This is a genomic window from Psychrobacillus sp. INOP01, from assembly GCF_018140925.1.
GTDB lineage: Bacteria > Bacillota > Bacilli > Bacillales_A > Planococcaceae > Psychrobacillus.
The window spans coordinates 2,190,748-2,248,418 of record NZ_CP073315.1 but is presented as its reverse complement, the minus strand read 5'-3'; the positions used below and the strand labels follow the sequence as shown (position 1 = coordinate 2,248,418).

Below are 57,671 nucleotides of genomic sequence, written 5' to 3'. Positions count from 1 at the left end.
GTACAATTACTATTATGGACCTCTGCTTAGTTTAATGCCACTTACCTCATGCTAAACTAGAGCAATCATAGGTAATTTATTCTACGAATTAAAAGTGTACACTATATAATAAGAGAGTTTGTTTGGAAGTAAGTGCAGTAGGGCAACTATTTAATCCTCGAAAGCAATCAACTGAGATTCGTCAGTTATCTCTCCTATTTTTAATACCAAATCAACAGTGATTAAATCCTAACTGAGCTGAATTACTCTACAAATAAAAAAAGCCGCTACCGATAATTCGGTAACGACTTTTTCTTTGGTGCCCAGCGACGTGCTACTCTCACAGGGGGAGACCCCCAACTACCATCGGCGCAAGAGCTCAACTTCCGTGTCCGGGGCTGCGAAAGCAGATAGACTCCAGATTTCTTCGTCAGCTGCACTCGTTCGATTCTCGCGTATGTTATACGCTCCGAGTCTCTCTCCATTGCTTCCTTGAACTCTTTGCCCCTCTACTTTCTCGCACACTATCTTATAGAGAAAGACTGCCTACGGCTTATTTGTTCGGATCTAGTAAAGACAAAAAAAGCCGCTACCGATAATTCGATAACGACTTTTTCTTTGGTGCCCAGCGACGTCCTACTCTCACAGGGGGAGACCCCCAACTACCATCGGCGCTGAAGAGCTTAACTTCCGTGTTCGGTATGGGAACGGGTGTGACCTCTTCGCCATCATCACTAGACTTGAATACTTTTGAAAGACAAGTTTTATTATAACAACTCTGTAGAATTTTTCAAGCGTTATTTAATAAAAAATATTATTCTTTCAAAACTGGATAAACGACATTGTTACGTTAAACAAATTTGGTTAAGTCCTCGATCGATTAGTATTCGTCAGCTGCACGTGTCGCCACGCTTCCACCCCGAACCTATCTACCTCATCGTCTTTGAGGGATCTTACTTACTTGCGTAATGGGAAATCTCATCTTGAGGGGGGCTTCGTGCTTAGATGCTTTCAGCACTTATCCCGTCCACACATAGCTACCCAGCGATGCTCTTGGCAGAACAACTGGTACACCAGCGGTGTGTCCATCCCGGTCCTCTCGTACTAAGGACAGCTCCTCTCAAATTTCCTACGCCCACGACGGATAGGGACCGAACTGTCTCACGACGTTCTGAACCCAGCTCGCGTACCGCTTTAATGGGCGAACAGCCCAACCCTTGGGACCGACTACAGCCCCAGGATGCGATGAGCCGACATCGAGGTGCCAAACCTCCCCGTCGATGTGGACTCTTGGGGGAGATAAGCCTGTTATCCCCGGGGTAGCTTTTATCCGTTGAGCGATGGCCCTTCCATGCGGAACCACCGGATCACTAAGCCCGTCTTTCGACCCTGCTCGACTTGTAGGTCTCGCAGTCAAGCTCCCTTCTGCCTTTACACTCTTCGAATGATTTCCAACCATTCTGAGGGAACCTTTGGGCGCCTCCGTTACACTTTAGGAGGCGACCGCCCCAGTCAAACTACCCGCCTGACACTGTCTCCTACCCGGGTTACGGGTATGGGTTAGAATTTCAATACAACCAGGGCAGTATCCCACCGACGCCTCCTCCGAAGCTGGCGCTCCGGGCTCTAAGGCTCCTGCCTATCCTGTACAAGTTGCACCAAAATTCAATATCAAGCTATAGTAAAGCTCCACGGGGTCTTTCCGTCCTGTCGCGGGTAACCTGCATCTTCACAGGTACTATAATTTCACCGAGTCTCTCGTTGAGACAGTGCCCAGATCGTTACGCCTTTCGTGCGGGTCGGAACTTACCCGACAAGGAATTTCGCTACCTTAGGACCGTTATAGTTACGGCCGCCGTTTACTGGGGCTTCAATTCGCACCTTCGCTTGCGCTAAGCACTCCTCTTAACCTTCCAGCACCGGGCAGGCGTCAGCCCCTATACTTCACCTTACGGTTTTGCAGAGACCTGTGTTTTTGCTAAACAGTCGCCTGGGCCTATTCACTGCGGCTCTTCTAGGCTATGCACCCAAAAGAGCACCCCTTCTCCCGAAGTTACGGGGTCATTTTGCCGAGTTCCTTAACGAGAGTTCTCTCGCTCACCTTAGGATTCTCTCCTCGACTACCTGTGTCGGTTTGCGGTACGGGCACCTATCACCTCGCTAGAGGCTTTTCTTGGCAGTGTGAAATCAGGAACTCCGGACATACGTCCTCGCCATCACAGCTCAATGTTACAGAATGCGGATTTGCCTACATTCACACCTTACTGCTTGGACATGCATAACCAACAGCATGCTTACCCTATCCTTCTGCGTCCCCCCATTACTCAAACGGTGGTTTGGTGGTACAGGAATATCAACCTGTTATCCATCGCCTACGCCTATCGGCCTCGGCTTAGGTCCCGACTAACCCTGAGCGGACGAGCCTTCCTCAGGAAACCTTAGTCATACGGTGGACGGGATTCTCACCCGTCTTTCGCTACTCATACCGGCATTCTCACTTCTAAGCGCTCCACCAGTCCTTCCGGTCTGACTTCAACGCCCTTAGAACGCTCTCCTACCACTGATACCAAAGGTATCAATCCACAGCTTCGGTGATTTGTTTAGCCCCGATACATTTTCGGCGCAGCGTCACTCGACCAGTGAGCTATTACGCACTCTTTAAATGATGGCTGCTTCTAAGCCAACATCCTGGTTGTCTAAGCAACGCCACATCCTTTTCCACTTAACAAATACTTTGGGACCTTAGCTGGTGGTCTGGGCTGTTTCCCTCTTGACTACGGATCTTATCACTCGCAGTCTGACTCCCAAACATAAATCATTGGCATTCGGAGTTTGTCTGAATTCGGTAACCCGGGATGGGCCCCTAGTCCAAACAGTGCTCTACCTCCAAGATTCTAACGTTTGAGGCTAGCCCTAAAGCTATTTCGGAGAGAACCAGCTATCTCCAGGTTCGATTGGAATTTCTCCGCTACCCACACCTCATCCCCGCACTTTTCAACGTGCGTGGGTTCGGACCTCCAGTAAGTGTTACCTTACCTTCATCCTGGACATGGGTAGATCACCTGGTTTCGGGTCTACGACCACATACTCATTCGCCCTATTCAGACTCGCTTTCGCTGCGGCTCCGTCTTCTCAACTTAACCTTGCATGTAATCGTAACTCGCCGGTTCATTCTACAAAAGGCACGCTATCACCCATTAACGGGCTCTAACTACTTGTAGGCACACGGTTTCAGGATCTATTTCACTCCCCTTCCGGGGTGCTTTTCACCTTTCCCTCACGGTACTGGTTCACTATCGGTCACTAGGTAGTATTTAGCCTTGGGAGATGGTCCTCCCGGATTCCGACGGAATTTCACGTGTTCCGCCGTACTCAGGATACACTCAAGAGAGAATGAATTTTGGACTACGGGGCTTTTACCCTATCCTGCGGACCTTTCCAGATCGCTTCGTCTAACTCATTCCTTTGTAACTCTATGTAGAGTGTCCTACAACCCCAAGAGGCAAGCCTCTTGGTTTGGGCTATTCCCGTTTCGCTCGCCGCTACTCAGGGAATCGATTTTTCTTTCTCTTCCTCCAGGTACTTAGATGTTTCAGTTCCCTGGGTGTGTCTCAGATGCGCTATGTATTCACGCAAATGTACTGCTCCATTACGAACAGTGGGTTTCCCCATTCGGAAATCTCCGGATCAAAGCTCACTTACAGCTCCCCGAAGCATATCGGTGTTAGTGCCGTCCTTCGTCGACTCCTAGTGCCAAGGCATTCACCGTGCGCCCTTATTAACTTAACCTAAAAGTTAAAAAGTCTTACACATTATGATTACCGAAGTAACCACAACTTGAATTTCTTGTTGTTTATTGTTTCAATGTCGTTTTATCCAGTTTTCAAAGAACAAAGGTTTTGTTCCTTTGCGACGAGTAATCGCAGGAGCAAGTAATATAATTTGGTGGAGCCTAGCGGGATCGAACCGCTGACCTCCTGCGTGCAAGGCAGGCGCTCTCCCAGCTGAGCTAAGGCCCCGAAACAAAAAAAGGGTATGGTGGGCCTAAATGGACTCGAACCATCGACCTCACGCTTATCAGGCGTGCGCTCTAACCAGCTGAGCTATAGGCCCTCTTTGAATTTCCATATATTAATATGAACATTCAAAACTGAACTGCAAAACGTTAAGATACAGATAAAGATCTGTATTCCGATATTATCCTTAGAAAGGAGGTGATCCAGCCGCACCTTCCGATACGGCTACCTTGTTACGACTTCACCCCAATCATCTGTCCCACCTTCGGCGGCTGGCTCCCGTAAGGGTTACCCCACCGACTTCGGGTGTTACAAACTCTCGTGGTGTGACGGGCGGTGTGTACAAGGCCCGGGAACGTATTCACCGTGGCATGCTGATCCACGATTACTAGCGATTCCGGCTTCATGTAGGCGAGTTGCAGCCTACAATCCGAACTGAGAACGGTTTTATGGGATTTGCTCACCCTCGCGGGGTTGCGACCCTCTGTACCGTCCATTGTAGCACGTGTGTAGCCCAGGTCATAAGGGGCATGATGATTTGACGTCATCCCCACCTTCCTCCGGTTTATCACCGGCAGTCACCTTAGAGTGCCCAACTGAATGCTGGCAACTAAGATCAAGGGTTGCGCTCGTTGCGGGACTTAACCCAACATCTCACGACACGAGCTGACGACAACCATGCACCACCTGTCACCGCTGTCCCCGAAGGGAAAAGCCTATCTCTAGACCGGTCAGCGGGATGTCAAGACCTGGTAAGGTTCTTCGCGTTGCTTCGAATTAAACCACATGCTCCACCGCTTGTGCGGGCCCCCGTCAATTCCTTTGAGTTTCAGTCTTGCGACCGTACTCCCCAGGCGGAGTGCTTAATGCGTTAGCTGCAGCACTAAGGGGCGGAAACCCCCTAACACTTAGCACTCATCGTTTACGGCGTGGACTACCAGGGTATCTAATCCTGTTTGCTCCCCACGCTTTCGCGCCTCAGCGTCAGTTACAGACCAGAAAGCCGCCTTCGCCACTGGTGTTCCTCCAAATCTCTACGCATTTCACCGCTACACTTGGAATTCCGCTTTCCTCTTCTGTACTCAAGTCCCCCAGTTTCCAATGACCTTCCACGGTTGAGCCGTGGGATTTCACATCAGACTTAAAGGACCGCCTGCGCGCGCTTTACGCCCAATAATTCCGGACAACGCTTGCCACCTACGTATTACCGCGGCTGCTGGCACGTAGTTAGCCGTGGCTTTCTAATGAGGTACCGTCAAGGTACGAGCAGTTACTCTCGTACTTGTTCTTCCCTCACAACAGAGTTTTACGATCCGAAAACCTTCTTCACTCACGCGGCATTGCTCCATCAGACTTTCGTCCATTGTGGAAGATTCCCTACTGCTGCCTCCCGTAGGAGTCTGGGCCGTGTCTCAGTCCCAGTGTGGCCGATCACCCTCTCAGGTCGGCTACGCATCGTCGCCTTGGTGAGCCGTTACCTCACCAACTAGCTAATGCGCCGCGGGCCCATCCTGTAGTGACAGCCGAAACCGTCTTTTAACATCTCCCCATGTGAGGAAATGGATTATTCGGTATTAGCCCCGGTTTCCCGGAGTTATCCCAATCTACAGGGCAGGTTGCCCACGTGTTACTCACCCGTCCGCCGCTAAATCAGAAGAAGCAAGCTTCTTCGTCATTCGCTCGACTTGCATGTATTAGGCATGCCGCCAGCGTTCGTCCTGAGCCAGGATCAAACTCTCCATAATAGAGAACTTAAAAAGCTCATTTGTTTTGCTGGCATCATCATTAAATGATGTCAAAATTGTTTTGCTATCAAACTAACTAAGTTAGTTGATAAGCTGTATGTCTTAACGTTTTGCATGTTCAGTTTTCAATGTTCATGGTGGAGCCTAGCGGGATCGAACCGCTGACCTCCTGCGTGCAAGGCAGGCGCTCTCCCAGCTGAGCTAAGGCCCCAAAAATAATAACTGGTCGGGAAGACAGGATTCGAACCTGCGACCCCTTGGTCCCAAACCAAGTGCTCTACCAAGCTGAGCTACTTCCCGTTATATGGTGCGCTCGGCAGGACTCGAACCTGCAACCTCTTGATTCGTAGTCAAGTGCTCTATCCAATTGAGCTACGAGCGCAATGTTTCATAAAAGTGGTGCCGAGGACCGGAATCGAACCGGTACGGTAGTCACCTACCGCAGGATTTTAAGTCCTGTGCGTCTGCCAGTTCCGCCACCCCGGCACTTTAATGAATCTTTGGAGCGGAAGACGAGGTTCGAACTCGCGACCCCCACCTTGGCAAGGTGGTGTTCTACCACTGAACTACTTCCGCTCGGTTATTAAATTAAATGGTGCGGGTGAAGGGAGTCGAACCCCCACGCCTTGCGGCGCTAGATCCTAAGTCTAGTGCGTCTGCCAGTTCCGCCACACCCGCAATATATAATTCACTATAAAAAGTGATGAGCCATGTAGGATTCGAACCTACGACCCTCTGATTAAAAGTCAGATGCTCTACCAACTGAGCTAATGGCTCGAAAAGTGGTGCCGGAGAAAGGACTTGAACCCTCAACCTACTGATTACAAGTCAGTTGCTCTACCAGTTGAGCTACTCCGGCAGGAGTAAATATATGGTGGAGGATGACGGGCTCGAACCGCCGACCCTCTGCTTGTAAGGCAGATGCTCTCCCAGCTGAGCTAATCCTCCATGGGAAATATAATTTTATTGCAAGCCCAGCGACGTCCTACTCTCACAGGGGGAGACCCCCAACTACCATCGGCGCTGAAGAGCTTAACTTCCGTGTTCGGTATGGGAACGGGTGTGACCTCTTCGCCATCATCACTAGACTTGAATACTTTTGAAAGACAAGTTTTATTATAACAACTCTGTAGAATTTTTCAAGGGTTATTTAATAAAAAATATTATTCTTTCAAAACTGGATAAACGACATTGTTACGTTAAACAAATTTGGTTAAGTCCTCGATCGATTAGTATTCGTCAGCTGCACGTGTCGCCACGCTTCCACCCCGAACCTATCTACCTCATCGTCTTTGAGGGATCTTACTTACTTGCGTAATGGGAAATCTCATCTTGAGGGGGGCTTCGTGCTTAGATGCTTTCAGCACTTATCCCGTCCACACATAGCTACCCAGCGATGCTCTTGGCAGAACAACTGGTACACCAGCGGTGTGTCCATCCCGGTCCTCTCGTACTAAGGACAGCTCCTCTCAAATTTCCTACGCCCACGACGGATAGGGACCGAACTGTCTCACGACGTTCTGAACCCAGCTCGCGTACCGCTTTAATGGGCGAACAGCCCAACCCTTGGGACCGACTACAGCCCCAGGATGCGATGAGCCGACATCGAGGTGCCAAACCTCCCCGTCGATGTGGACTCTTGGGGGAGATAAGCCTGTTATCCCCGGGGTAGCTTTTATCCGTTGAGCGATGGCCCTTCCATGCGGAACCACCGGATCACTAAGCCCGTCTTTCGACCCTGCTCGACTTGTAGGTCTCGCAGTCAAGCTCCCTTCTGCCTTTACACTCTTCGAATGATTTCCAACCATTCTGAGGGAACCTTTGGGCGCCTCCGTTACACTTTAGGAGGCGACCGCCCCAGTCAAACTACCCGCCTGACACTGTCTCCTACCCGGGTTACGGGTATGGGTTAGAATTTCAATACAACCAGGGCAGTATCCCACCGACGCCTCCTCCGAAGCTGGCGCTCCGGGCTCTAAGGCTCCTGCCTATCCTGTACAAGTTGCACCAAAATTCAATATCAAGCTATAGTAAAGCTCCACGGGGTCTTTCCGTCCTGTCGCGGGTAACCTGCATCTTCACAGGTACTATAATTTCACCGAGTCTCTCGTTGAGACAGTGCCCAGATCGTTACGCCTTTCGTGCGGGTCGGAACTTACCCGACAAGGAATTTCGCTACCTTAGGACCGTTATAGTTACGGCCGCCGTTTACTGGGGCTTCAATTCGCACCTTCGCTTGCGCTAAGCACTCCTCTTAACCTTCCAGCACCGGGCAGGCGTCAGCCCCTATACTTCACCTTACGGTTTTGCAGAGACCTGTGTTTTTGCTAAACAGTCGCCTGGGCCTATTCACTGCGGCTCTTCTAGGCTATGCACCCAAAAGAGCACCCCTTCTCCCGAAGTTACGGGGTCATTTTGCCGAGTTCCTTAACGAGAGTTCTCTCGCTCACCTTAGGATTCTCTCCTCGACTACCTGTGTCGGTTTGCGGTACGGGCACCTATCACCTCGCTAGAGGCTTTTCTTGGCAGTGTGAAATCAGGAACTCCGGACATACGTCCTCGCCATCACAGCTCAATGTTACAGAATGCGGATTTGCCTACATTCACACCTTACTGCTTGGACATGCATAACCAACAGCATGCTTACCCTATCCTTCTGCGTCCCCCCATTACTCAAACGGTGGTTTGGTGGTACAGGAATATCAACCTGTTATCCATCGCCTACGCCTATCGGCCTCGGCTTAGGTCCCGACTAACCCTGAGCGGACGAGCCTTCCTCAGGAAACCTTAGTCATACGGTGGACGGGATTCTCACCCGTCTTTCGCTACTCATACCGGCATTCTCACTTCTAAGCGCTCCACCAGTCCTTCCGGTCTGACTTCAACGCCCTTAGAACGCTCTCCTACCACTGATACCAAAGGTATCAATCCACAGCTTCGGTGATTTGTTTAGCCCCGATACATTTTCGGCGCAGCGTCACTCGACCAGTGAGCTATTACGCACTCTTTAAATGATGGCTGCTTCTAAGCCAACATCCTGGTTGTCTAAGCAACGCCACATCCTTTTCCACTTAACAAATACTTTGGGACCTTAGCTGGTGGTCTGGGCTGTTTCCCTCTTGACTACGGATCTTATCACTCGCAGTCTGACTCCCAAACATAAATCATTGGCATTCGGAGTTTGTCTGAATTCGGTAACCCGGGATGGGCCCCTAGTCCAAACAGTGCTCTACCTCCAAGATTCTAACGTTTGAGGCTAGCCCTAAAGCTATTTCGGAGAGAACCAGCTATCTCCAGGTTCGATTGGAATTTCTCCGCTACCCACACCTCATCCCCGCACTTTTCAACGTGCGTGGGTTCGGACCTCCAGTAAGTGTTACCTTACCTTCATCCTGGACATGGGTAGATCACCTGGTTTCGGGTCTACGACCACATACTCATTCGCCCTATTCAGACTCGCTTTCGCTGCGGCTCCGTCTTCTCAACTTAACCTTGCATGTAATCGTAACTCGCCGGTTCATTCTACAAAAGGCACGCTATCACCCATTAACGGGCTCTAACTACTTGTAGGCACACGGTTTCAGGATCTATTTCACTCCCCTTCCGGGGTGCTTTTCACCTTTCCCTCACGGTACTGGTTCACTATCGGTCACTAGGTAGTATTTAGCCTTGGGAGATGGTCCTCCCGGATTCCGACGGAATTTCACGTGTTCCGCCGTACTCAGGATACACTCAAGAGAGAATGAATTTTGGACTACGGGGCTTTTACCCTATCCTGCGGACCTTTCCAGATCGCTTCGTCTAACTCATTCCTTTGTAACTCTATGTAGAGTGTCCTACAACCCCAAGAGGCAAGCCTCTTGGTTTGGGCTATTCCCGTTTCGCTCGCCGCTACTCAGGGAATCGATTTTTCTTTCTCTTCCTCCAGGTACTTAGATGTTTCAGTTCCCTGGGTGTGTCTCAGATGCGCTATGTATTCACGCAAATGTACTGCTCCATTACGAACAGTGGGTTTCCCCATTCGGAAATCTCCGGATCAAAGCTCACTTACAGCTCCCCGAAGCATATCGGTGTTAGTGCCGTCCTTCGTCGACTCCTAGTGCCAAGGCATTCACCGTGCGCCCTTATTAACTTAACCTAAAAGTTAAAAAGTCTTACACATCATGATTACCGAAGTAATCACAACTTGAATTTCTTGTTGTTTATTGTTTCAATGTCGTTTTATCCAGTTTTCAAAGAACAAGTATCGAATCTTCATATAAAAATGAACATTCAAAACTGAACTGCAAAACGTTAAGATACAGATAAAAATCTGTATTCCGATATTATCCTTAGAAAGGAGGTGATCCAGCCGCACCTTCCGATACGGCTACCTTGTTACGACTTCACCCCAATCATCTGTCCCACCTTCGGCGGCTGGCTCCCGTAAGGGTTACCCCACCGACTTCGGGTGTTACAAACTCTCGTGGTGTGACGGGCGGTGTGTACAAGGCCCGGGAACGTATTCACCGTGGCATGCTGATCCACGATTACTAGCGATTCCGGCTTCATGTAGGCGAGTTGCAGCCTACAATCCGAACTGAGAACGGTTTTATGGGATTTGCTCACCCTCGCGGGGTTGCGACCCTCTGTACCGTCCATTGTAGCACGTGTGTAGCCCAGGTCATAAGGGGCATGATGATTTGACGTCATCCCCACCTTCCTCCGGTTTATCACCGGCAGTCACCTTAGAGTGCCCAACTGAATGCTGGCAACTAAGATCAAGGGTTGCGCTCGTTGCGGGACTTAACCCAACATCTCACGACACGAGCTGACGACAACCATGCACCACCTGTCACCGCTGTCCCCGAAGGGAAAAGCCTATCTCTAGACCGGTCAGCGGGATGTCAAGACCTGGTAAGGTTCTTCGCGTTGCTTCGAATTAAACCACATGCTCCACCGCTTGTGCGGGCCCCCGTCAATTCCTTTGAGTTTCAGTCTTGCGACCGTACTCCCCAGGCGGAGTGCTTAATGCGTTAGCTGCAGCACTAAGGGGCGGAAACCCCCTAACACTTAGCACTCATCGTTTACGGCGTGGACTACCAGGGTATCTAATCCTGTTTGCTCCCCACGCTTTCGCGCCTCAGCGTCAGTTACAGACCAGAAAGCCGCCTTCGCCACTGGTGTTCCTCCAAATCTCTACGCATTTCACCGCTACACTTGGAATTCCGCTTTCCTCTTCTGTACTCAAGTCCCCCAGTTTCCAATGACCTTCCACGGTTGAGCCGTGGGATTTCACATCAGACTTAAAGGACCGCCTGCGCGCGCTTTACGCCCAATAATTCCGGACAACGCTTGCCACCTACGTATTACCGCGGCTGCTGGCACGTAGTTAGCCGTGGCTTTCTAATGAGGTACCGTCAAGGTACGAGCAGTTACTCTCGTACTTGTTCTTCCCTCACAACAGAGTTTTACGATCCGAAAACCTTCTTCACTCACGCGGCATTGCTCCATCAGACTTTCGTCCATTGTGGAAGATTCCCTACTGCTGCCTCCCGTAGGAGTCTGGGCCGTGTCTCAGTCCCAGTGTGGCCGTTCACCCTCTCAGGTCGGCTACGCATCGTCGCCTTGGTGAGCCGTTACCTCACCAACTAGCTAATGCGCCGCGGGCCCATCCTGTAGTGACAGCCGAAACCGTCTTTTAACATCTCCCCATGTGAGGAAATGGATTATTCGGTATTAGCCCCGGTTTCCCGGAGTTATCCCAATCTACAGGGCAGGTTGCCCACGTGTTACTCACCCGTCCGCCGCTAAATCAGAAGAAGCAAGCTTCTTCGTCATTCGCTCGACTTGCATGTATTAGGCATGCCGCCAGCGTTCGTCCTGAGCCAGGATCAAACTCTCCATAATAGAGAACTTAAAAAGCTCATTTGTTTTGCTGGCATCATCATTAAATGATGTCAAAATTCTTTTGCTATCAAACTAACAAAGTTAGTCGATAAGCTGTATGTCTTAACGTTTTGCATGTTCAGTTTTCAATGTTCATGTTGTTGTGATGTCGTTTTGGCGACTTTAATATCATATCAAATCCTGATATCGTTGTCAACAACTTTTTTAATTTGTTTTTTGTGTAAGTCACTAATGAAAATGACAACTTGATAACTATACCACCTGTAAATAGTTATGGCAAGTAGTTTTATAAACTTTTCTTTAAAAACTTTTAATATATATTATACCTACAATATATAGTACAAATATAAAAAGTGAGCCACTACCAATAGTAGTAACTCACAATCCAACTTAATCTTTATGACGCATTGTTGGGAATAATAGTACATCGCGGATAGATGCTGAATTAGTTAATAACATTACTAAGCGATCTATTCCGATTCCAAGACCACCTGTTGGCGGCATTCCATATTCCAATGCTTCTAAGAAATCTTCATCCATTTCATGCGCTTCATCATTACCAGCTTCTTTTTCTACCATTTGTGCTTCGAAGCGCTGACGTTGATCAATAGGATCATTTAACTCTGTAAATGCATTTGCGTGTTCCCGACGTACGATGAATAATTCAAAACGATCCGTAAAGCGACCGTCTTCTGGATTTTTCTTCGCAAGTGGTGATACTTCTACTGGATGACCAAAGATAAATGTTGGTTGCACTAATGTTTCTTCTACCTTCTGTTCGAAGAATTCATTTAATACATGTCCTACTTCCATAGAAGGTTTAACTTCTACTCCATGTTCTTTAGCTAATGCGTGTGCCTCTTCCTTCGTTAGTTCTGCCCAAAAGTCAACACCAGTAGTTTCTTTCACTGCATCAGCCATATGCCAACGTCTCCAGCCCGGGGCAAGATTAATCTGATCTTCTCCGTAAGTTACTGTTGTCGTTCCTAAAACATCTTGCGCTACATGAGCAACTAAGTTCTCCGTTAAATTCATAATATCATTGTAGTCTGCGTAAGCCTCATACAATTCAATCATTGTAAACTCAGGATTATGACGGGTAGACACTCCTTCGTTACGGAATACACGACCAATTTCATATACTTTCTCTAGCCCACCAACTATAAGGCGTTTTAAATGTAACTCAATTGCGATACGCATATATAATTCCATATCTAATGCATTATGGTGAGTAATGAAGGGACGTGCAGCTGCTCCACCTGCTATTGTATGTAACATTGGTGTCTCCACCTCTAAATAACCTTCGTTATCTAAATAACGACGCATAGCACGGATTATACGACTTCTAGTAATAAACGTATTTTTACTTTCTTCACTTGTCATTAAATCTAAGTAACGTTGACGGTAACGTTGCTCTACATCTTTTAAGCCATGGAATTTCTCTGGCATCGGGCGTAGAGATTTTGTTAGGAAAGTAAACTCGGTTGCTTTTACAGATAGCTCTCCAACTTGTGTACGGAATACATTTCCACGGACACCAACGATATCACCTAAGTCAGCCGTATTAAATAATTCATAGGCATCATCACCAATTGCATCTTTACGTACATAAATTTGAATTTGGCCGCCAAGATCTTGAATATGAGCAAATCCAGCTTTCCCTTTTCCACGCTTAGTCATAATCCGACCAGCAATGACAACTTCATGAAGTGTTTCTTCTAATTGTTCTTTTGTAAATTGATCATACTCAGCAACTACTTCGTTACTTAAATGCGAACGCTCGAATTTACTGCCAAAAGGATCTAATCCTTTTTCCTGTATTGCAGTCATCTTTTGTCTTCTCACCAAAAGTTGATCGTTTAATTCTTCCATATTAGACATGTTCGTCACTCCTCCACTAACTATTATCCGTAATTACTTTTTCACGTTGCATTTATTGTACACAATTTCTGCATTCTAATCATCTTTTTCTAATAGAAGAAAAATTTTTCTATTATTCTGATTATGCTTTAAAACGGAAAAAGCTGCCACCTATAGTGACAGCCCTTTGTTTTACCAATTAAATCACGATAGATTTTGCAGCTTCATATTCTTTAAAAGATTCTTCTGCAAAGTAACGTAAATAGTCTCTTAACTCTTGTGCAGATTCTGTTTGATTAATCTTGTTTCTTGCTGTTCCATTTCCGCGAATACCTTTTAAGTACCAAGATGCATGTTTGCGCATTTCTCTAACTGCTATATTTTCACCTTTTAAAGCCATTAAGCGATCAAAGTGAAGTAAGCATATGTCCATTTTTTCTTGTACAGTTGGTTCTGGTTTTAATAGACCAGATTCCAAGTACTCTACTGTACGATAAATCATCCACGGATCACCAAGTGCAGCGCGACCAATCATAACTGCATCTACACCTGTTTCATCTAGCATACGTTTTGCATCTTGAGGTGTATTTACGTCACCATTTCCGATAACAGGAATATTCACTGCCTCTTTCACTTGACGTATTAAATCCCAGTTTGCATGTCCTTCATACATTTGCACGCGTGTACGACCATGTACAGCTACCGCCGATCCACCAGCACGTTCGATTGCTTGGGCGTTTTCCACCATATAAAGATGTTCTTCGTCCCAACCAGTACGCATTTTAACACTAACTGGCTTTTTAACGTTATCCACTACTGCTGCTACCATTTCATAGATCTTGTTAGGGTCCAGAAGCATTCTAGCTCCGGCTTCACATTTAATGATTTTGTTTACGGGACAGCCCATATTAATATCGATGATATCCGCTGATGTATGTTGATCTACATATTTAGCAGCTTCCACAAGTGTTTCTTTTTCTCCACCGAAAATTTGAAGGGACAGTGGATTTTCACGCTCGTCAATATAAAGCATACTCAATGTTTTTTCGTTTTTCTGTACAATCCCTTTATCCGAGATCATCTCCGCATATACTAAACCTGCTCCGAATTCTTTTACTGTCAATCGGAACGCAGAATTACAAATTCCAGCCATTGGCGCTAATACTACTCGATTATCCATTATGTGATTACCTATTTTAAATGGTTTTGTTGATGCAATTGTCATCATTATTCACCTACCTTTGTTTCACCTTTTAACTCTTCTACTTGTATATGAAGTATAGAGGCAATTTTTTCTAATTGCTCATCACTGGGAACTCGCTTACCTTGCTCTATTTGACCAAGTATAGACACAGACATATCCATTTCTTTTGCAAGTTCAACTTGCTTCACCATTTTTAACCTGCGAAATGCACGAATGCGCCGACCCCATCGAATGTTTTCCATAAATGGACGCCTTCTTTCTGAACATGCGCAACATCTGCTAATAACTGCTTAGACTCTGGATCTACTAAACTTGCTTGTAACTCCACAAGTGGTATAAGCACGAAGCCTCTTTCCATCATCCGAGGATGTGGGATTATAAGGTCCTGCGTTTTCATATTCTCTTCATTATACAACAAAATGTCAAGGTCTACGGTTCGAGGACCCCAACGAATATCTCTCTTGCGGCCTAGCTCCGCCTCGATTTCATTGCATTTTTTCAATAATTCATGCGGAGTCAATATAGTTTCGATTTCCACTACCATATTCAAAAATGCTGCTTGATCTTCATATCCCACTGGGTCTGTTTCATAAACCGAAGACATATTCACCACTTTGACCTGTTCGATCTGTTGTAGCAAACGTACCGCCTGCTGAAGATATTCAAGACGATTTCCTATATTAGACCCTAGTGATATAAAAGCAATGTTAATCATAATGTGCCTCTTGTGATATCGACAGCTACAGAAGCATAGTGTCCGACAATCGGCGGGTTTGGTTTCACCAATTGTATACGGCAGCCACTAACCTTAGCTGAATATGCCTCCAAAATAGACGAAGCAATTTTTTCTGCAACTGCTTCTATTAATAAATAGGGTTTACCTTCTACAATTCCTTTGCATAGCTCAAAGACCTCTGCATAATTTACGGTTTCATCTAAATTATCGGTTTCTCCAGCTTTTTTTAAATCGCACGCTAAGGTGATTGTCACTCGAAATATTTGACCTAGCTTCGTTTCCTCTGGTAATGCTCCGTGAAATCCGTAAAATTCTAAGTCATTCAAATGTATATAATCCATTTAGGTCATTCCTCGCTTTCATCATAGTCAACTTTTCCGGTCAAGACATCCATCATTTTCGTCATACGCGTCATTTCTTTTACATCATGCACACGTACCATATGACATCCATGCTGAACACCATAACAAACCGTTGCTCCAGTCCCTTCCATCCGTTCATCGACAGGAAGATTCAAGACATTGCCGATTAATCGTTTACGAGATGTTGCCAATAATACAGGATAGCCCATCTCCACTATGTCATTCAAATGCTGCATCATCCAAATATTTTGAGTGGTTGATTTGGCAAAACCAATACCTGGATCTAGCCATATACACTCATTAGGAACGCCTGCTTCTTTCGCTATTCGAATACTTTCTTCTAAATCTTGTTTTGCATCTGACCAAAAATCTGTATACTCTTCGTTATCTCTATTGTGCATCAATATTATAGGAACTCCATGCTCTGCGGCAACCTTCGCTATTTCAGGGTCTCTCTTCGCCCCCCAAATATCATTTATCACATGAGCACCAGCAAGTACCGCTGCCTTTGCAACTCCTGCTTTATATGTATCGATCGAGATTACTGCATCTACCTCTGCTCTTATCGCTTTAATGACAGGTACAACACGAGAGATTTCCTCTTCATCCGAAATAAGCGTATAACCAGGTCTAGTAGACTCACCGCCCACATCTATAATTTTCGCTCCATCCGCTACCATTTGTTTTGCTCTTGCAACAGCTGTTTCTATTTCATTAAATTTACCGCCGTCTGAAAAAGAATCTGGCGTAACATTTAATATGCCCATCACTATCGTTTCTTTGCGGAAGTCTAAAATAACTCCACCCACTTCAAATCTACCGCTATTATTATGTAAATTCATCATTCAATCCTTTCTTGCTGTATGCATTTGTATAGGCATCGTGCAGTGTATTATAAACAGGCCCGGTTTTACCCAAAAACCGGATCGACCCTAATTGTTTAATGGGGGTGATTTCCTGTACCGCATTTGTAATAAATACCTCATCCGCCTTTTCCAATACTTCTATATTGAAGAAGCCCTCTTCTATATCAAATAAAGAACAATTCATCACCCACTCACGAGTCGTACCTGCTAAAATACCTGTCTCCAAGGATGGAGTATACACCTTCCCATTAATCGACCAAAAGATATTCGAAGTTATACCTTCTGCTATAAATCCTTCCGCCGTTAGGAAAAAACCTTCATAAGAAGCTAGCGATTCTACTTCGAATCTAGCATGTACGTTATTGGCATAGTGGTGAGATTTATGGCGCATACCACTTTCTGGAGTATTTCTGACTGTATCTAGCCAGACAGCATTTTTCTCTGTTCCTCTAGGCGCTATATATAATTCCTTCCGATATAAAATTACAGTTGGCTTCTTATAACTCGACGGTTGCAGACCAACATCATGGATGCCAGCCGAAATATTCAAACGAAAATAGCCATCCTCCATATTATTCGCTTCTGTGAGTGCTTCTATCGCAGATAATAGCTCATGTTCTTCATAAGGCATTGCAATTCGAAAATCAGAAAGTGCCTGACACAAACGATTCCAGTGAGCGTCCCATAAAAACACCTTTCCACTGTATGTTCGGAACGTTTCAAAAAAGCCAAGTCCATATAAAAAACCATGGTCATATGCCGATACCATTAATTCGTCTGCCCGGTAAAGCCTTCCATCCTTCCATGCATCCATTTATCTACTCTCCCCGCCAATAAAACTATACGTTTCAACAAAATTACGGATGATCTTTTTGCCTTCCTCCGTCATAATCGACTCAGGGTGGTATTGAACGCCCTCTACAGCATACTTTTTATGGCGAAGCCCCATTATTTCTCCCTCTTCAGTCCAAGCAGTTATCTCCAAACAATCGGGTAAAGATTCTCTTTCCACAAGTAAGGAATGATATCTTGTTGCCCGAAAAGGATTTGGCATATCGGTATTTACACCTCTACTGTCATGGAAAACTGGAGAGACTTTCCCATGCATTAATCTATCAGCGCGGATAACCTTTCCACCAAATGCTTGTCCAATAGCCTGATGACCTAAACAAACTCCCAAAATAGGAATTTTTCCCGCAAAGTGTGTGATTACTTCTAAGCTAATACCAGCTTCGTTTGGTGTACATGGACCAGGCGATACTACGATGACTTGAGGATGTATCGCTTGAATAGTCTCTATGGTTAGTTCGTCATTGCGAACAACCTTCACCTCGATTCCTAGCTCTCCAATATATTGAACGAGATTGTACGTAAAGGAATCATAGTTATCAATCATTAATATCATTTGTGCACTCCTTCTTCTGCCATAGCCTTCGCCTGCCATACTGCTTTTGCTTTGTTTAAAGATTCCACATATTCCGCACTCGGTACCGAGTCAATGACGATGCCAGCCCCTGCTTGAATATGAGCCATCCCATTTTGAATAAACGCGGTGCGGATCACAATATTAAACTCTAAATCGCCCGAAAATCCTAACCAACCAATTGCCCCTGTATATAACCCTCTACGAACTGGCTCTAGCTCTTCAATTATTTCCATTGTCCTAATTTTAGGCGCACCAGTAATCGTACCTCCAGGGAACATTGCTCGGATGATCTCTGTATTAGTTGTTCCAGATCGAAGTGTCCCTTTTACATTAGAGACGATATGCATCACATGGGAGTACCTTTCAATAACCATGAACTCGTCCACTTCCACTGTTCCATAGGATGAAACACGACCAAGGTCATTTCGCTCTAAATCGACAAGCATGACATGCTCTGCACGCTCTTTTTCGTTTTCTATCAGTTCATTTGCCAATAACATATCTTCCGCATCATTTTTACCACGCGGTCTTGTCCCAGCAATTGGTCTCGTAGATAATTCAGTTCCTTTTTTCTTTACTAATAACTCAGGTGATCCAGAGACAACCGAAAATTCCGGCGCTTGTATATATGCCATATAAGGAGAAGGATTGAATGCACGCAGCGCCTCATACATTGCTATCGGACTTACTTTCAATTGCTTTGATTGTCTGACAGATAAATTAACCTGGAAGACATCACCCTCAGCTATATATTGTTGAACTTTCAGTACGGCCGCCTCAAATTCACTTGAGCTTACCGACACATGCAATTCAGCAGGATCTTCGGCTACTTCCATTGCAGATGCAGGCTGGAACATTCTTAAGTCAAGCCCACTTTTAGCTGCCTCTTCATATTCTTTCTCTAGTTCCATTAAATCAATATCACATGTAGATAACTTCATTAACGTGACTACTTCTGTTTTTATATCTAATACAGCCCAGCAATCATATATATGGAAATAGATATCCGGTATATGTAAATCACCTTCTGCAAGATTCGGTAAAACTTCTATTTTTCTTGCATAATCATAGCTAATAAAACCAATAGCTCCACCTTGAAAGTCTGGCAAATCCTGCTGAAAAGGTAATTTATATTCAGAAACAAGCTTTTCTAACTCCTCTAGCGCTTCTCCTGCACGAGCTTCTCGCTCTCCACTTCTCCAATGAATTTGCAAGCCATTTTCGATGGATTTAGCCACAGCTATTGGATTCCATGCTGCAACAGATAAATGACCACCTCTGCCACTCTCTAAAAATATATTATACGGTTCCTTTTTTGTTAAGGCTTTATATGCATAGAAAAAAGCTTCTTTCGACATATGAAAAGCATGTGTTTCCAGTTTGATATTCACTTTCTCAAATCCCCCTAAAAACGATTTGACTTCATCTTAACTTGAAACTACTACTTTTCGCTACTAGAAAAGAGGAATTTGCTCAACATGACTGTCCTATAAGAAAAAACTAAGCAAAAGACGCCCAGTCCTTTAAGTTCAAAACCTGTTTCCAATGTTTCCGAAGTGCTTTGGACTGAATTCTGTCTATATTATTACTGCGTGAATTTTTAGTGATATTTGGCTTCTTTATATAGAGAATACCTACTATTTATCTGTATTTCCACTAGCAAAAAAGAAATCTATTTTCTTCATTTATCATTGGATATTAGCATTTCTAACTCAAAAGCGATTACAAATAATTTTATCACTCTCTAAAATTTGACCAATCTTATCATCTAAGCAATAAGCTATGCTAAATCTTTTAATGAAGTACTACACACTTAATTGATTGTAGTTTAAGGTGGCGACTCCAGTAGGAAAAGCGAGAAAGTCGAGACCTCTCAGGAAGAAGCATAGTGCCGCCTGAGGAGGCTCGGCCTCGCCCACGGAAAGCGTCCACCTGAAACGCAAATCATAGCGGTATTATTATTATTTTTTATATACTTTTTTATTCTACAAAAAGGAGGAAGCACCGGCTGCTCCCTCCTTCGTATTTTCTATTCGCTTACGTTTAATCTTCGAATTGGTATAAAGGTGTGCTTAAGTAGCGTTCTCCGTTATCTGGAATAATCGCTAATACTTTTTTACCTTTTCCGAGTTCTTTAGCAAGTTGAAGAGCCGCGTAAATTGCTGCTCCCGCAGAAACCCCTCCAAGAATACCTTCTGATTTCGCTACTTCACGGGAAGTTGCATATGCATCATCATTAGATACTTGGATAATGGAGTCATAGAGCTTTGTATCTAGAACTTTTGGTATAAATCCTGCACCAATACCTTGAATTTTGTGAGGACCTGGTTTACCGCCGGATAAAATATTTGAATCTGTTGGCTCTACCGCTGCAATGTGGATGTCTGGGAATTTCTCTTTTAACACGCCACCCGCTCCAGTGATTGTTCCACCAGTACCAATACCTGATACAAATCCATCCAATTGATCGAATGCCTCCACGATTTCTGGACCTGTTGTTAAACGGTGGATTTCTGGATTCGCTTCGTTGTTAAATTGCTGTGGCATAAACCATCCGTTTTCGTTTGCAAGCTCCTCCGCTTTTGCAATAGCACCTTTCATGCCGTCAGCCCCAGGAGTTAATACAAGATCTGCTCCATATGCACGAAGTAAGTTTCTGCGCTCTAAGCTCATAGTATCCGGCATTACTAATACAGCGTTATATCCTTTTGCTGCTGCTATCATTGCAAGACCAATACCTGTATTTCCACTTGTAGGTTCTATAATTGTACCATTTTCCGTTAATTTACCTTCTTTTTCAGCTGCTTGAATCATGGCAAGTGCAATACGATCTTTAACGCTGCTACCTGGATTAAAGTATTCAAGTTTAACATATACTTCTGCATCCTCAGGGTTTCCTACACGGTTTAATTTTACGATTGGTGTTTTTCCGATTAAATCCAATACAGATTGCGCTAACTTCGTCATTTTCCCACTCCCAATTCCTACTCTTTTAATAGGTTTTATTTTTTAATCATACCAATGAAACAGAAGAATTGTCAATAAAATTACATTCAATTATTTTAAATATTTCGTCAAACAATTCCATCCAGTATTAATGGTTGATATATAGATAACCACAAGCAAAGCGTGTATGATTAATGAATTGAAAAGATTATTGATTCAGAGAATTTCCACATAGATTTTTAACTCATATTTAGTAAATATCAAAATAATAATAGATATTAGAATGGAGTTTTTTTATGAGTAATGTATTAGTTAGGAATAACGTAAAAGTTATAGGTGAGGGCGACAGTACTATCATATTTGCACATGGTTTTGGATGTGATCAAAATATGTGGAGATATGTTGTACCATTTTTTGAAAAGAATTATCGAGTAGTTTTGTTTGATCATGTAGGTTCAGGAAATTCAGATTTAACAGCATATGATTTTAAAAAATATAGTACTCTTCATGGGTATGCTCAAGATGTTTTAGATATTATTAAAACACTTAAACTTAAGGATGTTATATTTGTCGGACATTCGGTCAGTTCCATGATTGGCATGCTTGCATCGATTGAACGTCCAGACTACTTTCATAAATTGATAATGATTGGTCCTTCTCCTCGTTATATTAATGATGGAGACACATATCATGGTGGATTCGAAAAAAACGATGTACTAGAATTACTCACTATGATGGAAATGAATTATCTTAGCTGGGCTAGCTTTATGGCGCCTCTTGGCATGAATAATCCTGAAGTACCTGCACTCACTACAGAATTAGAAAAGAGCTTTACGCGATCAAATCCTTTAATAACTAGGCAATTCGCTGAAACTACCTTTCTATCCGATCATCGTGCAGATTTAGGTAAGGCTAGTGTACCTACGTTAATAATGCAATGTAGCGATGATAGTATCGTACCTTTAGTGGTAGGTAACTATTTACACGAGCATATGAAGAATAGTACGCTTTATTTAATGGAGGCAAAAGGACATTACCCACACTTAAGTCATCCTCAAGAAACGATTAGTTGTTTGAACGATTTTCTATTAGCTTAAATTATTTGAATTGAAAGGATGTAATTTGATGGATAAGAGATGGGAAAGTTTGCCGTGTGGTTACCTTTCCATGACGCCACAAGGAGTAATTTTAGATGTAAATGATAAATTCCTTGAGATGGGGAACTACACACGAGCCAATTTAATCTCCAATCATATTGAATCTATTATGTCCCTTGCCAATAAATTATTGTTCCACTCATGCTTTTATCCTTTTATACAGTTAAATGGATATGTTGATGAGATATATTTCAACTTAAAAGGAAGTAATGGTACAGATATTCCTGTACTATTTAATGGAAAATATTACGAGCAAACTGAAGTGGTAGACTGTATTTTTGTACATATGGGTAAACGAATAGATTATGAACAGGAAATACGTAACGCTAAAATATTATTAGAGGAAGCGTATCGGGAGAAAGATGCCGCTTTGGCAAAAATGGAACAACTACATCTTGAACTAGAACAAAAGCAAACAGAATTACTAAAATTGAATGATAAGCTCGAAACACTTTCCACTACTGACGGACTTACTGGTTTAAAAAACCGCAGATTCTTCATTGAAAAACTGCGTGAATATTTACTGCAATATACACAAACCAATAGCCCCTTTTCGCTTTTAATACTCGATATTGATCATTTTAAATCAGTCAATGATACACAAGGTCATCTTATTGGCGATAAAGTATTAATCCGATTAGCAAAAATTTTAACCGAATTTTTCCCAAAAGAACATATTATCGCTCGATACGGCGGAGAAGAATTCGTTGTAATTATGCCATTCACAAATGAGGAAAAGTCTTTAAATGAAGCAGAGCTTTTAAGAAGTACAATTCAAACAGCCAAATGGGAGATACCTAAGATTACCGTAAGTATTGGGGTAGCGACTACTAGTAATCCTAACGAAACAACAATCTCTATTTTAGCTCAGGCAGATAAAGCACTCTATTTTTCGAAGGATAACGGAAGGAATAAAGTGACACACGCTACTTTAAAATAAATGACACATTAAATTGTTCTGATAATCTAAGTTAAAAAAGACCATCTTTATAATTGAAGATGGTCTCTTTTAATATTAATCACTCACTATAAACCCAGTCTGCATCAAACTCTTTCCAAAAAGCTTCCTGGGTAACTGATTGTGGTAACTGATCAAGTGCAAGTTCTCTACGAATATGGCCTTTTACATCAGCATATGAAAAGGATTGACCTTCAAATACACTTTTCACCATCAACACGGCAAATCTACCATCACCTAAAGCAATTGGGTTACTCCATTTACCTTTATCGATATTCTTCACTGCACTAACTAAAGCTTCATCCACCGATTCATTTCCTTCTGATACATATCCGATATCTCCACCAAGACTAGCTGAACTTGCATCAGCAGATCGTTCCCTGGCTAGCCCTTCAAAGGACGAACCATTTTCCAACTCTTTCACAACTTCGTTTGCTTCAGCATCCGTACTGACATAAATGACACTTGTTCGATAAGAGGTGGAAGTATTGTACAGATTTTTGTTATTGTCATAGAATTCTTTGATCGCATCATCTTCAATGACAATATCTTTGGCTAATACTTTTTCTAAGATTAAGCGAGAGCGAACATCCTTACGCACAACCTCTTCGTCATAGGCTTGCAAGGAAGCACCCTCTTGTGTAGAACGGATTAAAGCGAGCTCTAAATCCACTTCCGCATCTGTTACTTTAATCTTATATTCTTTAGCCGCCGCTTCCATAACCTCTGCATTCACCATATCTAACAATACTTCTTTTCCATAAACCGACTCCATAGAAGCCATCCATTGTTCTTTCGTGATAACTTTGCCCGCTACGGAAGCCACTTCTTCTGAATCATTGTTCTTATTAGTATCATTCGGTATTAACCATGCGATGAACCATAGCAAATTACCTACTAGCAGAACACTCAGAGCAACTAGTACCGGTTTAGTTTTTAAACGTCTTTTAGACGGGGCATTATCATAGTCACGCGTTGATTTCATCGATAAATGACTCCAATTCATCTACTGAATAATGGTATTTCTCCATACAGAAATGACAGTGTGCTTCTGCTCCCCCATCCTCTTCGATCATTTCACGAATTTCTTTTTCACCCAGTGTAATAATGGTATTCCCAAATCTTTCTTTGGAGCAATTACATTCAAACGAAACAGGAGCAGAATCTAAAATTTGCACATTATCTTTACCTAAAATTTCAAATAGGATTTCTTCCGGTGTCAAGCCTCTTTCGATTAGTTTAGAAACAGGCTCCATATTAGACAAGTGTTCTTCAATCACTGTAATCGTTTCATCATCTGTTCCAGGCATTAGTTGGATTATAAACCCTCCTGCCGCCAGAATTGAGTTGTCTGGGTTCACAAGCACTCCTAGTCCAACAGAAGAAGGAACCTGTTCAGAAACAGCAAAATAATAGGTGAAGTCTTCGCCTATTTCACCCGAAACAATTGGCACTTGTCCAGTAAAAAAGTCTCTCATGCCCAAATCTTTTACAATCGTAAGCGTGCCTTCAGTTCCTACTGCGCGACGAACATCTAATTTTCCATGCTCATTTAAATCAAAATGGGTTTGAGGATTAGTCACATAGCCACGCACTTCCCCTTTTGCATTACTGTCAATAATCATTGGACCAATTGGACCATCGCCTTCTACTTTTACCGTTATCTTATCTTCGCCTTTTAGCATAGCACCCATCATAAGTGCCGCAGTCATCGACCTACCAAGTGCAGCAGATGCAGTCGGCCAAGTCCCATGACGTCTTTGTCCTTCCCCTACCGTATCAGTTGTACGAGCTGCAAATGCACGTACACTTCCTTCAAAAGCTAAAGCTCTTACTAAATAATCACTCATTTATTTATTACCTCTTTCATCATTATTTCGTTGATAAATTAAATATAAACCCTTCAACGTTAAGAACGGATCAATAACATCTATTATAGTTGTTTCGCCCCCGATTAAGGAAGCCATACCACCTGTGGCAATTACTTTTGGATTTTGTTTTGATACTTTTTTCATACGATTCACAATACCCTCAACTTGCCCCACATAGCCGTATACTATTCCCGCTTGCATTGCGGAAACCGTATTTTTTCCAATGACATTCTCAGGTCTTGTCAACTCTATACGTGGAAGCTTACTAGCTCTATTAAAAAGGGCTTCTGTTGAGATACCGATACCTGGAGCAATCGCCCCACCCATATACTCTCCGCATTCATTGACAAAGCAATAGGTTGTAGCAGTTCCGAAATCTACAATGATTAGTGGACTTCCATATTCATGAATGGCAGCTACTGCATTTACTATACGATCTGCGCCAACCTCGCGTGGATTCTCATACTTAATATTTAGTCCAGTTTTTACTCCAGGGCCTACCACAAGTGGTTTGATGCCAAAGTATTTTTTGCACATCGCTTCTAATGAAAACATGATAGGTGGAACTACCGAAGAAATAATAATACCCTCTATTTGAGCAAAAGTGATGTTAGCGTGAGAAAAGAGTGCCTTCACCTGCATTCCATATTCATCTTCTGTTTTTAAACGATCAGTCTCCATCCGCCAATGATGGATAAGCTTATCATTTTCGTAAACCCCTAACACAATATTAGTATTTCCTGTATCTAAGACAAGTATCATCTAGCTTTTCCTCACTTTTTCTTGAGTTTCCCACACATCATACCATATATATAGGCGAAGAAAAAAGCTGATTGCCTCAAGTGTAAAGGAGGCAATCAGCTTTTTTTCTTATCTATTAATCTCTACGTTCTTCTTGAACCGGGCTTTCTGTTTCTCTTAGCGAACCCTCTTCTTTGGGCAAGTCACTAATAGATGGATCAGCCGGAGCACCTACTGCATCCGATACTTCTTCCTTTTTAAGCTCAATAGCTGCTTTTTGATCTAACTCCTCATAGGAGCGATCAGGGAGTGTACCATGTTCTTCTAAATGCTTAATCTGAGCAGCATCTAGTGTTTCTACCTCTAATAACGTTTTTGCGATTAATGTTAATAATTCACGTTTTTCCGTTAATATTTGTTTCGTACGAGCATATTGATCTTTAATCATTGTTTGCATTTCTTGGTCAATTTCATAAGCAATTGCATCCGAATAGTTTTGTTCTGAGTTAAAATCACGACCTAAGAAGACATTGCCTCCTTGTGCTTGACCGAATTGCATTGGCCCAAGCTTGTCACTCATCCCATATTCTGTAACCATTTTTCTAGCAATGCCCGTCGCGCGTTGGAAGTCATTATGAGCTCCGGTAGAAACTTCACCGAAAATAATATCTTCTGCTACACGACCACCAAGTAATCCAGAAATCTTATCTAGTAATTCTGGTTTTGTCATGAAATAGCGATCTTCTTTAGGAAGCATTACTGCGTAACCACCTGCTTGACCACGCGGAACGATTGTTACTTTATGTACGATTTCAGCATCGTCTAAAGTTAATCCAACAACCACATGTCCTGCTTCATGGAAAGCAACAATATTTCGTTCTTTTTCAGAGATAACTTTTCCTGATTTAGCCGGACCTGCAATAACTCTGTCAGTAGCTTCATCAATATCTCGCATATCAACTTTCTTCTTATCTCGTCTAGCCGCAACTAAAGCTGCCTCGTTTAATAAGTTTTCTAAGTCTGCTCCAGAGAATCCTGGTGTGCGTTGTGCAATCGCTTTTAAGTCAACTGATTCATCAAGCGGCTTATTACGAGCATGTACTTGAAGTACTGCTTCACGACCTTTAACGTCCGGACGACCTACAGTAATTTGACGGTCAAAACGACCTGGACGAAGAAGTGCTGGGTCTAATACGTCTGGTCTATTTGTTGCAGCGACGATAATAATACCTTCGTTTGCACCGAAACCATCCATTTCAACAAGTAATTGGTTTAGTGTTTGCTCACGTTCATCGTGACCTCCACCAAGTCCAGCTCCACGTTGACGACCTACTGCATCAATTTCATCTATAAAGATGATACATGGTGCATTTTTCTTCGCATTTTCAAATAAATCACGTACACGAGAAGCCCCTACTCCGACAAACATTTCAACGAAGTCCGAACCACTTATAGAGAAGAACGGCACGCCAGATTCACCCGCAACTGCACGAGCAAGCAACGTTTTACCAGTACCCGGAGGACCAACTAATAGAATCCCTTTAGGTATACGAGCTCCAATTTCCACGAATTTACGCGGATCCTTTAAGAAATCTACTACTTCCACTAGTTCAGCTTTTTCTTCATCTGCACCAGCAACATCATTAAATCTAACTTTTTTCTTGTCATTATCGTACAACTTCGCTTTACTCTTACCGAAGTTCATCACACGGTTACCACCGCCCTGTGATTGGCTTAATAAGAAGAAGAATAAAATGATAATAATTAAGAACGGCAATAATCCTGTGAAGAATTGAACCCAACCACTTGTTTTAGGCGTTTCTTTATATTCCACGTCTACCGAATTGGATGTTGCCAATGTATAAATTTTCGTTTGCAAATCTTCGCTATTATAAGGGAGAATCGCTAAATATTTCTCTCCTTTTTTATAGCCTTTCATTTCACCTTCAGCGTAATAGACACCCGATTCAGGTTGTAACGTAACACTTGTTACTTCTCCTTTTTCTAAAGCAGTCATAAAGTCGTTAAACTTAATATTTTTTGTAGTTGTATTGCTCGTATTGAATGTAGCAAAAATCCCAACGATTACAAAAAATATTAATAAGTATAATATGGCGTAGCGCAATGCTCGATTCATTCCCAGCCTCCTCACAAGGTAAACAGAAAAACTAATGATTATCTTATCATACGAATTTTTGGACGTACAATGAAAAGCCTTCTAACTAGGCTTAAAACTAAAAACTGTAAACTTCTTTCTTCAATACACCCACATACGGTAAGTTACGATATTTTTCTGCATAATCTAAACCGTATCCAACTACAAATGCATCTGGTACTTCAAAGCCAACAAAATCTGCTTTTAAGTCTACTTTTCTACCAGTTGGTTTATCTAATAATGTAACGATCTTAATCGATTTTGCTTTACGATATTTGAAAAGATCTACTAAGTAACTTAATGTCATCCCACTATCGATGATATCCTCAATTATTAAAATATCTCGCCCTTCAACACTTGTGTTTAAATCTTTTACGATTTTAACTTCTCCAGAAGAAACTGTCGCATTTCCATAGCTTGATACATCCATATAATCCATTTCAATGTATGTATCTACACGTTTCATCAAATCGGACATGAAAGGCATTGCACCTTTTAAAATCCCAATTGCAAGTGGGTACTGATCTTTGTACTCTTCCGTTAACAAGGCTCCCAATTCACGCGTTTTTTGATTGATTTGTTCCTCAGATAACAAGACTTCTAAAATATCCTTTTCTAACATGGTTAATCCTCCTATGGGTTAATAACTCTTTACGTATAATACAAAATTTTGCGTATTTCTTTTCTTTTCAAATTGCTGCCCGTAACGAAGGCCTATTACAGCCATTATATCATTTTTAGCCGATACAAGTATTGGCCAAACCACTCGTTCCTCGGTCGAAACTTTTTCATCAATAAATAATCGCGAAACTTTTTTCGGAGTAGACATCCCTTTTAAATGTATCCGATCTCCTTCCATCTTCGGTCTTATAGAAAGAGGTAGTGAATCATTTTCCAGTTGGATAAACCATTTTTCATCGGAAGGAACCTGCTCGTTTAAGTTTCTAGTCAGGTATATAGAATAACCAGCACCAACTGCCCTCCAACAATCTTCATCAATTATTTGACCTTGAATTGGTAGAGTTTGTAGCGGATAAGAGGAAAACTGAACTTGACTATAGTGACGTATGAGGAAAAAATCTTTTGGCAAATGAATCACCGTATTACCATCTTGCTCATTACAAGCAGTTAAAATAGATTCAATTAAACGATTATTTAATAGCGTATTGGAGCTATCATACAGATACTTTAATAGTATTAGAATCACTCTTCTTTGTAAAGCAACAGCAATTTTACTAAACTGTTTTGTATCCAAACAAAAGCTTGAGTCACTTTTAACTGTAACAAGCTGGTCAAATTTTTCTTTAGCAAGCGTCTGTAAAAAGGTATCATCTTGTTGTTGTTTTTCTACAAACATCCGGATACTCTCTGCCACATGCAAATTTTCTTGGCGTAGAAGAGGCACCACAGTATGACGTAAACGATTTCTTGTATATGTATGTTTATCGTTACTTGGATCATGTCTAAAGGACTGCTCTTTAAACAGAACAAAATCCAAAATTTCTTCCTTCGTTACACATAAGAATGGACGAATGATGCTACCCTTGGAAAAAGGTCTTGTTATCGGTATGCCCGTGAGAGAGGAAGCTAAAGACCCTCTCACTAATGACATAACTATTGTTTCTATTTGATCATCTGCATGATGCCCGAATACCAGCTTTTCAAAATGCTCTTGTTTCATAACAGTATCAAAGTAAGCGTACCGTTCCTCACGGCATATCACCTGAACATTTCCACCCTCTGCCTCCACTCTAGAAGGTACTTCAAGTGTAGTTCCATAAAAAGGTACGTCTAATCTATTGGCCAGTTGTTCTACGAAATGCATATCTTCAGCCGACTCTTCTCCGCGAAGCTGGTGGTCCGTGTGAACAATCCCAAGCTGTACGTTATATAATTTCTTAAGCTCTTGAAATGTGAGTACCACAGCAACAGAGTCCACTCCTCCAGAACAAGCTAGAAGAAGACGATCCCCACCTTGAATCAGCTGATGCTTATCTATATATTTTTTTACTTTCATAATGAAAGGATGCATTTTTCCACCTCAATTATTGATCATTCTAATCGCCCGCAAGTCTCGGCGGACATTTACTTGCAAATGCCTATACCTTTTACTCTTCAAGAACTTCAGTATTTCGTGAAAGTCTAACGGGCACCTTCCGCTTTTCTTTTAGTGTACCATTTTTTCTTGGTATTTGGCTGTTTGACGTGGTGTGAAGAGGGACCATTCTGGTACTACATGCTCTACTTGCATGAAAATAACGGTTCGATCATCTCCTGGTAGTGAGTATGTTTCTTCTAACATTTTCACAAAACGCTCTGCATTCATTGTTGGGTCCTGTAATATTTTTTGATAATATTGCTCCTGTTTTTCGACAGTTGTGTTACCTGAGAATACACCGTCTGATAACATGACCAATACATCCCCGTCTTTCAAGTCCATTTTTCTCGCTTCAATCGAGAAGGTCGGCAGGAATCCGAATGGCACATGTTTGCTTTCTATTTTTCTCATTTCATTCCCACGTACGAGATATGTCGACATACTGCCGGCCTTCCAAGACCACAACTCCCCTTTTTGTAAGTCTATCAACGCCAGATCTACTGTTGCATAGCTGTCATTATCATTTTGGAGACTCATCATGTAATGGAGTGTATGCATCGTTGTTTCGGGATCCATTTTTTTATTTAAACATTCCCTCATGAATTGCATAACTCGTCTACTTTCTCGGTGTGCCTCCACATCATTCCCCATTCCATCCGATAAGATAACTGCCATCAAACCTGGGTGTAATGGAAACACTGCGTGCGCATCACCCGAATAGATTGTATTTTTACTGGATGATGTATATACATCATGCGTAATTTGAAAGCGAACAGATGATTTACAGGTCAGTTGAATATGTTCATATGGATGATGGATTTCTTTCATTGCCGTGATCTCAAACGGTTCATTCCAAAGTTCATATAAAAGCGGAACTATCAAACGTTCCCCTATCATTTTTGCTCTTGCTTCAATTGGTAAACAACAAACAATCTCCATTTGTCCAATTTCTACATTTAAAACATCTATTTGAAAGAAAGGAATATTCGCTTGCTGGAATCTTTGTTTAATCACTTCTTCATGAGAGGAGTACATAGTTATATTGTTTTCTAAGTTGCTCATCAGCTCACTCATGTGATTACCCATATCTTTTAATTTGAGTGCAAACATCTTTTTTCCATGTTGTAATTCATATGTGAGCTGTTGTTTAGCCTCTTTTTCCTTCAGCTCATGCATCACTTGAATTGGTTTTACGCATTTATACTGAATTCTAGTTTCTGTTTGCATTCTGGATTTTTTTGGTTGTTCCTCCCACTCCTTTATCAATACAGGCATTCCATTAGATTTCTCTCCCCAACACTTTTCGTATTGAAAACACGAACGACAAATAGGTAGCGGCTCTGTTTTCTCTTCTTTTCTCAACCCCTTCGTATCAAATTTCTCCGATATAAACCGTGTGATAAAATCGACAAAATGCTGAAACTCTTGGAGCTGATGATTTACTTTTTCCGTCATCCACTTTTGTCTTCTTAACAGAACACTCGTTGTATCAGGATATAATTGATCCTTCAATTCCTTAATCCATGTAGAAGGAACAATGAAAAACAATAGAGATGCAATAACAAGGGATCCTATATAAACAGAGTCTAGTGGCAATGTACGATCATATAAAATAAAGAAAAACGTGGCCCCTAGCATACTAAAGGCTTGCCACAGTCTCCCAAAAGGCTTATGAAGTCCCGCTAAGAAGCCCGTTACCGCGTAGACTGCAATCATTCCGCTAAAGCTAAGTTTAGAAATACTTAATATTGTTCCAGAAAGTACTGCAACCACTGTGGCAAGTTGGACACCACCAATAGCCGCTGACACCGCAATTACTAGATGTGCTGCCATAAGCGGAATCGAAACATATCCAAATATATACGAGGACATTCCAGTTAACACAAGTGCTCCTATGAGTAATGCAGCACCCATTCTTTCTGCCGTCCACCTTTTATGCAACAAGTCTGGAAATGGCAGGAATAACTGAAACAAAAATATTGTCATAAACAAACTTAATACACCTTCATATGCAATGGCTAGCCAAATAGAAACTGGAATCTCTCCGCCATACGAAACAAACTGCCAAGCTATCTGTATACATACGACATCTATCAGTACAAATACTGGTAAGGGAATTTTATTAATAAATCGATTTTGATAAAACGGAAATATTAATGCCTGTATTGCATGAATAATGACTTGTCCAAACCCTAGGGTAAAGCTACCTAGTATTGCTCCTGCAACTGCCCAAGGTACAAAGCGTTGAAACCTTAGATTTACTAGAGCCCAAAGAGGAAGGAAAAATGGAACCGAGGCCTCGAACAATACAACTTGTGCTAGAAAAAATGAGAGCAGTAGGAAAATTACGGAAAATAAAAGCGTAATCCTCTTGGCCTTCAAACCCCCCGTGATCCTTCTCAACGATATACTGCGTTTTTGTTCCTGTTCATAAACCGTCTTCAAAGCGAATACCCCCTATTCAACTATTGATGGAAGTATACCTAGTATCACCTCAAAAAGTATGTCTGTTTCTGACATGTACTTTAAATAACTTTTCGACGACATCAGCTAATAATCTAAAAAGTTTAAATATTTAAAACAAACTTTCTTTTAATCTTTTTAAAATTCTCTTAAAGAAGCATTGACACTTTGGCAAAACGCTTGTAATATATAATTTGTTCGTTAAAAACGGCGGCCTAGCTCAGCTGGCTAGAGCGTACGGTTCATACCCGTGAGGTCGGGGGTTCGATCCCCTCGGCCGCCATATTTTACGGCCCCTTGGTCAAGCGGTTAAGACACCGCCCTTTCACGGCGGTAACACGGGTTCGAATCCCGTAGGGGTCATCTAATAAAAAGCAGTTCCTATTTTTTAGGAACTGCTTTTTATATGTTTTGGAAATTAACAATTTGTCGAAGTTCATGCAAGAACGCGATTCATAACAGAAACTAAGCAGTCCGGAAAATTATTTATATAGAGGAGATTTGTTTCCTATGATGCTCGTCATGCTCTAAAAAACCCATAAAATAACTACGGATAGTGGATTTACTCTGTCCAATGTAAAACGCTTTGTCCCATTCTACTTCATCCGTTTGCTGAAGCTTTTCAATAATATGTTGTCGTTGCTTTTTTGCATAAGAAATGGTTTCTTTAAATGTTTGTTCATGAGCAAGGGCTGCGGCTTTTGTGTTAAATGTTTCGAAGTCTGGAAACCTTTCAAGCTTTTCACCTTCTTTCATATGTGGCAAACGTTGTTCAACCGTAAATCGATCCCATTCCCCAAGATGCATCATTATTTCATTTGGTGACCACTTTCCTTCTGCATAAGGAGCAGTTGCTCTCGTTTCGTCTAATGTAGTCAGAGAGTCCAACCAATTGATATATTCAACATGTGCTTTAAGTAGTTCTTCTTTCGTCACAGGATAACCCCCTTATATTTAAATACCCTACCTAAATATATTATGTGTAAACAAATAATCATACGATATATCAATAAACAAATACTCACTATTATTTAGAGGAATGGAAAATGTACGCATCATTTCCCCCGTAACAATATCGCTGTACATGTCCGAAAACTCACCACTTTGGTCATTACGCATTTTTATAATCGTTTTTAAAAAATAAGGACGCCAACTCCAGTTTTTCTGGATCGCATCTTCTTGGATCTCCCATTTTTTGTTGACACGAATAATATTGGGTGAAAGTTGGAATCCATCTTCATCACAAATATATATACGGAAAGAACAATCATCTAACTTCTCTGCAAGTAATAATAATTGCGCTACATTGTCGCTAATTGGATTTATATGTTCCACTGCTTTTTCTAACATATTCTGCAGGTTTTTCAATTCATTGTATTTTTCTTCAAGTAACCGCTTTTCTGTCGTAATAAATTGCTGGCACTTTTCTTTGAAATGATCTTTTAATAAATCTCTTGAAATTGTATCTGTTTGAGCATCTGCTAGATACTTCCCCTGATAATATCGCCCTCCATTTTTCCAAGCAAATTGAAGTTGGTGCACACTATCGATTCCTTCAAATAACATATTTGCTCCTATTTTACGAGCCAGCGATCCTAGGGATGTAAATAAGTCATTTTGTGCACTCCAAGACTCATAGCTCAGTTTTTCTATATTTACTTTTAATATATTTGGTGACAACATCTTTATATAATCTATATGACTTTCCGAACCCACTTGATTTATAGCTATTTTCATACCGTATGTACGATAATATCTGAGTATATTACTAAGTTGGCTAAAATCACCTTTATAATCATGCTCTGACAGGACTAGTACAATTCGTGAAAGTGAATCTTCAGTGACGTATTCATTAATAATATCGAAGTAACTCTCCCCATAATCTAGTATGAGTAAATTTGCATTACATGATAAGTATATATCATAGTCTTTTTCCTTTTCCGTTAACTCTGAGAGGGCTAGGCGAAGAATTTTATGTTCGACTTCTAATCGATATTCTACTGGAATATCCTCATCATATGCAAAAGTGTTTAAGTTGATAAGCTTTTCTCCATTTACAAGCTTTCCTAAAACCTCATAAGCAACCACAGTATGTTCGTCCGCACTAAAAATTGGTTGATAATATGCTTTTACATGTTCTATGTTCGTTAGTACATCCATTGCATCCATCAAAAAACCTCCTAAAAGATCAAAACTAAAATAATACATACGTTATTAAAAATAAAAATCAGTATACCTTACCTTAAGAATATGTTCTTTTGCATTATTTTGTGTACAAAAAAAAGGTGTTAGCAAAGCCAAACACCTTTTTATCTATATGACATTTTTTCTACCTATAAAACAGACAGCAAATTATCCTCTTTTAGCGCCTCTGCCACCGCGCTTAGATTCTGTCGCGCGCTTTAACGTAGACAAACGATCTTCGCTATCCTTCAAGAATCTAGTCATTTTTTGCTCAAAATTCTCTTTCATTGGACGATCGCGATCATTTGGGCGATTATTGCCACCACGTGGACGTTGAGGACGTTCGGGTCTCTCTGGTCTTTCCGCTTGAGGCTTTGCTTTTCGAATAGATAATCCGATTTTGCCATCCGCTTCAACATTCATCACCTTAACTTCAACAACATCTCCAACCTTCAGATGCTCATTAATATCTTTTACATAATTGTCTGCCACTTCACTAATGTGAACAAGACCTGTTGAGCCTCCTGGTAGTTCGACGAATGCTCCGAAATTTGTGATTCCTGTTACTTTACCTTCTACCTTGCTGCCTACTTCAATTGACATAAAAAAAATGCTCCTCCTTAAAATTTAAGCGACTCTTTTTCGAATTTATATGGTTTTTACATACAAATCCCTACCTTCATTATAGCTAACAAAAAAAGAGTGTCAATAAGACTACTCTTTCGCTTTTGATTTTTTTAAATTATTTTTCCTCTTTTCCTGGTAAAGTAAATATAATTTCACCCTCTTCGGAAAGGAAATATTGCTTTCTTAATAGTTTGCCAATGTACTCATCGTCATTCAGCTTTGAAATTTGCACTTTAAGAATTTCTTGCTCTTCCTTCACTTGCTCCAACTCTTGAGCCACTTGCTCTTTTTGCAATTGTTTTTCTTCATATGCACTTTTGCTGCTCAGCAAGGTAGATATTAATAATCCAACTAATGCAACAGATAAAATTGTAAATAATACTAATCGTCTCGCTAAGCGAACTTTTTTTGCTTTGTTTCGATTTTCTTGGCGTTCGATAGAGCGAACATAATCAGTATTAATCGATGCAATTTGTTTCTTTACATGTATGTTTCTTTGCTTCTCTCCCATTTGCCCTCTCCTATCAAACTATTTCAATTTTTTTGTGTACTTTCCATTATAACGGAAGTTCGGCTTTTTCTGAAGGGCCAAATGCCACGTTTTTTGAAATAAAAAATGAAATGGTTTGAAAATAAATGAGATGAGCATCCATATAAGATAAATAATTTTATTAACTACCATCCAAATGAAGCGAATTATCCACCAAATCGGTTGGATGATCAAATGTAAAAAGATTCTACCCATTAGCCGAAACACTGGCTGAAATAATTGATCGTATAAGAGAATACCTACTATTTGTGCAAGCGGATCATAAATTCTCCATACGCCATCTCGTACTTCAAAAAGTATATAAAAAGAACCTAGTCCAAGCATGATCCAAACAAATATTTCAAGAACTATACGATATTTATAAACGTAGGAACGCCTAGGGAAACTTCCCGTTACAAAGCGCGCCCCTTCGATTATTGCCCCTACCAATATCCCACTAAAGACCATTAGTAACAGACTAAAGAATTGTAATGAGAGCGTCATCCGAATAATTTATGAAGTAATCCTCTAGCGCCGTCTAAACTTTGCTCTTCATCATATTGCAATGCCCGAACGATTCCTTCCAATGTTAGTAATCCTTTATCAACATCCAGATGGACAATTTTTAAGTCTTCTCCTTTGATGTGAAGTATACCTTGAGAAGTTCTCACATAAAATTCTTGTTGATCGAATCGTTCAATAGATTTTACAGATGTCAGGTCCATACGCTTGCGATTTCTAAGTGAAATCAAGTGGTCCCCCGATGGAATTGTAATAGTTTGGTTTTCTGCTTGATATTGCATATATACTCTCTCCTCTCCTTGTCCTACTTTATTGTATGCGTATAAAAAAAAAGCATGACAACTACCATGCTTTTTTTCTTAATTTATAAGAGAATATAGAATTTCTAGTTAGTATTTAGCCAGATTCCAGCGTTTCTGGTATTTTGAAAAATTAGATTTACTAAATAACACTACTGATTTTCGTTTCAGGCGGACGCTTTCCGCGGGCGGTGTGATGTCCGTCACAACCAATATCACTAAAAATTCACTCGGCAATAATATTGCTACCTGTCTGTCCAAATTCCTTCGAAAACGATAGAAACAAGTTTTGATCTTAAAGGGCCAGGCATGTCTTTTGCTCGATTTTTCTTATTAATCTTCATCATCAATAAATTCTGGATCCACTTTTTCTAATCTCTCTTCTTTTGTAATCGTGAACATCAATGAGGCCTCATCTTTTTTCGCAGAGTCTCTAACCGCATCAACTGTTGCAGTTACTACTTTTTGTCCGAATCTGATCGACAGTTCGTCTCCAGCTTTTACATCTGAGCTCGCTTTTGCTACTTTCCCATTAATCGTTATTCTACCTTGGTCCGCTACTTCTTTCGCTAATGTTCTACGCTTAATAAGTCTTGAAACCTTTAAATATTTATCTAATCTCATTTGGTCACTACCTCTCTAATTTTTTTGCATCTTTCCAATATTGGTCTAGCTCTTCTAAAGTGTAATTAGAAAAGTCCCCTTTTCCATTCTTTACACTCTCCTCTACAAATTGAAACCTGCTTTTAAATTTCTTATTTGCTTGAATCATTGCCTGTTCTGGAGATAAATTATAAAAACGGGCTAAATTTACAATGGTAAATAACAAATCACCTAATTCATCTACTTGGGAGTCCTTCGTACCCTCTGCTAATTCTGTCTTAAATTCGCCTAATTCTTCCTCGAACTTTTCCCAAGCTCCAGAAACGTCTGGCCAATCAAAACCAACCTTCGCAACTTTCTTTTGATAATTAAAAGAAGTAAGTAGGGATGAATCTGCTCGCATTTCTCCTTCTAATAAGGAATCCCCAGAATCTCTATTTTCTTCGGACTTTATTTGCTGCCAATTACGTAGAACTTCCTCCGTGCTATCTGCTTTTACGCTACCAAATACATGTGGGTGTCTCCGAATCATTTTGTCTGCAATAGAGTTTAATACATCTTCCATACTAAAGTATCCGTTATCTTCCCCTATTTGAGCATGTAAAAACACTTGTAACAGGACATCCCCTAACTCTTCTACAATATGATCATCATCTTCCTCGTCAATCGCTTGTAGAAGCTCATAAACCTCTTCTACGGCGTATTTCTTTAAGGTTGTATGTGTTTGTTCCTTATCCCAAGGACACCCGTTAGGACTGCGTAGTTCAGCTACAATTTGACGAAGTGTTTGCCACTCTTTTAAACGATTTTCTTTTTCATAAATTGGCGGAACGTATAATGTAGTTAAATTATCTAACTTCATCACTCGGTCCAATTCGAATAGCGGAACCTTTGTTAAACTTTCAGCGGAAGACCCAGCAGCAGTGACGATCGTTACCTCATAATCATCTGGATATTTTTCCATAAGAGTTAACTTTACCTCGGAAGCACTAAATGCATCATATACTTGTCCAATTAACACATGCGCATTCATTTGAACTTCATCACGCTTGAAGCTAGTTCCGTCTAGTAATTGAAATCCTTCAATTGGATCAATTCGTAATGCGCCAAAAATCGGATCAAGGAAACTTTGTCCACCTTCTATATGGATTTTAACCTTCCCTTGCTTTTCTGCTTCGATTAAAAGCTGAACCGTTTGTTCGGCAACTAACGGATGCCCAGGTACGGCATACATAATCGAATGTTCCTCAGCCAATTCTAGAAGCTGTCGTACAATTTCTTCATAGACACCTTCGAATTGATCATTTTTTTCATACACAGCATCGAAACTTGTGAAGAAAAGGCCTTCTGCTCTTAATTCCTCCAAAACTGGGTGCTGCTCCGTTCGAACATACAAATACTCGGCTGTCTTCAACTTTTTATATATACCTAATGGCAGCTGGTCTAAATCACTTGCTCCAAGACCAATTATCGTAATTTCATTCATTTTGCTCACAACCTTACTTTTCTTTATTTAACCAAAGCTGAAAAGTGGCCATCCTTCTACCAAATGGCAATAGAAACCACTCTTTCTCTGCTATTACACGTCTTTTTGCTATGCTTACTAAAAAAATCGCGGCTCCTAACGTAACCGATGTTAACGAAATTACGATCGATTGAAGTCTACTAGAAAGATTATCAAATAACACAGCATCTCCCAATATTACATATACAATGACACAAACTATCATCAAAATGGTGGCTTTTGTAATTCCTTTATAGAAAGCTGCAGGAGCAAATTGGATATGCCAAGTCTTTTTAAAATAATAACACATCAACACGTAGATAATCGCTAAACTAACATTCCCTGAGATAGCCGCCCCTAATACCCCATACATAGGGACTAGCAAACTATTTAACAGCCACTTACACAGAACCCCAAGCAATAAGAAAAGCGTTGGAACCTTCACCATTCCACTTCCCTGTAGCATAGCCATTAAGGTAAGGATTAAAGACATCCATATAATTTGAAAAGAAAAAACCATTAAAGTCGTGGATTCCTCTTTTGTTTGAAATAGCATTTCATTGACATATGGAAGAACGACGATAAGTCCCATCGCTGCGGCAACCCCGAAGGTAAAGGCCACACGGTATGTAAGTTGCATAAATGGAACTGAAGTTCTCCCTGAACCTTTATTCATCCGATGCGCCACTAGCGGAACGATAGCCAAGGAAAGTGTAGAAGCTATAACAATTCCTAATTGGACAAGTGGTTGCCCTCGATCATAGACTCCTTTTTTCTCCATTGCTCTGTGTCTGTCCATGCCACTATCTATAAGGGCTTGGAAAACCGTAAACGAATCGACCAGCTGAAACAGTAAGAATAATAGGGCACTTATACTAGCACTAATACTAATGAGTGTTAAAGACTTCACGATTGGCCATACAGGTACATCTTGTTTTATCTTTTCTTTCTTTGTTTGCTTCATTGTTTTCCAATAAATAGAGGAAAGTAGTATGACACCCGCAAGTTCTCCTGCCACGGCACCGTACATAGCCATACTTCCAGCTCTATACAGATCAAAACTGTTGGAAACTATGAGCCATGTTCCAAATAAAATGACAAATACACGAACCACCTGCTCCACTACCTGCGCATAAGCAACCGGCTGCATGTGGCCATCCGATTGAAAGTCCCCCTTTAATACAGCAAGCATTGGCATCAGTAAAATTACGTAAGAACCAGCTTTTAATAACTGAGCGAGATTTGCATCGCCCATAGTTTCAGCTAAAAAGTCAGCACCCATAAACAATAAAATAAAAAATATAATAGAAATAAAAGCAATATAATAAAAAGCAATCTGCTTTACCCTTGGTACGGCGTAGTCATTCCCAAGCGCTTTATAATCCGATAAAATTTTAGACAACGCTACCGCAAAACCAAACGAAGTCCAAGTAGTGATAATGCCAATGAACGGATATACTTGTTGATAAATATAAAATCCTTCATCCCCCACTAAATTTTGAAAAGGCACCCGGTAAACAGCACTAAGTAGCTTGACGATAATAGCGGCAATCGTCAGCATAGCTGCACCCTTCATATAAGTTTTCATATTCCATTCATTACCCATAACTAATCCTACTTCCATAATACGATAGGAATATTATAACCCAGAAAATTGCAAGCGCCTATGTTAGCCCCGACTAGCGCTGGAAGGTCTTCGAGGAAAGGCGTCCTTTGCTGAGGGCAAGTCATTCTAAAATCGCTACATCGTGGTGCTCCTGCGCAAAGCTCGTCGCATGTTTACTTGCTTCCATCTGTGGCTTACTTACTGGCTTAAAGGGTTACTTGTTCCAAATTAACTTTATTTACGGAACCGATTGATATCCAAATGATAGAGTAAAAATCGCCCCAACAAATTTGTCTTTGTTAGGGCGATTTGTTTTATTTTTTCCTGATTTTAATACGGCAGGTGTTGCAAGCGCTCTTGCAAATCGCCCGTTTCCAGCACCTAATTCCAATACAGATTGAAACGTCTTTCCAACTTGTTCAATGATTTCAGCTGATAGAGACGTATCGTATTCACTTATTTTATGAGATGGAGAATATAATTCGAACTGTCGTTTATAGAAAGGCTTTACCCAATTTGATTCCATTTTCATTCCTCCTGTAATTTTTTATCATTACAGAGAAATCACTAAGTTGCGGATTCCCATGAAAAAAACACCTCCTAATCTTATAATATTAGCATAAAATTAATAGAATAATTAGTTAATTTCACATAAAATGCTATCCGTTTCTCGCCCTTTAACAACACTATACTTCTTAAATTATTAGAGATTTATATATTTCTCCTATAATTCCCTCTAATTGGTGAACACCCAATTCTGCATTCGTCATTATAACCGCGCCTTTCTCTTCATATGGAAGTGCCACCAACATACATTGGAAACCTACTCCCCAACCTAATGATGTAATTTCAATTTCTTTTTCTGTACCTTCTAGAAATACACCAAGTCCAGTCCAAGCCTTTCCTCCTTGGGGAGCTATCATTTCTTTTGCTTTGCTTGCAGAGATTCCAATCTTACTTTCTCCTCTTATTGCATCCATTAACTCCAGGACCACGTAAGCTAAATCTAAAGAAGTTGTCCATAAACCTGAAGCAGCTGGGTAAGGATATATAGGATATTTACCATCTACTAATTCACCGTTTTTGTTATGACCACAAGATATATCTTCTCTATTCACTTCCAAAATTGCTTTGTCTAATGTACTATTTTTCATTTTTAGTGGTCTAAAAATTTGTTCGTACATAACAACATTAAACGGTTTTCCAGTCAAATCTTCTATTAATAGCTGAATAATACAAAAACCTGCATCCGAGTAATGGAATTCACTTTCAGGCTCATACTTTACTTCAATAGACTCTTTACAAAAAGGGGTATTTCCCTCCAATAGTTCAACCATTGATGGAACTTTATTGGTATTGAGTTCAGAAAAACTATCTTCAGGATCTTTAATACCTGATTGATGACTAAGTAAATTTCGTAATGTCACTTTATTACTGATTGTTAATTTAGATTCAGGTATTTTCCACGAAACTAGCTTTTTGTTTACATCCTCATCTAAATCTAGAAGTCCTTGCTCTGTTAACTTTAGAACCAACATTGCTGTTAGGAACTTGCTAATGGAGCAAGCACTAAAAATAGAATTTCTGTTTACGCTTCTATTTGTTCCTGTCTCTAGCAAACCGTAGTTATCTGTAAGGTAAATTTGACGTTTATTGATTAATGTAATGCTTAAGCCTAGTACATTATAATGCTTCATACGCTCTTTAATGTTTATATTTGTTAATTCCATACGACACCCCTGTCCTTATTAACATAATATAACCATAACACGAATATACGTTCTTTTCTAGGTTAATATGTAGCTGAATTAACAGGTCGTGTCCTTTTATTTCTGGGTACTATTCACTTAAATAAAATCTGCGACGCCGACCGAAACCAGCTGCATCGCTTACTAGAAACTATCTCTAGTTCAAGGCACACAAAATTCTAAAAAAAAGTCTTCCTCTTTTGTAGAAGAGGAAGACTTTTTTAACTTTCCATTTGTTTTGCTAGAAAGTTTGCAGCAGTTTCAATTGACTTTAGTTCGGATTCTCCAATAAAATGTACTTTCGAAATGATGAATACAGCTCCAATTGGATCTCCTGAAGCGATAATGGGTGCAATGCAATAAGATTTAACTGTTTCGGTTACTCCTGGAATCCATTCAACCGAATTTTCATGTTTTTCTATTACAATAGAGCGCTTACCAATAATGTCTTCTACACCTGGGCTTAGTCTGCGATTTAAGTAATCCTTCTTTGAGAGTCCTGCTGCAGCAATCATCTCATCGCGGTCACTTATTAATACGGGAGTTCCTAAAGTTTCATATATGGTTTCCGCGTATTCCTTCGCAAAATCTCCAAGCTCACTGATTGGTGAATATTTTTTTAAGATTACTTCTCCTTCTCTATCCGTAAAAATTTCCAATGGATCTCCTTCTCGGATTCGAAGGGTTCGACGTATTTCTTTCGGAATTACTACTCTACCTAAATCATCAATACGACGTACGATGCCAGTTGCTTTCATGTAATATGCCTCACTTTCGACAGATTGGAAATTAAAGTTCATTTCTGCCATAGTATGCATCATATTACCAAAAAATATGCAAAGAGCTATTTAACCTCTTCTATTTCTTTTTTAGATTCGGGTAACAGTCTCATCATTTCTTCTAATACATCAAATGGATTGAACTTTCCTGTTTTACGTTCATCAATTGTCAGTACAAGACTGCCATTGTCCATATTAAAACCAACCGCACGTCCGTATTTCATAGATTCCTCTACAAGTTTTGCCCCATTAATAGCCTTAGTTCCTTCAGTACTTAAAGAAATCGAAACAATTTTATTTATTTCCTTAATAGACTGAACACCTACCTCTATACCCCAAATTTTCATACGTGCAATACGAAGTAATTTTTCTGCTTCGAGAGGAATATCTCCGAACCGGTCTTGTAATTCATCTATGAGGTCTAAGTACTCCTCTTCTTTTTCCATTCCTTTGACACGTTTATACATTTGAATCTTTTGATATCCATCTGGAATATATTCGTCAGAAATATAAGCATCCGTAGAGAGTGCAATTTCTATGTCTGGTAAATCCTCTTTTTTAATACCAGTACGTTTTTCTGCAATTGCGTCTTCCAGCATTTGCGTATAAAGATCAAATCCAACTGAGTCTATAAATCCATGTTGTTGGGAGCCCAATAAGTTTCCGGCACCTCGTATAGACAAGTCTCGCATGGCGATCTTAAATCCAGAGCCAAGCTCTGTAAATTCTTTAACGGCCTGCAATCTTTTTTCTGCAACATCTGTCAACACCTTGTCTCTTTGATGCATTAAATAAGCATAAGCAACACGATTGGAACGTCCTACACGACCTCGTAATTGATATAATTGTGATAGTCCCATTTTATCTGCATCTTGAATTATAAGTGTGTTTACATTTGGAATATCGATACCTGTTTCGATAATAGTCGTAGTCACTAAAACATCGTATTCTCCTTCTATAAAGCTGATAATAATGGACTCTAACTCCGTTTCACTCATTTGACCATGCGCAAACCCCACTCTAGCAGTCGGAACTAACATTTGTATTTCATCCACTTTTCTCGTAATGTCTTCCACCCGATTGTATAGATAAAATGCCTGTCCTCCACGTGCTAGTTCTCTTTCAATTGCTTCACGGACAAGTGCACCATTATGTTCCATCACATAGGTTTGTACTGGAAAACGGTTTTTAGGAGGGGTTTCAATGACAGATAAGTCACGTACTCCAATCATCGACATATGCAATGTACGAGGGATAGGTGTAGCTGTTAAAGTCATGACATCTACATTTGTCTTTAGCTGCTTGATCCGTTCTTTATGTTTTACACCAAATCGTTGTTCCTCATCCACAACGAGAAGACCTAAATCATGGTACTCCACATCTTTGGATAGAATTCGATGTGTACCTACTACTACATCAACTAATCCTTTTTTCAACCCATTAATCGTTTCACTTTGTTGTTTTTTGTTACGAAAACGGCTTAGTAGGCCTACTTCAATCGGAAAATCTTGAAAGCGCTCTATCATTGTTTCATAATGTTGCTGTGCCAATATAGTTGTCGGACAGAGAAAGGCCACTTGCTTTCCTTCCATGACAGCTTTAAATGCTGCACGTATTGCTACTTCGGTTTTACCGTAACCTACGTCTCCACATACAAGACGATCCATAGGTCTAGCCTTTTCCATATCTTTTTTCACTTCTTGAATAGTCCGGAGCTGATCATCCGTTTCCTCATATGGAAATGCCGCTTCAAAGGACTGCTGCATTTCACTATCTGGTTCAAACGCATATCCGACTTCCGCTTCTCTTTTTGCGTATAACTTTATTAACTCATCAGCAATATCTTGAACTGCTGCTGAAACCTTTGTTTTGGTCTTCTTCCAATCTGCTCCGCCCAGTTTGTGTAGCTTTGGATCTTTTTCACCAGACGCAACATATTTTTGAATGAGATCTATTTGATCGACGGGAACAAATAATTTATCCTCGCCACGATACCGAATATGAAGATAGTCTTTATGAATTCCATTAACATGCAACGTTTCAATTCCAATATATTTCCCAATACCATGGTGTATATGTACAACATTATCTCCAGGTTTAATCTCGGAGTAACTTTTAATACGCTCAGCATTCGTTACCTTCTGGGCTCTCGCTTTTTTCTTATGCCTTTGTTTAAACAGCTCGGAATCGGTAATAACAGCTATTCGTTGTAATGGAAGTTCAAAACCAGCTTCTAAATCACCCTCCACGATAAAAATACCAGGTGATTTCATATCACTAGCAGAAGCACCAATTTGCGAAGTAATCTCGTAATCTTCTAATACTGCATGTATTTTTTGGATACGGTCTTTGCCATCTGCAAGTATAAATAAGCGAAACTTTCCTTGGGTAAATCGTTCTATTTCATTTTTCAATAAATGCATTTGGCCATGGAAGTTTTGCATCGGTTTACAAGAAAAACTAATATTCTTTTTAATCGTAATTCCAGAAAAAGTACGAGAAAACAACGAAAAATACAGCTTTTCATTGGAAAACATCTGAATAATTTCTTTCAGACTAAAAGAAGGTTTTACACGATGTACAGTTTTTCCTTCTTCTAACAAAGAAAGGATCCAATCATTTTCTTCTCTTTCCAAAGTTTCTGTCACTTCTTGAATTCTTCCAAGCTCGTCAAATAAAACCATTCCATTTTCGTTAAAATAGTTTCCTAAAAAACTATTATTCTCTTCCAATAAAGAGACATACTTCATATATTCTTTTGGTTGCTCGCCTTGCTTTAAAAGCTCGATATCTTGTTGAATATTTTGATAGAAAAGATCCTTCACTTCCGGAATTTTAACTTTTTCTAAACTCTCCGCTAATGCTTCTTCCAATTTATGAGCTAATAGAAGTTTCTTTTCTTCAGTTAGCACGTATTCGGTTGCCGGTAGAATTCGTATATCTTTCCGTTTTTCTAACGAACGCTGATCTTCTGCAGAAAATGTACGAATAGAGTCCACTTCTGTATCAAATAGTTCTATACGAATAGGGTTTTCTAGATATAGTGGATAGATATCGATAATTCCGCCTCGCAAAGCGAATTCTCCAGGGGCAGTAACCATTGGCTGGCGTACATATCCCATATTCACTAGTCTTTGTAAAAAAGAATCTAAGCTAACTTCTTCACCTTCCGTAATAGAAATGCTGCTAGCTTGCCAGTCCTTTTTAGTCGGCATATGTTTTTTAAGACCTGCAATTGGAACAATATAAACACCATTATCATGCGTTAACATGTGATCTAATGCTTCTAGTCTTTGTGCGCGAAGTTCTGGACTAGTAATAGATATATCAGCTGCAATTAGCTCATCAGCGGGATATAGACGGACAAGGTCCTCACCAATTAGTTTTACTAAATCCTCGGTCAGTTTTTGAGCATGTAGTAGGTTAGGCGTTACAATCAGTATAGCTCGCTGTCGTGTTTTATATAGCATGTTGGTAAATACAGCTCTTGCACTAGAAGTAAGGCCGGTTATTAGCTGTTGGTCACTACCACTCTCCAACTCTTTTACTAGCTTTTGTATTTGTGTATCTTCGAGCAATAAATTACTTAAAGGTTCCATCTGTGTACCCCCAATCTAAATAGAAAAAGGCTTTGTGCACGAAAACGTGCCAAAGCATTTACTGTATCCACTTTTTTAACGCATAGTAATTTGGAAACTTTTGAAGGGAATCCTGACACTCTTCACAAATACACTGCACAGTGTAGTCTCCTTCTGCTCCATTTTCAATATATATATGTTGTTCTTCTTGGGTAATCTCATGTTTTTGTAAAAACTGGTCATCTATGCGATCAAATGGCAACTGCCCAATCTCTGTTTCACAATGGCGACATTTATAACGAATTGGCATGGCCATTAAAACCTCCTTTTTAGGAAGTATAGACCTTTTCTTCACTTTTTATGCACCATTGTATGTATTCATTACATCTAAAAATTTTTTTACAAACCAATCTTCGCAAGCGTCAGCACTATTTTTCACCGCTTGTATGATTTCTATTTTTTCATCATCATTAAATTTGGATAGAACATAGTCGGGAACCTTCATCCCATTGTTAGGACGATCCACGCCAATACGGATTCGATTAAATTCCTGCGAACCTAAGTGTTGGATGATCGATTTAATACCATTATGTCCACCTGCACTACCTTTTTGACGTAGACGTAATTTACCGACCTGTAAGTCTAAATCATCATAAATAACGACTATTTCATCATCATTCACATCGTAGTAATCCATCAGAGGTATAATACATTCACCAGAAAGGTTCATATACGTTAATGGTTTTAAAAGCATAACCTTTTCAGCACCAATATGACCAATGCCGTACATTCCATTAAATTTAGACTGTGTAAGTGGTATATTTAATCGTTTAGAAAGTTCATCAATTACATGAAACCCAATATTATGGCGAGTAGCTTCATATTGTTTTCCAGGATTTCCAAGACCAACGATAATTTTCATTTTCGTTCCATTCCTTTATTACAATTTTTTATTAATTTTACCATATTCAAAACAAAAGAGGTTGCCTTAGGACAACCTCTTTTGTTTTATTATTCTTCTGTTGTTGTTTCTTCAGTCTCTGACTCAGACTCAGACTCCTCAGTTTCTTCTTCCACTCGAGGTGCTGATACTGTAACCAATGTATAGTCATCTTCGTTCGTTATTGGATAATTAACTTTGTCTCGAACATCTGCTACGGTCAATGTATCTCCGATAGCCATGCCAGATACATCAATATCAATACTATCAGGGATATCTGAAGGTTTCACTGTAATAGTAACTTCACGATTTGGCTGTTGTAGCATGCCGCCCTCTGAAACGCCAACTGAATCTCCCATCACGTTAACTGCAACATTTACTTCTAACTCTTCCTTCATATTGATCGCTAAAAAGTCAGCATGAATCATTTGTCCTTTTAGAATATTCATCTGATAATCACTCAACACAACGTTTACTGATTTACCATCAACATCAAGCTTCATGACACCATTACGACCGACCTCGCGAAGTGTTTTTGTAAAATCCTTTTCATTAACTGCAATGGACTGGGATTCTATTTCAAAGCCGTATACAATCGCTGGGATAAACCCACTGTTTCGAAGTTTTGCATTCTCTTTTTTATCACGTTTTTGTGTTTTTACAACTGTGCTCATAATATTCTCCATCCTCCCGAAGTGCGTTCTATAAATATAAATACCCATCTTCAGAAGAATTCAAACATTTTAAAGATCAATCAAATAATGTACTAACTGATTTCTCTTCGAAAACTCGTACAATTGCATCACCCAATAATTTAGCAACAGACAATTCTTTAATCTTTGGTGACATTTTATCGTCAGCTAATTGAATAGAGTTTGTAATCACTAGCTCTTTAATAACTGAGTTATCAATACGTTCAATTGCCGGACCAGATAACACTGGGTGCGTACAGCAAGCATAAACTTCTTTTGCTCCACTTTCCATCAATGCCGCTGCTGCGATGGAGATTGTTCCAGCTGTATCAATAATATCGTCGATTAAAATAGCCGTTTTTCCTTCTACGTTACCTACGATGTTCATAACCTCTGCCACATTTGGACGTGGACGACGTTTATCAATAATTGCGATTGGTGCTTTTAAACGATCTGCCATTTTACGGGCACGTGTTACTCCACCATGATCAGGAGAAACTATAACTAACTCGGCAGGATCAAAGTTTTTACCTAAGAAGTAATCGGATAATATTGGAGCAGCAACTAAATGATCTATTGGAATATTAAAGAATCCTTGAATTTGAGGAGCATGTAGATCAAGAACGATTGCACGAGTTGCACCCGCAGTTGTTAATAAGTCTGCTACAAGTTTAGCTGTGATTGGTTCACGAGCACGTGCTTTTCTGTCTTGACGTGCATATCCGTAATAAGGGATTACTACACTAATTGTACGAGCTGAGGCACGTTTTAGTGCATCAAGCATTATTAATAATTCCATAATATGTTCGTTTACAGGACCTGAAGTTGATTGAACAATGAATACATCGCATCCACGAATACTTTCTTCGATATTGATCTGTACTTCACCATCACTAAATCTAGTAACTGTACTTTTACCTAGAGGTACTCCTACTTCTTTTGCGATTTCTTCTGCTAATTCCTTATTGGAATTTAGTGTAAAGATTTTCAACTTCGAATTTGCATATTGTTCTGGCATGATAGTCCTCCTGGATAATAGGTTATTTTATATTTAGTTTGTTCACGTAGCCATCTTTGTTCTCTTGTCGCGCTCTTGCAATTGCAAGTGCTTCACCAGGTACATCTTTTGTAATAGTTGACCCAGCTGCCACATAAGCTTTTTTACCAATAGTTACTGGTGCTATTAAGTTAGAATTACAACCGACAAATGCATCGTCCTCGATTGTTGTGATAAATTTATTTTTTCCATCATAATTCACTGTAATTGTTCCACAACCAACATTGACATTAGTTCCAATCGAAGCATCACCCATATAGCTTAAGTGAGAGATTTTACTTCCGTTGCCTACTGTTGACTTTTTCACTTCTACAAAGTTACCGATCTTCACGTCATCTCCAACATCAGATTGTGGTCGAATATGGGCAAACGGACCAATTGAGGTATGATTACCAACTTCGCTGGATAATATAACTGACGAGTGTATGGTTGTTTCATCACCAATAATACTAGATACGATGTGGCTATTCGGACCAATCGTACAGTTCATGCCAATTATTGTTTTGCCTTCAATGATAACTCCAGGTTGAATAACTGTATCTGCTCCAATTACAGCTTCACTACTGATATATGTATTTCTAGGATCAATGATTGAAACGCCTTCACGCATATGGTGCCTTGCAATACGAAAACGCATAGTCTCTTCTGCTTGAGATAAAGCAATGCGATCATTCACGCCTAATATTTCTTCGAAGTCATTTGCAGCATATGCTGAGATAATTTCGTTTTCTTTTTGTAAGATTTCAATAACATCTGGCAAATAGTATTCGCCTTGTGCATTATTATTATTAACTAGCTTTAATGATTTAAATAGTGCTTCATTGTCAAAACAATATGTCCCTGAGTTAATCTCACGTACAAGTTGTTCCTCTGCAGAAGCATCTTTTTGTTCTACAATACTTTGAACACTACCACCTATAGAACGAATAACTCTACCGTAACCAGTTGGATTCTCGGCAATTGCTGTTAAAATTGTCGCTTTTGCCCCCGTTGAGTTATGGTGTTCTAACAAATCATTCATTGTTTTTGGCGTTATAAGTGGGGTATCTCCACAGATAACAATAGTCGTTCCAGTTAAGTTTTTCAGCACTTCTTCCGCCTGTAAAACAGCATGAGCTGTTCCTAACTGTTCTTCTTGAAGAGCATATTCACTTCTCGTTCCCAGTCCACGTTGTACATCTTCTGCTCCGTGTCCTACGATTGTAACGATTTTTTCTACGCCAAGTTGTTCCATGTTTGCTACAACATGTTCTACCATTGGCTTCCCACATACAGGATGTAATACTTTATATAAACTAGACTTCATACGTGTACCTTTACCGGCAGCTAATACAACCGCATAAGTATTTGTCATTTTTCAAGTTCCCTCCAGTGGGCTAATTTACTCTTTTGACTATAGCCGAAATGAGGCGAGATTTCAAGGAAATATCTCTTGACAAATACATGACAAAACAAGTAATATAGGTGAATTTCTTGAAGAATCGGCTAAATTATCCTTGTTTTTCTGAAGTTCAAGGAAAACGATGTTTTTCAGGTGTTAAAATTTCCCTTTTATTACACAACAAAAAAACCATCTCCCTTTAAGAAATGGTTTTTACTTTCCCGTTATACAGTTGGCTCACCAATTTTTTCTTCAACCTCACTACTTAAATGATAAGCATAAAGGATAGCTTCTTGGATTTTCGTGCGCGTTCCCACGTTAATCGGGTGAGCAATATCTCTAAATTCACCTTCTGTCGTTCTTTTACTTGGCATCGCTACAAACAAACCATTATTTCCATCTATTACTCGAATATCATGCACAACAAACTCGTTATCCAACGTAATGGAAGCGATAGCCCTCATACGGCCATCAGTCACTACTTTACGTAATCTTACGTCCGTTACTTCCATTCTCTCACCACCCTTTTTCTAAGTTACAAATATCTCTATCTATTTGTTATTCCACAAAAACTTCCTAAATCCTTCTTTCAAATAAGAATATTTTTAATATTTTAATAATATATTTTACTTGTTTCAACTTTATCTTTTAAATAGACAAATAAAAAAAGCGTTCTCCGAAGAAAACACCTTTAATCTAACTTTTACACTACTGCGATTACTTCAATTTCTACCTTTACATCTTTTGGTAGTCTTGCAACTTCTACTGCAGAACGTGCGGGCTTGTGGCCTGCAAAATGTTTATCATAAGCTTCGTTAAATTCAGTAAAATCATTCATGTCTTTTAAAAAGACTAATGTTTTTACTACTTGAGATAATGACGAGCCTGCTTCTGTAAGTACTGCCTCTAAATTAGCAAAAACCTGTGCAGTCTGTTCTGTAATAGAGCCTTCCACTACTTCTCCTGCAGGAGTTAACGGAATTTGACCTGAACTATAAAACATTCCATTCACAATCATTCCTTGTACGTATGGACCGATTGCTGCAGGTGCATTAGTTGTTGATACTGCTTTCATCTAATTTTCCACCTTTCTCAAAGTAATTACCTTGTGTTAAAGCAATTGTACCATCTTTTTCATTGACTTCATGAAGCTTAACTAGAGATAAATAATCTTCTACCAATTGTTCCCCTTGATGCTCTGCTTCTACCAATACAGCAATTCCAGCTAACTCACAATTGAATTCCCCTAATAAACTCTTCATCCCATTAATCGTTCCTCCGACTTTCATGAAGTCATCAGTGATTAAAACACGTTGTCCCTTTTCCATGCTTCTTTTGGAAAGAACCATCGTTTGGATGCGTCGTGCCGAGCCCGATACATAATTTATACTTACTGTCGGACCCTCCGTTACTTTACTATCTCTTCGCACAATGACTACAGGTACATTTAAATGTCTCGCTATAGCATGGGCAATTGGTATACCCTTAGTAGCTACCGTCATAATGGCATCAATTTTTGCATTAGCAAATGCGGATGCGAATACTTTACCGATTTTATTCATCAATGATGGGTTTCCTAACAGGTCCGTCATATACAAATACCCGCCAGGTAATAATCGATCCACTTTAGAAAGCTGCTCCATCAAATCTTCCGCTATTTCTAAGACATCTACTTCTGTCATCGTTGGAATGAACTTGACTCCACCGGCTGCACCTGGAACAGTAACAAGTACACCTCTGCCTCTTTCTTCAAATGTTTCTTTCACAATGGTCAAATCCTCACTTATGGAAGATTTAGCAGATTGATATAAAGAAGCAAAGAATGTTAAAGGGATTAATTTATGCGGATGCTCCATAAGATATTGTGTCATATCTACAAGTCGTTCACTTCTTTTCCATTTCATACCTTCACCTCCAAAGACGAATGTTTTATAGAAAACTTACCACAAACATCCGGATTTAAGCAAGCGGTTCCCGATCACCCATTAAACGGACTGCATATACTTCGTCGCAGAATCCACGGAGACCATTATATATTCTATGTACTCTCGTCTCCTGATCGACTATCCCAAACACAGTTGGTCCACTTCCACTCATCAAAACAGCATCGGCTCCGAATTTTTTCATCTGCTCTTTTAAACCAGCAACCTCTGGGTATAGTTTGAGTGTTACATCCTCCAACACGTTTCCAACAGAAGCACACATTAGATCAAAGTCCTTCTGCTGAATAGATTCGATCATTTGAGCAGTGTTCGGATGTTTTATTTCGTTTACTTTTAGATTACCATAAATATCTGCAGTCGATACCCCGAGTGTCGGCTTCGCAAGGATGATCCAACAATTGGCTGGAGAAGGAAGTTCTTGTATCCTCTCTCCTCTACCTGTTGCTAAAGCAGTTCCTCCGTAAACGCAAAATGCCACATCGGAGCCAATTTTTGTTCCTATCTCAGCAAGTTCATCTAAAGAAAGACCTAATTCCCAAATAATATTTAATCCTTTTAAAGTTGCTGCTGCGTCACTACTACCGCCAGCTAGTCCAGCCGCTACAGGAATATTCTTTTCGATTGTAATAGAAACTCCCTTTTTCACTCGATAGATGTCCTTCAGAATCTTTGCGGCCTGATATGCTAGATTCCGATGATCATTTGGAACAAAGCGGTCCACGGATAATATATGTATTGCTCCATCTTCTCTTACCTCTAATCCTATACGGTCAGCTAAATCCACTGTTGTCATAATCATTTCTACTTCATGGTAACCGTCTGGACGCTTATGTAGTACATCTAGTGTTAGATTTATTTTAGCAGGTGCTTTTACGTAATACATTTCATCTGCTCCTTTTCCCAAATATGTTGTCCCCTATTTTAACACAATGCATAAGGAATGCGGAAGTGAGATACAGTAGCCCCTAATTGGTAAAAAACATAGGTTATAAGCAGAAATAAAGCAAAGACTTATTTATAATCTATATTAATAATCTATGAGATTGTTTTTCTATAATCTCTGACAAAACAATGGTGGGTTTCTACTTTCACACTTCCAAGAGGCTCGGTTCTCGCCCGCGGGAAGCGTCCGCCTGCGGAAATCAGTGACATTATTTCATAAACCTATTAGTTAAAATACATACAGAAAACCGAATTCTTGGCACCCAAAAATTTGTACTTTTATTTAAAGAAAAGACGGATTGCTCCGTCTTTTCTATGTGCTAGTTGTTCTTTAGTTTTGTCCCTCGTGTGCATTAGTACTATGAATACTATGGCACATGCTTATTTACTTGGTGATTTCATTTGCTGTTCTGCCATTTCAATTGCTCGCTTCACCATATTACCTGCATCACGTGATTTAATTCCTCCCCAGCCCTCGGTTTTGACTACCTCATAAAATCCAAGATCCTTGGCTATCTCTTCTTTTAATTCTTTAGACATTATCCCTTTTCTAGACATAGGTGAATCCTCCTTTGGAACAACTAGCTTTTTTAGTATGTCCGCAAACCAAAAGAAAACCCCTTTTCTAATAAAATAGAAAAGGGGTTTTTAAAATTATAAAAATAAAAGATAAAAGTTCTAAAAAATCATTTTACAACAATTAAATTATTTGCTTCGTCAAAAATAGTGATTTCTACTGCTTCGGTCAAAACATCTGCATAACTATAAGATACACGTTCAAAAGAGTTTTCATCTTGATCCAAATCGATAACAAATACTGCATGATATGTCTCTCTAAGTACACCCGCACGCTCAATTGTTTTCTTACGTCCTCCGTTTGCTTTTAATTGCAAACGTTTGCCTAAATGATGATCTAATGACTTCTTAATATCAGCTAAAGTTTTTGGCATTTCGCATACACCTCACTGATTACTATCTTACCACCGTTTTAAAATTTTGTCAAACAAAATATTTTAACAATCATCCTATATAGTTGTCAACGTTTTTATTTGTCAGCCATACTTATTTTTTTTATAAATATTACTTATTTTGTAACAAGTATGATTAATGAAATTCTCCATATAGTTCATTGGATAATTTCCCGAACTCTTCTATGCTTAAAGTTTCTCCACGTCTAGTTGGGTCTACGCCTACTTTTTCTAAAGCTTGAATAATAAGATCTTTCTTTGCCTTTCCGTTTGGTAGTGATGACTGCAGGTTATTAATAATCGTTTTTCTTCGTTGAACAAAAGAACCACGAGAAACTTTAAATAAGAATTCCTCATCGATTACTTGAATTGGTGGTGCTTCACGGCGAGTTAGTTTAATAACTGCTGAATCTACGTTTGGTTGTGGCATAAACACCGCTTTAGGGACAATCATCGCTATTTCTGCTTCCATGTAGTACTGAATAGCAATGGACAAAGACCCATATGCTTTAGTTCCTGGTGATGCGGTAATTCGATCAGCCACTTCCTTTTGCATCATGACAACCATCCCACGAATAGGAAGACGATCCATTAACAGTTTCAACAATATTGGCGTCGTTACGTAGTAAGGTAAATTGGCTACAACCATAACATCCTTGTAGTTTTGGAGCTGATCTTCAAATATTTGTAGAACATTCGCTTCTAATATATCTGCGTGAATAATTTCTACGTTATCGTATGGCGATAATGTATCTGCTAAAACAGGTAACAGTCTTTGGTCAATTTCAAATGCAACAACTTTTCCTGCAGTTCTCGCTAAATGTTCCGTTAATGCTCCAATACCTGGTCCAATTTCAATTGCAGCAGAATCCTTCGTAAGATCCGCATGACTTACAATATTACGTAAGATATTTGGATCAATTAAAAAGTTTTGCCCTAAGCTTTTTTTGAATGAAAAACCGTATTTCTTTAATATCTCTTGTGTACGTATTGGTGTCGCTATATCTTTTTGCATATATTATTTTTCCTCCATATTGAGTTGTGCAATCGCTTCTTCAACTTGCTGCTGACTAATTTGAAAAATGGATAGCCGTTTCTGTAACTGTTTTCCATTGGTGTAGCCAATCTTCAATAGCTCTCCCAATCTGGTCCTTCTTTCCTTCGAATGAGGATGACCTATTAATTGTCCATCAACTAATATCGATAGTGGTATTTCGGAAAACGTTTCTTTGTCCGATTTCGGGGTATAAACATTAGAAAGAGCAATGCGAATATCTTCGTCCTTTGCGTGTTCGATCCCTAAACCCTTTCCATTTTTTGCAATTGTTTTTTCTTTGGACAAAAATGCGTGTTTCACACCTGGAACTTGTTCTTCGATAATAGCACGGATCCGTCTTCCTGGATAATCTGGATCAGTAAAAACAATGACTCCTCGTTTATCTTGTGCATGTTGGATTTTCATTAGTGTTTCTTTAGAAATGGCTGAACCATTGGTTTCAATAGTATCGGCTTCTACAGAACGTTTTATGGCTGTTGTATCATCTTTTCCTTCAACAACTATTATTTCTTTTATTTGCAACCGGTTTTCCTCTTTTCTGTCTTTCTGCTATATCTATCATAACGCAAAAAAGCTCTCCCAATCAACGAAAGGGAAAGCAGCTAATGATTAGTTCAAAACTTTCACAAGTACTTTTTTGCGACCGAAGTCATATGCCTGCGATTTAGAAGGCATGAATAAGTCTATTTTGTTTCCTTTGATAGCTCCACCAGTATCTCCAGCTACCGCATAACCATAGCCTTCTACCCATACTTTTGAACCCAGTGGAATAACACTAGGATCTACAGCAATAACCTTCAAGTTAGGATTAGATTTCAAATTAACTCCTGTCGCAGTTATGCCAGAACATCCATTACAATAAGCGGTATAAGCAGTCGCAGTCGCATAAAATTCTTTTCCTCCAGATGGAGCTGCTGATGAATTTGCTCCACGTGAAACACTAGCAGTCACTACTTTCGTTCCGACTGCCACTACTTTTTTAGTTGGTTCTTTAATCGTCTTCTCGCTCACCATATTACGAGAGACCTCTTTACCATTTTCTTTCACTACTTCATAAGTCCGTGAGACAGTTCCATTTACACCGGTTTGTACTACTTTTTCTTTCCCTTTTAGTAGCGAGTCTTCTTTTTTCGTTTCTACAGCAAATTTTGTTTCTTCTTCAACTACATCGGTGACCTTTTCTACTCGCACTACTTGTATTTCAGAATTCGGGACTACTACTTCATCCATTTTCTGTTCTACTCGGTCGAATTCACTCAATTGAATGTTATGTTGTTTTAAAAAGTCAGCGACCGTAGTCGAAGTGGACCATACCTTCTTCACTTCACCGCCATCTAAAAGCTTTACTCCAAATGCTTTTTCAATAGCAATTTTGTTATCGGGTCCAACCTCTGCATTTGCAGCAGGTGTTATAGCATCATGTTCAGTAACTGCAACATTTGCCTTTGCGAGTATTTCTGAAACTAAGTCATCAGTAGCTATAAGAGTTTGAATTTCTCCATCTACCGTGATTTCTATTTGTCTTGCCTGCTCCCACTCAATCGACAAATTATTTTCGATTGATGTGTTCACTGAGGGATATAAAAAGTCTTCATTGGCTACTACTATTTGATGATCATCTAATAATTCACCAACTGTATTTGCATGCGTTAATATTTCTTGTTGTTCACCATTAACTGTTAAAGCAACAGTTTTCTTTGTTCCTTCGAATAAAACGAAAGAAACGACTGCAAGAAACAATAGTAAGGATACTACAGTTACTAAGGTTTGCTTGCTCCTCAATGAATGAAAGAACAGGTTTTTCATGGAATTATTTGACATGAAAAACGCCTCCTTGTTCACTCGTGTGATTATATAGAGTCCTAAAGAGCTTGTCAACAGTTTACGTTTCTCCTGAAATTAAAAAATGTAAAATATATACCTCTTTTTTTACATTTTTTGTTCCTTTATATCAAAGAATTTTTCCGCATTTTTAGTGGTTGCTTCTGCTACCTCTTCTACTGTAATTCCTTTTAGACGAGCTATTTCTTCTGCTACAAGTGTCACAAGAGCGGGCTCATTTCTTTTTCCTCGATGTGGATGTGGAGCTAAATAGGGTGCATCTGTTTCAATCAATAAATATTCTAATGGAATTTCTGTTGCTACCTCTTTCGGTTTCTTTGCATTTTTAAATGTAACAGGTCCTCCAAGTGAGATCATAAAATTCATCTCTATACATTGTTTAGCTGTTTCAACACTTC

Annotated in this window: 47 protein-coding genes, 13 tRNA genes and 6 rRNA genes (1 of these 66 running past the window's edge); 4 read left to right on the top strand and 62 right to left on the bottom strand. The window is 40.1% G+C overall.

All coding sequences use genetic code 11. The annotated features are described in order from the left end of the window. Positions 1–602: 602 nt before the first annotated feature. The 27 genes from rrf (KD050_RS11420) to cysK form a co-directional block, all read right to left on the bottom strand. Positions 603–718 (bottom strand): 5S ribosomal RNA (gene rrf, locus KD050_RS11420). 121 nt (positions 719–839) lie between these two features. Then, a 23S ribosomal RNA gene (locus tag KD050_RS11415) occupies positions 840–3,768 on the bottom strand. A gap of 154 nt (positions 3,769–3,922) precedes the next feature. Then, positions 3,923–3,998 (bottom strand) — tRNA-Ala (locus KD050_RS11410). A gap of 17 nt (positions 3,999–4,015) precedes the next feature. Beyond that, positions 4,016–4,092 (bottom strand) — tRNA-Ile (locus KD050_RS11405). A 94-nt stretch (positions 4,093–4,186) separates the two neighbouring features. Further along, positions 4,187–5,740: ribosomal RNA gene (locus KD050_RS11400) — 16S ribosomal RNA — on the bottom strand. Positions 5,741–5,875: 135 nt separating this feature from the next. Next, a tRNA-Ala gene (locus KD050_RS11395) sits at positions 5,876–5,951 on the bottom strand. Positions 5,952–5,963: 12 nt separating this feature from the next. Next, positions 5,964–6,040: transfer RNA gene (locus KD050_RS11390), tRNA-Pro, on the bottom strand. A gap of 5 nt (positions 6,041–6,045) precedes the next feature. Further along, positions 6,046–6,122, bottom strand: a tRNA-Arg gene (locus tag KD050_RS11385). Positions 6,123–6,137: 15 nt separating this feature from the next. Then, positions 6,138–6,226: transfer RNA gene (locus KD050_RS11380), tRNA-Leu, on the bottom strand. Between the two features lie 15 nt (positions 6,227–6,241). Next, positions 6,242–6,316, bottom strand: a tRNA-Gly gene (locus tag KD050_RS11375). Positions 6,317–6,333: 17 nt separating this feature from the next. After that, a tRNA-Leu gene (locus KD050_RS11370) sits at positions 6,334–6,418 on the bottom strand. A 26-nt stretch (positions 6,419–6,444) separates the two neighbouring features. Further along, positions 6,445–6,517: transfer RNA gene (locus KD050_RS11365), tRNA-Lys, on the bottom strand. 6 nt (positions 6,518–6,523) lie between these two features. Beyond that, positions 6,524–6,599: transfer RNA gene (locus KD050_RS11360), tRNA-Thr, on the bottom strand. 13 nt (positions 6,600–6,612) lie between these two features. Next, a tRNA-Val gene (locus KD050_RS11355) sits at positions 6,613–6,688 on the bottom strand. Positions 6,689–6,712: 24 nt separating this feature from the next. Next, positions 6,713–6,828: ribosomal RNA gene (gene rrf / locus KD050_RS11350) — 5S ribosomal RNA — on the bottom strand. A 121-nt stretch (positions 6,829–6,949) separates the two neighbouring features. Further along, positions 6,950–9,878: ribosomal RNA gene (locus tag KD050_RS11345) — 23S ribosomal RNA — on the bottom strand. A gap of 197 nt (positions 9,879–10,075) precedes the next feature. Beyond that, positions 10,076–11,629 (bottom strand): 16S ribosomal RNA (locus KD050_RS11340). The 16S, 23S and 5S rRNA genes sit together here with 11 tRNA genes alongside, the layout of an rRNA operon. A gap of 390 nt (positions 11,630–12,019) precedes the next feature. After that, positions 12,020–13,510 (bottom strand): lysine--tRNA ligase, encoded by a 1,491-nt coding sequence (gene lysS, locus KD050_RS11335; RefSeq protein ID WP_211892486.1) that lies wholly within the window; start codon positions 13,508–13,510, stop codon positions 12,020–12,022. Positions 13,511–13,688: 178 nt separating this feature from the next. Beyond that, a complete protein-coding gene (gene dusB, locus KD050_RS11330; RefSeq protein WP_211892485.1) occupies positions 13,689–14,714 on the bottom strand; it encodes a tRNA dihydrouridine synthase DusB in 1,026 nt (341 codons plus the stop codon). Between the two features lie 2 nt (positions 14,715–14,716). After that, positions 14,717–14,935: a helix-turn-helix domain-containing protein gene (locus KD050_RS11325; protein ID WP_211892484.1), complete on the bottom strand. Its 219-nt coding sequence runs from the start codon at positions 14,933–14,935 to the stop codon at positions 14,717–14,719. Continuing rightward, positions 14,887–15,408, bottom strand: coding sequence for a 2-amino-4-hydroxy-6-hydroxymethyldihydropteridine diphosphokinase (gene folK / locus KD050_RS11320; RefSeq protein ID WP_211892483.1), 522 nt, complete (start codon positions 15,406–15,408; stop codon positions 14,887–14,889). Before folK ends, KD050_RS11325 begins: the two co-directional genes overlap by 49 nt. Continuing rightward, entirely contained in the window at positions 15,405–15,770 is a 366-nt protein-coding gene (folB, locus tag KD050_RS11315; protein ID WP_211892482.1) for a dihydroneopterin aldolase, read from the bottom strand. Before folB ends, folK begins: the two co-directional genes overlap by 4 nt. 5 nt (positions 15,771–15,775) lie before the next feature. Further along, entirely contained in the window at positions 15,776–16,633 is an 858-nt protein-coding gene (gene folP / locus KD050_RS11310; protein WP_211896276.1) for a dihydropteroate synthase, read from the bottom strand. Beyond that, positions 16,620–17,471 carry an aminodeoxychorismate lyase gene (gene pabC, locus KD050_RS11305; protein WP_211892481.1) on the bottom strand — a complete coding sequence of 284 codons (852 nt, stop codon included), beginning with the start codon at positions 17,469–17,471 and terminating at the stop codon, positions 16,620–16,622. Before pabC ends, folP begins: the two co-directional genes overlap by 14 nt. Continuing rightward, the gene (pabA, locus tag KD050_RS11300) at positions 17,472–18,062 is read right to left on the bottom strand and encodes an aminodeoxychorismate/anthranilate synthase component II (protein ID WP_211892480.1); all 591 of its coding nucleotides are present in this window, start codon (positions 18,060–18,062) and stop codon (positions 17,472–17,474) included. Continuing rightward, complete coding sequence (locus tag KD050_RS11295; RefSeq protein WP_211896275.1) at positions 18,059–19,441, bottom strand: anthranilate synthase component I family protein; 1,383 nt, start codon at positions 19,439–19,441, stop codon at positions 18,059–18,061. Before KD050_RS11295 ends, pabA begins: the two co-directional genes overlap by 4 nt. A gap of 685 nt (positions 19,442–20,126) precedes the next feature. Next, positions 20,127–21,050, bottom strand: a complete 924-nt coding sequence (gene cysK / locus KD050_RS11290) for a cysteine synthase A (protein ID WP_211892479.1) — start codon at positions 21,048–21,050, stop codon at positions 20,127–20,129. A 275-nt stretch (positions 21,051–21,325) separates the two neighbouring features. On the opposite strand from cysK, the gene KD050_RS11285 reads away from it, so the two are divergent. Together KD050_RS11285 and KD050_RS11280 are read left to right on the top strand one after the other, a co-directional pair. After that, a complete protein-coding gene (locus tag KD050_RS11285) occupies positions 21,326–22,126 on the top strand; it encodes an alpha/beta fold hydrolase (RefSeq protein WP_211892478.1) in 801 nt (266 codons plus the stop codon). Between the two features lie 28 nt (positions 22,127–22,154). After that, entirely contained in the window at positions 22,155–23,126 is a 972-nt protein-coding gene (locus tag KD050_RS11280; protein ID WP_211892477.1) for a sensor domain-containing diguanylate cyclase, read from the top strand. A gap of 79 nt (positions 23,127–23,205) precedes the next feature. Here the strand turns inward: KD050_RS11280 and KD050_RS11275 are convergent, their stop codons facing one another. From KD050_RS11275 to KD050_RS11245, 7 genes are all read right to left on the bottom strand, one after another. Continuing rightward, positions 23,206–24,129: a peptidyl-prolyl cis-trans isomerase gene (locus KD050_RS11275; RefSeq protein WP_211892476.1), complete on the bottom strand. Its 924-nt coding sequence runs from the start codon at positions 24,127–24,129 to the stop codon at positions 23,206–23,208. Continuing rightward, positions 24,113–24,994 carry an Hsp33 family molecular chaperone HslO gene (gene hslO / locus KD050_RS11270; RefSeq protein ID WP_211892475.1) on the bottom strand — a complete coding sequence of 294 codons (882 nt, stop codon included), beginning with the start codon at positions 24,992–24,994 and terminating at the stop codon, positions 24,113–24,115. Before hslO ends, KD050_RS11275 begins: the two co-directional genes overlap by 17 nt. Next, positions 24,995–25,777, bottom strand: coding sequence for a type III pantothenate kinase (locus KD050_RS11265; protein ID WP_211892474.1), 783 nt, complete (start codon positions 25,775–25,777; stop codon positions 24,995–24,997). It abuts the gene before it with no gap. A 115-nt stretch (positions 25,778–25,892) separates the two neighbouring features. Next, positions 25,893–27,893: an ATP-dependent zinc metalloprotease FtsH gene (gene ftsH / locus KD050_RS11260; protein ID WP_211892473.1), complete on the bottom strand. Its 2,001-nt coding sequence runs from the start codon at positions 27,891–27,893 to the stop codon at positions 25,893–25,895. Between the two features lie 97 nt (positions 27,894–27,990). Continuing rightward, entirely contained in the window at positions 27,991–28,533 is a 543-nt protein-coding gene (hpt, locus tag KD050_RS11255) for a hypoxanthine phosphoribosyltransferase (protein ID WP_093538651.1), read from the bottom strand. Positions 28,534–28,551: 18 nt separating this feature from the next. Beyond that, on the bottom strand, positions 28,552–29,943 hold the full coding sequence (tilS, locus tag KD050_RS11250) for a tRNA lysidine(34) synthetase TilS (protein ID WP_211892472.1): 1,392 nt from the start codon (positions 29,941–29,943) through the stop codon (positions 28,552–28,554). Positions 29,944–30,078: 135 nt separating this feature from the next. After that, positions 30,079–32,454 carry a SpoIIE family protein phosphatase gene (locus KD050_RS11245; protein WP_211892471.1) on the bottom strand — a complete coding sequence of 792 codons (2,376 nt, stop codon included), beginning with the start codon at positions 32,452–32,454 and terminating at the stop codon, positions 30,079–30,081. Between the two features lie 227 nt (positions 32,455–32,681). Here KD050_RS11245 and KD050_RS11240 point away from each other — a divergent pair. Then, a tRNA-Met gene (locus KD050_RS11240) sits at positions 32,682–32,755 on the top strand. An 8-nt stretch (positions 32,756–32,763) separates the two neighbouring features. Then, a tRNA-Glu gene (locus KD050_RS11235) sits at positions 32,764–32,835 on the top strand. A gap of 123 nt (positions 32,836–32,958) precedes the next feature. Here KD050_RS11235 and KD050_RS11230 read toward each other — a convergent pair. The 28 genes from KD050_RS11230 to KD050_RS11095 all read right to left on the bottom strand — a co-directional run. Continuing rightward, positions 32,959–33,408: a DinB family protein gene (locus KD050_RS11230; RefSeq protein ID WP_211892470.1), complete on the bottom strand. Its 450-nt coding sequence runs from the start codon at positions 33,406–33,408 to the stop codon at positions 32,959–32,961. A gap of 27 nt (positions 33,409–33,435) precedes the next feature. Beyond that, positions 33,436–34,641 (bottom strand): EAL domain-containing protein, encoded by a 1,206-nt coding sequence (locus KD050_RS11225; RefSeq protein WP_211892469.1) that lies wholly within the window; start codon positions 34,639–34,641, stop codon positions 33,436–33,438. 183 nt (positions 34,642–34,824) lie between these two features. Continuing rightward, the gene (locus KD050_RS11220) at positions 34,825–35,259 is read right to left on the bottom strand and encodes a S1 domain-containing RNA-binding protein (protein ID WP_093496479.1); all 435 of its coding nucleotides are present in this window, start codon (positions 35,257–35,259) and stop codon (positions 34,825–34,827) included. A 139-nt stretch (positions 35,260–35,398) separates the two neighbouring features. Continuing rightward, a complete protein-coding gene (locus KD050_RS11215) occupies positions 35,399–35,794 on the bottom strand; it encodes an FtsB family cell division protein (protein ID WP_211892468.1) in 396 nt (131 codons plus the stop codon). Positions 35,795–35,812: 18 nt separating this feature from the next. Beyond that, a complete protein-coding gene (yabQ, locus tag KD050_RS21520) occupies positions 35,813–36,316 on the bottom strand; it encodes a spore cortex biosynthesis protein YabQ (protein WP_370627061.1) in 504 nt (167 codons plus the stop codon). Continuing rightward, a complete protein-coding gene (gene yabP / locus KD050_RS11205; RefSeq protein WP_211892466.1) occupies positions 36,313–36,615 on the bottom strand; it encodes a sporulation protein YabP in 303 nt (100 codons plus the stop codon). The genes yabQ and yabP overlap by 4 nt, the downstream gene beginning before the upstream one ends. Positions 36,616–36,966: 351 nt before the next feature. Continuing rightward, positions 36,967–37,257: an RNA-binding S4 domain-containing protein gene (locus KD050_RS11200; protein ID WP_211892465.1), complete on the bottom strand. Its 291-nt coding sequence runs from the start codon at positions 37,255–37,257 to the stop codon at positions 36,967–36,969. A 7-nt stretch (positions 37,258–37,264) separates the two neighbouring features. Beyond that, the gene (gene mazG / locus KD050_RS11195) at positions 37,265–38,722 is read right to left on the bottom strand and encodes a bifunctional methyltransferase/pyrophosphohydrolase YabN (RefSeq protein WP_211892464.1); all 1,458 of its coding nucleotides are present in this window, start codon (positions 38,720–38,722) and stop codon (positions 37,265–37,267) included. A 13-nt stretch (positions 38,723–38,735) separates the two neighbouring features. Beyond that, the gene (locus KD050_RS11190; protein WP_211892463.1) at positions 38,736–40,346 is read right to left on the bottom strand and encodes a putative polysaccharide biosynthesis protein; all 1,611 of its coding nucleotides are present in this window, start codon (positions 40,344–40,346) and stop codon (positions 38,736–38,738) included. A 238-nt stretch (positions 40,347–40,584) separates the two neighbouring features. Then, positions 40,585–40,872: a class I SAM-dependent methyltransferase gene (locus KD050_RS11185; protein ID WP_211892462.1), complete on the bottom strand. Its 288-nt coding sequence runs from the start codon at positions 40,870–40,872 to the stop codon at positions 40,585–40,587. A 169-nt stretch (positions 40,873–41,041) separates the two neighbouring features. Continuing rightward, positions 41,042–42,076 (bottom strand): serine hydrolase domain-containing protein, encoded by a 1,035-nt coding sequence (locus KD050_RS11180; protein ID WP_211892461.1) that lies wholly within the window; start codon positions 42,074–42,076, stop codon positions 41,042–41,044. 239 nt (positions 42,077–42,315) lie between these two features. After that, positions 42,316–42,852 carry a stage V sporulation protein T gene (spoVT, locus tag KD050_RS11175; RefSeq protein WP_211896274.1) on the bottom strand — a complete coding sequence of 179 codons (537 nt, stop codon included), beginning with the start codon at positions 42,850–42,852 and terminating at the stop codon, positions 42,316–42,318. Positions 42,853–42,938: 86 nt separating this feature from the next. Beyond that, positions 42,939–46,472, bottom strand: coding sequence for a transcription-repair coupling factor (gene mfd, locus KD050_RS11170; RefSeq protein WP_211892460.1), 3,534 nt, complete (start codon positions 46,470–46,472; stop codon positions 42,939–42,941). 58 nt (positions 46,473–46,530) lie between these two features. Continuing rightward, on the bottom strand, positions 46,531–46,767 hold the full coding sequence (locus tag KD050_RS11165) for an anti-sigma-F factor Fin (RefSeq protein WP_235753794.1): 237 nt from the start codon (positions 46,765–46,767) through the stop codon (positions 46,531–46,533). Positions 46,768–46,809: 42 nt separating this feature from the next. Continuing rightward, positions 46,810–47,373, bottom strand: coding sequence for an aminoacyl-tRNA hydrolase (gene pth, locus KD050_RS11160; RefSeq protein ID WP_211892459.1), 564 nt, complete (start codon positions 47,371–47,373; stop codon positions 46,810–46,812). A gap of 89 nt (positions 47,374–47,462) precedes the next feature. Further along, on the bottom strand, positions 47,463–48,065 hold the full coding sequence (locus KD050_RS11155; protein ID WP_211892458.1) for a 50S ribosomal protein L25/general stress protein Ctc: 603 nt from the start codon (positions 48,063–48,065) through the stop codon (positions 47,463–47,465). A gap of 76 nt (positions 48,066–48,141) precedes the next feature. Further along, complete coding sequence (locus tag KD050_RS11150; RefSeq protein WP_211892457.1) at positions 48,142–49,101, bottom strand: ribose-phosphate diphosphokinase; 960 nt, start codon at positions 49,099–49,101, stop codon at positions 48,142–48,144. A gap of 22 nt (positions 49,102–49,123) precedes the next feature. Then, entirely contained in the window at positions 49,124–50,494 is a 1,371-nt protein-coding gene (gene glmU, locus KD050_RS11145) for a bifunctional UDP-N-acetylglucosamine diphosphorylase/glucosamine-1-phosphate N-acetyltransferase GlmU (RefSeq protein WP_211892456.1), read from the bottom strand. A gap of 251 nt (positions 50,495–50,745) precedes the next feature. Further along, positions 50,746–51,033: a septation regulator SpoVG gene (gene spoVG / locus KD050_RS11140; protein WP_211892455.1), complete on the bottom strand. Its 288-nt coding sequence runs from the start codon at positions 51,031–51,033 to the stop codon at positions 50,746–50,748. A 191-nt stretch (positions 51,034–51,224) separates the two neighbouring features. After that, on the bottom strand, positions 51,225–51,596 hold the full coding sequence (locus KD050_RS11135) for a RidA family protein (RefSeq protein WP_211892454.1): 372 nt from the start codon (positions 51,594–51,596) through the stop codon (positions 51,225–51,227). Beyond that, positions 51,574–52,425: a pur operon repressor gene (purR, locus tag KD050_RS11130; protein WP_211892453.1), complete on the bottom strand. Its 852-nt coding sequence runs from the start codon at positions 52,423–52,425 to the stop codon at positions 51,574–51,576. The genes KD050_RS11135 and purR overlap by 23 nt, the downstream gene beginning before the upstream one ends. Before the next feature lie 55 nt (positions 52,426–52,480). Then, positions 52,481–53,347: a 4-(cytidine 5'-diphospho)-2-C-methyl-D-erythritol kinase gene (ispE, locus tag KD050_RS11125; RefSeq protein WP_211896272.1), complete on the bottom strand. Its 867-nt coding sequence runs from the start codon at positions 53,345–53,347 to the stop codon at positions 52,481–52,483. A gap of 440 nt (positions 53,348–53,787) precedes the next feature. After that, complete coding sequence (locus KD050_RS11120) at positions 53,788–53,964, bottom strand: small, acid-soluble spore protein, alpha/beta type (protein ID WP_211892452.1); 177 nt, start codon at positions 53,962–53,964, stop codon at positions 53,788–53,790. Between the two features lie 128 nt (positions 53,965–54,092). Further along, on the bottom strand, positions 54,093–54,356 hold the full coding sequence (veg, locus tag KD050_RS11115; protein ID WP_090570777.1) for a biofilm formation stimulator Veg: 264 nt from the start codon (positions 54,354–54,356) through the stop codon (positions 54,093–54,095). Positions 54,357–54,510: 154 nt separating this feature from the next. After that, a complete protein-coding gene (rsmA, locus tag KD050_RS11110) occupies positions 54,511–55,389 on the bottom strand; it encodes a 16S rRNA (adenine(1518)-N(6)/adenine(1519)-N(6))-dimethyltransferase RsmA (RefSeq protein WP_211892451.1) in 879 nt (292 codons plus the stop codon). Positions 55,390–55,392: 3 nt separating this feature from the next. After that, a complete protein-coding gene (rnmV, locus tag KD050_RS11105; RefSeq protein ID WP_211892450.1) occupies positions 55,393–55,953 on the bottom strand; it encodes a ribonuclease M5 in 561 nt (186 codons plus the stop codon). A gap of 87 nt (positions 55,954–56,040) precedes the next feature. Further along, on the bottom strand, positions 56,041–57,252 hold the full coding sequence (locus KD050_RS11100) for a resuscitation-promoting factor (RefSeq protein WP_211892449.1): 1,212 nt from the start codon (positions 57,250–57,252) through the stop codon (positions 56,041–56,043). Positions 57,253–57,360: 108 nt separating this feature from the next. Further along, positions 57,361–57,671, bottom strand: partial view of a TatD family hydrolase gene (locus KD050_RS11095; RefSeq protein ID WP_211892448.1) — the end only. The gene runs 469 nt beyond the window's last position; the window shows 311 of its 780 coding nt (coding positions 470–780); the start codon falls outside the window, past its right edge — the gene reads right to left on this strand; the stop codon is at positions 57,361–57,363.

Excerpts from the sequence above, each read along its gene's own strand:
- lysS (WP_211892486.1), bottom strand. The coding sequence starts at position 13,510 with ATGTCTAATATGGAAGAATTAAACGATCAACTTTTGGTGAGAAGACAA.
- dusB (WP_211892485.1), bottom strand. The coding sequence starts at position 14,714 with ATGACAATTGCATCAACAAAACCATTTAAAATAGGTAATCACATAATG.
- KD050_RS11325 (WP_211892484.1), bottom strand. The coding sequence starts at position 14,935 with ATGGAAAACATTCGATGGGGTCGGCGCATTCGTGCATTTCGCAGGTTA.
- folK (WP_211892483.1), bottom strand. The coding sequence starts at position 15,408 with ATGATTAACATTGCTTTTATATCACTAGGGTCTAATATAGGAAATCGT.
- folB (WP_211892482.1), bottom strand. The coding sequence starts at position 15,770 with ATGGATTATATACATTTGAATGACTTAGAATTTTACGGATTTCACGGA.
- folP (WP_211896276.1), bottom strand. The coding sequence starts at position 16,633 with ATGAATTTACATAATAATAGCGGTAGATTTGAAGTGGGTGGAGTTATT.
- pabC (WP_211892481.1), bottom strand. The coding sequence starts at position 17,471 with ATGGATGCATGGAAGGATGGAAGGCTTTACCGGGCAGACGAATTAATG.
- pabA (WP_211892480.1), bottom strand. The coding sequence starts at position 18,062 with ATGATATTAATGATTGATAACTATGATTCCTTTACGTACAATCTCGTT.
- KD050_RS11295 (WP_211896275.1), bottom strand. The coding sequence starts at position 19,441 with ATGTCGAAAGAAGCTTTTTTCTATGCATATAAAGCCTTAACAAAAAAG.
- cysK (WP_211892479.1), bottom strand. The coding sequence starts at position 21,050 with ATGACGAAGTTAGCGCAATCTGTATTGGATTTAATCGGAAAAACACCA.
- KD050_RS11285 (WP_211892478.1), top strand. The coding sequence starts at position 21,326 with ATGAGTAATGTATTAGTTAGGAATAACGTAAAAGTTATAGGTGAGGGC.
- KD050_RS11280 (WP_211892477.1), top strand. The coding sequence starts at position 22,155 with ATGGATAAGAGATGGGAAAGTTTGCCGTGTGGTTACCTTTCCATGACG.
- KD050_RS11275 (WP_211892476.1), bottom strand. The coding sequence starts at position 24,129 with ATGAAATCAACGCGTGACTATGATAATGCCCCGTCTAAAAGACGTTTA.
- hslO (WP_211892475.1), bottom strand. The coding sequence starts at position 24,994 with ATGAGTGATTATTTAGTAAGAGCTTTAGCTTTTGAAGGAAGTGTACGT.
- KD050_RS11265 (WP_211892474.1), bottom strand. The coding sequence starts at position 25,777 with ATGATACTTGTCTTAGATACAGGAAATACTAATATTGTGTTAGGGGTT.
- ftsH (WP_211892473.1), bottom strand. The coding sequence starts at position 27,893 with ATGAATCGAGCATTGCGCTACGCCATATTATACTTATTAATATTTTTT.
- hpt (WP_093538651.1), bottom strand. The coding sequence starts at position 28,533 with ATGTTAGAAAAGGATATTTTAGAAGTCTTGTTATCTGAGGAACAAATC.
- tilS (WP_211892472.1), bottom strand. The coding sequence starts at position 29,943 with ATGCATCCTTTCATTATGAAAGTAAAAAAATATATAGATAAGCATCAG.
- KD050_RS11225 (WP_211892469.1), bottom strand. The coding sequence starts at position 34,641 with ATGGATGCAATGGATGTACTAACGAACATAGAACATGTAAAAGCATAT.
- KD050_RS11220 (WP_093496479.1), bottom strand. The coding sequence starts at position 35,259 with ATGTCAATTGAAGTAGGCAGCAAGGTAGAAGGTAAAGTAACAGGAATC.
- KD050_RS11215 (WP_211892468.1), bottom strand. The coding sequence starts at position 35,794 with ATGGGAGAGAAGCAAAGAAACATACATGTAAAGAAACAAATTGCATCG.
- yabQ (WP_370627061.1), bottom strand. The coding sequence starts at position 36,316 with ATGACGCTCTCATTACAATTCTTTAGTCTGTTACTAATGGTCTTTAGT.
- yabP (WP_211892466.1), bottom strand. The coding sequence starts at position 36,615 with ATGCAATATCAAGCAGAAAACCAAACTATTACAATTCCATCGGGGGAC.
- KD050_RS11200 (WP_211892465.1), bottom strand. The coding sequence starts at position 37,257 with ATGAGATTAGATAAATATTTAAAGGTTTCAAGACTTATTAAGCGTAGA.
- mazG (WP_211892464.1), bottom strand. The coding sequence starts at position 38,722 with ATGAATGAAATTACGATAATTGGTCTTGGAGCAAGTGATTTAGACCAG.
- KD050_RS11190 (WP_211892463.1), bottom strand. The coding sequence starts at position 40,346 with ATGGGTAATGAATGGAATATGAAAACTTATATGAAGGGTGCAGCTATG.
- KD050_RS11185 (WP_211892462.1), bottom strand. The coding sequence starts at position 40,872 with ATGGAATCAAATTGGGTAAAGCCTTTCTATAAACGACAGTTCGAATTA.
- KD050_RS11180 (WP_211892461.1), bottom strand. The coding sequence starts at position 42,076 with ATGGAATTAACAAATATAAACATTAAAGAGCGTATGAAGCATTATAAT.
- spoVT (WP_211896274.1), bottom strand. The coding sequence starts at position 42,852 with ATGAAAGCAACTGGCATCGTACGTCGTATTGATGATTTAGGTAGAGTA.
- mfd (WP_211892460.1), bottom strand. The coding sequence starts at position 46,472 with ATGGAACCTTTAAGTAATTTATTGCTCGAAGATACACAAATACAAAAG.
- KD050_RS11165 (WP_235753794.1), bottom strand. The coding sequence starts at position 46,767 with ATGGCCATGCCAATTCGTTATAAATGTCGCCATTGTGAAACAGAGATT.
- pth (WP_211892459.1), bottom strand. The coding sequence starts at position 47,373 with ATGAAAATTATCGTTGGTCTTGGAAATCCTGGAAAACAATATGAAGCT.
- KD050_RS11155 (WP_211892458.1), bottom strand. The coding sequence starts at position 48,065 with ATGAGCACAGTTGTAAAAACACAAAAACGTGATAAAAAAGAGAATGCA.
- KD050_RS11150 (WP_211892457.1), bottom strand. The coding sequence starts at position 49,101 with ATGCCAGAACAATATGCAAATTCGAAGTTGAAAATCTTTACACTAAAT.
- glmU (WP_211892456.1), bottom strand. The coding sequence starts at position 50,494 with ATGACAAATACTTATGCGGTTGTATTAGCTGCCGGTAAAGGTACACGT.
- spoVG (WP_211892455.1), bottom strand. The coding sequence starts at position 51,033 with ATGGAAGTAACGGACGTAAGATTACGTAAAGTAGTGACTGATGGCCGT.
- KD050_RS11135 (WP_211892454.1), bottom strand. The coding sequence starts at position 51,596 with ATGAAAGCAGTATCAACAACTAATGCACCTGCAGCAATCGGTCCATAC.
- purR (WP_211892453.1), bottom strand. The coding sequence starts at position 52,425 with ATGAAATGGAAAAGAAGTGAACGACTTGTAGATATGACACAATATCTT.
- ispE (WP_211896272.1), bottom strand. The coding sequence starts at position 53,347 with ATGTATTACGTAAAAGCACCTGCTAAAATAAATCTAACACTAGATGTA.
- KD050_RS11120 (WP_211892452.1), bottom strand. The coding sequence starts at position 53,964 with ATGTCTAGAAAAGGGATAATGTCTAAAGAATTAAAAGAAGAGATAGCC.
- veg (WP_090570777.1), bottom strand. The coding sequence starts at position 54,356 with ATGCCAAAAACTTTAGCTGATATTAAGAAGTCATTAGATCATCATTTA.
- rsmA (WP_211892451.1), bottom strand. The coding sequence starts at position 55,389 with ATGCAAAAAGATATAGCGACACCAATACGTACACAAGAGATATTAAAG.
- KD050_RS11100 (WP_211892449.1), bottom strand. The coding sequence starts at position 57,252 with ATGTCAAATAATTCCATGAAAAACCTGTTCTTTCATTCATTGAGGAGC.